The 54967-nt window shown below is 62.0% G+C and carries 51 protein-coding genes, 2 tRNA genes and 4 pseudogenes (2 of these 57 running past the window's edge); 30 read left to right on the forward strand and 27 right to left on the reverse strand.

From position 1 onward, the window contains the following. Both ACF8GF_RS19535 and ACF8GF_RS19540 read left to right on the forward strand, forming a co-directional pair. Positions 1 to 177 carry the 3' portion of a DUF6482 family protein gene (locus ACF8GF_RS19535; RefSeq protein WP_014589631.1) on the forward strand. The gene continues 129 nt to the left of window position 1, outside the view, so 177 of the gene's 306 nt are visible here — the last part of the coding sequence; the start codon falls outside the window, past its left edge; it ends in the stop codon at positions 175 to 177. A gap of 85 nt (positions 178 to 262) precedes the next feature. Continuing rightward, positions 263 to 880, forward strand: a complete 618-nt coding sequence (locus ACF8GF_RS19540; protein ID WP_176685622.1) for an FKBP-type peptidyl-prolyl cis-trans isomerase — start codon at positions 263 to 265, stop codon at positions 878 to 880. Positions 881 to 974: 94 nt separating this feature from the next. On the opposite strand, the gene ACF8GF_RS19545 is transcribed toward ACF8GF_RS19540, so the two are convergent. From ACF8GF_RS19545 to ACF8GF_RS19555, 3 genes are all read right to left on the reverse strand, one after another. Next, positions 975 to 1220 carry a hypothetical protein gene (locus ACF8GF_RS19545; RefSeq protein WP_176685623.1) on the reverse strand — a complete coding sequence of 82 codons (246 nt, stop codon included), beginning with the start codon at positions 1218 to 1220 and terminating at the stop codon, positions 975 to 977. An 84-nt stretch (positions 1221 to 1304) separates the two neighbouring features. Then, the gene (locus ACF8GF_RS19550; RefSeq protein WP_009686103.1) at positions 1305 to 1646 is read right to left on the reverse strand and encodes a zinc ribbon domain-containing protein YjdM; all 342 of its coding nucleotides are present in this window, start codon (positions 1644 to 1646) and stop codon (positions 1305 to 1307) included. Positions 1647 to 1804: 158 nt separating this feature from the next. Continuing rightward, the gene (locus ACF8GF_RS19555) at positions 1805 to 2773 is read right to left on the reverse strand and encodes a polyprenyl synthetase family protein (RefSeq protein ID WP_209968080.1); all 969 of its coding nucleotides are present in this window, start codon (positions 2771 to 2773) and stop codon (positions 1805 to 1807) included. A 244-nt stretch (positions 2774 to 3017) separates the two neighbouring features. Between ACF8GF_RS19555 and rplU the strand changes: the two genes are divergently transcribed. The 5 genes from rplU to ACF8GF_RS19580 all read left to right on the forward strand — a co-directional run bounded on the left by rplU (position 3018) and on the right by ACF8GF_RS19580 (position 6705). Continuing rightward, the gene (rplU, locus tag ACF8GF_RS19560; protein ID WP_003247466.1) at positions 3018 to 3332 is read left to right on the forward strand and encodes a 50S ribosomal protein L21; all 315 of its coding nucleotides are present in this window, start codon (positions 3018 to 3020) and stop codon (positions 3330 to 3332) included. A 38-nt stretch (positions 3333 to 3370) separates the two neighbouring features. Beyond that, positions 3371 to 3628 carry a 50S ribosomal protein L27 gene (gene rpmA, locus ACF8GF_RS19565; protein WP_003247464.1) on the forward strand — a complete coding sequence of 86 codons (258 nt, stop codon included), beginning with the start codon at positions 3371 to 3373 and terminating at the stop codon, positions 3626 to 3628. A gap of 188 nt (positions 3629 to 3816) precedes the next feature. After that, positions 3817 to 5043, forward strand: coding sequence for an Obg family GTPase CgtA (cgtA, locus tag ACF8GF_RS19570; RefSeq protein ID WP_176685625.1), 1227 nt, complete (start codon positions 3817 to 3819; stop codon positions 5041 to 5043). 85 nt (positions 5044 to 5128) lie between these two features. Beyond that, entirely contained in the window at positions 5129 to 6247 is a 1119-nt protein-coding gene (gene proB / locus ACF8GF_RS19575) for a glutamate 5-kinase (RefSeq protein ID WP_176685626.1), read from the forward strand. Beyond that, positions 6244 to 6705, forward strand: coding sequence for a CreA family protein (locus ACF8GF_RS19580; RefSeq protein WP_176685627.1), 462 nt, complete (start codon positions 6244 to 6246; stop codon positions 6703 to 6705). Before proB ends, ACF8GF_RS19580 begins: the two co-directional genes overlap by 4 nt. A gap of 342 nt (positions 6706 to 7047) precedes the next feature. On the opposite strand, the gene mksF is transcribed toward ACF8GF_RS19580, so the two are convergent. The 3 genes from mksF to mksB are packed head-to-tail and all read right to left on the reverse strand — an operon-like array spanning position 7048 to position 11862. Next, positions 7048 to 9879, reverse strand: a complete 2832-nt coding sequence (mksF, locus tag ACF8GF_RS19585) for an Mks condensin complex protein MksF (protein ID WP_176684935.1) — start codon at positions 9877 to 9879, stop codon at positions 7048 to 7050. Beyond that, entirely contained in the window at positions 9876 to 10583 is a 708-nt protein-coding gene (mksE, locus tag ACF8GF_RS19590; RefSeq protein WP_003247452.1) for an Mks condensin complex protein MksE, read from the reverse strand. The genes mksF and mksE overlap by 4 nt, the downstream gene beginning before the upstream one ends. Further along, complete coding sequence (gene mksB, locus ACF8GF_RS19595) at positions 10573 to 11862, reverse strand: Mks condensin complex protein MksB (RefSeq protein ID WP_003247449.1); 1290 nt, start codon at positions 11860 to 11862, stop codon at positions 10573 to 10575. Before mksB ends, mksE begins: the two co-directional genes overlap by 11 nt. A 211-nt stretch (positions 11863 to 12073) precedes the next feature. On the opposite strand from mksB, the gene ACF8GF_RS19600 reads away from it, so the two are divergent. From ACF8GF_RS19600 to ACF8GF_RS19610, 3 genes are read left to right on the forward strand one after another with little or no spacing between them, the layout of a single operon-like run. After that, complete coding sequence (locus ACF8GF_RS19600; protein WP_176684936.1) at positions 12074 to 12859, forward strand: energy transducer TonB; 786 nt, start codon at positions 12074 to 12076, stop codon at positions 12857 to 12859. After that, entirely contained in the window at positions 12856 to 13311 is a 456-nt protein-coding gene (gene rimI / locus ACF8GF_RS19605) for a ribosomal protein S18-alanine N-acetyltransferase (protein WP_004575708.1), read from the forward strand. The genes ACF8GF_RS19600 and rimI overlap by 4 nt, the downstream gene beginning before the upstream one ends. Positions 13312 to 13368: 57 nt before the next feature. Next, positions 13369 to 13944 (forward strand): D-Ala-D-Ala carboxypeptidase family metallohydrolase, encoded by a 576-nt coding sequence (locus ACF8GF_RS19610; protein WP_392488463.1) that lies wholly within the window; start codon positions 13369 to 13371, stop codon positions 13942 to 13944. Here ACF8GF_RS19610 and ACF8GF_RS19615 read toward each other — a convergent pair. Next, on the reverse strand, positions 13884 to 14801 hold the full coding sequence (locus ACF8GF_RS19615) for a LysR substrate-binding domain-containing protein (protein WP_392488464.1): 918 nt from the start codon (positions 14799 to 14801) through the stop codon (positions 13884 to 13886). The genes ACF8GF_RS19610 and ACF8GF_RS19615 overlap by 61 nt on opposite strands. A 227-nt stretch (positions 14802 to 15028) precedes the next feature. On the opposite strand from ACF8GF_RS19615, the gene ACF8GF_RS19620 reads away from it, so the two are divergent. Next, positions 15029 to 15643, forward strand: coding sequence for a LysE family translocator (locus ACF8GF_RS19620; protein WP_176684939.1), 615 nt, complete (start codon positions 15029 to 15031; stop codon positions 15641 to 15643). A gap of 130 nt (positions 15644 to 15773) precedes the next feature. Here ACF8GF_RS19620 and ACF8GF_RS19625 read toward each other — a convergent pair. Together ACF8GF_RS19625 and ACF8GF_RS19630 are read right to left on the reverse strand one after the other, a co-directional pair. Then, positions 15774 to 15850: transfer RNA gene (locus tag ACF8GF_RS19625), tRNA-Met, on the reverse strand. Between the two features lie 95 nt (positions 15851 to 15945). After that, positions 15946 to 16869 (reverse strand): FecR family protein, encoded by a 924-nt coding sequence (locus tag ACF8GF_RS19630; RefSeq protein ID WP_392460360.1) that lies wholly within the window; start codon positions 16867 to 16869, stop codon positions 15946 to 15948. A 193-nt stretch (positions 16870 to 17062) separates the two neighbouring features. On the opposite strand from ACF8GF_RS19630, the gene ACF8GF_RS19635 reads away from it, so the two are divergent. The 3 genes from ACF8GF_RS19635 (at position 17063) to ACF8GF_RS19645 (ending at position 19758) form a co-directional block, all read left to right on the forward strand. Then, positions 17063 to 18277 carry an MFS transporter gene (locus tag ACF8GF_RS19635; protein ID WP_176684940.1) on the forward strand — a complete coding sequence of 405 codons (1215 nt, stop codon included), beginning with the start codon at positions 17063 to 17065 and terminating at the stop codon, positions 18275 to 18277. A 102-nt stretch (positions 18278 to 18379) separates the two neighbouring features. Continuing rightward, entirely contained in the window at positions 18380 to 18517 is a 138-nt protein-coding gene (locus ACF8GF_RS19640) for a hypothetical protein (RefSeq protein WP_209968068.1), read from the forward strand. Between the two features lie 83 nt (positions 18518 to 18600). Further along, the gene (locus tag ACF8GF_RS19645; protein ID WP_392488465.1) at positions 18601 to 19758 is read left to right on the forward strand and encodes an MFS transporter; all 1158 of its coding nucleotides are present in this window, start codon (positions 18601 to 18603) and stop codon (positions 19756 to 19758) included. A 7-nt stretch (positions 19759 to 19765) separates the two neighbouring features. Here the strand turns inward: ACF8GF_RS19645 and ACF8GF_RS19650 are convergent, their stop codons facing one another. Both ACF8GF_RS19650 and ACF8GF_RS19655 read right to left on the reverse strand, forming a co-directional pair. Then, the gene (locus tag ACF8GF_RS19650; RefSeq protein WP_176684943.1) at positions 19766 to 20722 is read right to left on the reverse strand and encodes a FecR domain-containing protein; all 957 of its coding nucleotides are present in this window, start codon (positions 20720 to 20722) and stop codon (positions 19766 to 19768) included. Beyond that, a complete protein-coding gene (locus ACF8GF_RS19655; RefSeq protein ID WP_176684944.1) occupies positions 20709 to 21224 on the reverse strand; it encodes a sigma-70 family RNA polymerase sigma factor in 516 nt (171 codons plus the stop codon). The genes ACF8GF_RS19650 and ACF8GF_RS19655 overlap by 14 nt, the downstream gene beginning before the upstream one ends. Positions 21225 to 21395: 171 nt before the next feature. Here ACF8GF_RS19655 and ACF8GF_RS19660 point away from each other — a divergent pair, with 171 nt between their 5' ends. From ACF8GF_RS19660 to ACF8GF_RS19670, 3 genes are read left to right on the forward strand one after another with little or no spacing between them, the layout of a single operon-like run. Next, positions 21396 to 22022 carry a DNA-3-methyladenine glycosylase gene (locus ACF8GF_RS19660; RefSeq protein WP_176684945.1) on the forward strand — a complete coding sequence of 209 codons (627 nt, stop codon included), beginning with the start codon at positions 21396 to 21398 and terminating at the stop codon, positions 22020 to 22022. Positions 22023 to 22069: 47 nt separating this feature from the next. After that, complete coding sequence (gene ada, locus ACF8GF_RS19665; RefSeq protein ID WP_176684946.1) at positions 22070 to 23122, forward strand: bifunctional DNA-binding transcriptional regulator/O6-methylguanine-DNA methyltransferase Ada; 1053 nt, start codon at positions 22070 to 22072, stop codon at positions 23120 to 23122. A 56-nt stretch (positions 23123 to 23178) separates the two neighbouring features. After that, positions 23179 to 25590 (forward strand): DUF3772 domain-containing protein, encoded by a 2412-nt coding sequence (locus ACF8GF_RS19670; RefSeq protein ID WP_339536045.1) that lies wholly within the window; start codon positions 23179 to 23181, stop codon positions 25588 to 25590. Positions 25591 to 25975: 385 nt separating this feature from the next. On the opposite strand, the gene ACF8GF_RS19675 is transcribed toward ACF8GF_RS19670, so the two are convergent. The 3 genes from ACF8GF_RS19675 to ACF8GF_RS19685 form a co-directional block, all read right to left on the reverse strand. Further along, the gene (locus tag ACF8GF_RS19675) at positions 25976 to 27406 is read right to left on the reverse strand and encodes an aldehyde dehydrogenase family protein (RefSeq protein WP_176684948.1); all 1431 of its coding nucleotides are present in this window, start codon (positions 27404 to 27406) and stop codon (positions 25976 to 25978) included. Positions 27407 to 27419: 13 nt separating this feature from the next. Then, complete coding sequence (locus ACF8GF_RS19680; RefSeq protein ID WP_010951957.1) at positions 27420 to 28919, reverse strand: cytosine permease; 1500 nt, start codon at positions 28917 to 28919, stop codon at positions 27420 to 27422. Between the two features lie 92 nt (positions 28920 to 29011). Beyond that, entirely contained in the window at positions 29012 to 29401 is a 390-nt protein-coding gene (locus tag ACF8GF_RS19685) for a nuclear transport factor 2 family protein (RefSeq protein WP_176684949.1), read from the reverse strand. Between the two features lie 195 nt (positions 29402 to 29596). Here ACF8GF_RS19685 and ppk2 point away from each other — a divergent pair, with 195 nt between their 5' ends. The 6 genes from ppk2 to ACF8GF_RS19715 are packed head-to-tail and all read left to right on the forward strand — an operon-like array spanning position 29597 to position 36410. Then, positions 29597 to 30415, forward strand: a complete 819-nt coding sequence (ppk2, locus tag ACF8GF_RS19690) for a polyphosphate kinase 2 (protein WP_392460921.1) — start codon at positions 29597 to 29599, stop codon at positions 30413 to 30415. Positions 30416 to 30451: 36 nt separating this feature from the next. Further along, a complete protein-coding gene (locus tag ACF8GF_RS19695; protein ID WP_209968054.1) occupies positions 30452 to 31648 on the forward strand; it encodes a monovalent cation:proton antiporter-2 (CPA2) family protein in 1197 nt (398 codons plus the stop codon). 40 nt (positions 31649 to 31688) lie between these two features. Next, positions 31689 to 32786 carry an AI-2E family transporter gene (locus tag ACF8GF_RS19700; protein WP_392460923.1) on the forward strand — a complete coding sequence of 366 codons (1098 nt, stop codon included), beginning with the start codon at positions 31689 to 31691 and terminating at the stop codon, positions 32784 to 32786. Between the two features lie 3 nt (positions 32787 to 32789). Continuing rightward, positions 32790 to 34304, forward strand: a complete 1515-nt coding sequence (locus tag ACF8GF_RS19705) for an efflux transporter outer membrane subunit (protein ID WP_392460925.1) — start codon at positions 32790 to 32792, stop codon at positions 34302 to 34304. Beyond that, positions 34301 to 35398: an HlyD family secretion protein gene (locus tag ACF8GF_RS19710; protein WP_392460927.1), complete on the forward strand. Its 1098-nt coding sequence runs from the start codon at positions 34301 to 34303 to the stop codon at positions 35396 to 35398. Before ACF8GF_RS19705 ends, ACF8GF_RS19710 begins: the two co-directional genes overlap by 4 nt. After that, positions 35388 to 36410, forward strand: a complete 1023-nt coding sequence (locus ACF8GF_RS19715; protein ID WP_392488466.1) for a DUF2955 domain-containing protein — start codon at positions 35388 to 35390, stop codon at positions 36408 to 36410. Before ACF8GF_RS19710 ends, ACF8GF_RS19715 begins: the two co-directional genes overlap by 11 nt. 18 nt (positions 36411 to 36428) lie before the next feature. Here ACF8GF_RS19715 and ACF8GF_RS19720 read toward each other — a convergent pair whose 3' ends face one another. The 10 genes and pseudogenes from ACF8GF_RS19720 to ACF8GF_RS19765 all read right to left on the reverse strand — a co-directional run. Further along, positions 36429 to 38141, reverse strand: a complete 1713-nt coding sequence (locus tag ACF8GF_RS19720; RefSeq protein ID WP_176684956.1) for a SulP family inorganic anion transporter — start codon at positions 38139 to 38141, stop codon at positions 36429 to 36431. A 176-nt stretch (positions 38142 to 38317) separates the two neighbouring features. Then, complete coding sequence (ychF, locus tag ACF8GF_RS19725) at positions 38318 to 39418, reverse strand: redox-regulated ATPase YchF (protein ID WP_021784760.1); 1101 nt, start codon at positions 39416 to 39418, stop codon at positions 38318 to 38320. A gap of 24 nt (positions 39419 to 39442) precedes the next feature. Then, positions 39443 to 40027 carry an aminoacyl-tRNA hydrolase gene (gene pth / locus ACF8GF_RS19730; protein WP_012270476.1) on the reverse strand — a complete coding sequence of 195 codons (585 nt, stop codon included), beginning with the start codon at positions 40025 to 40027 and terminating at the stop codon, positions 39443 to 39445. 79 nt (positions 40028 to 40106) lie between these two features. Next, on the reverse strand, positions 40107 to 40700 hold the full coding sequence (locus ACF8GF_RS19735; RefSeq protein ID WP_176684957.1) for a 50S ribosomal protein L25/general stress protein Ctc: 594 nt from the start codon (positions 40698 to 40700) through the stop codon (positions 40107 to 40109). Between the two features lie 121 nt (positions 40701 to 40821). Beyond that, complete coding sequence (locus ACF8GF_RS19740; protein ID WP_003247410.1) at positions 40822 to 41763, reverse strand: ribose-phosphate pyrophosphokinase; 942 nt, start codon at positions 41761 to 41763, stop codon at positions 40822 to 40824. A 48-nt stretch (positions 41764 to 41811) separates the two neighbouring features. Continuing rightward, positions 41812 to 41886 (reverse strand) — tRNA-Gln (locus tag ACF8GF_RS19745). Between the two features lie 20 nt (positions 41887 to 41906). Then, entirely contained in the window at positions 41907 to 42767 is an 861-nt protein-coding gene (ispE, locus tag ACF8GF_RS19750) for a 4-(cytidine 5'-diphospho)-2-C-methyl-D-erythritol kinase (protein ID WP_176684958.1), read from the reverse strand. Between the two features lie 4 nt (positions 42768 to 42771). After that, complete coding sequence (gene lolB / locus ACF8GF_RS19755) at positions 42772 to 43389, reverse strand: lipoprotein insertase outer membrane protein LolB (RefSeq protein WP_392488467.1); 618 nt, start codon at positions 43387 to 43389, stop codon at positions 42772 to 42774. Positions 43390 to 43393: 4 nt separating this feature from the next. Further along, positions 43394 to 45115, reverse strand: coding sequence for a tetratricopeptide repeat protein (locus ACF8GF_RS19760; protein WP_176684960.1), 1722 nt, complete (start codon positions 45113 to 45115; stop codon positions 43394 to 43396). Between the two features lie 256 nt (positions 45116 to 45371). Further along, a pseudogene (locus tag ACF8GF_RS19765) lies at positions 45372 to 45461 on the reverse strand (IS5/IS1182 family transposase); the annotation flags it as partial. A gap of 90 nt (positions 45462 to 45551) precedes the next feature. Here ACF8GF_RS19765 and ACF8GF_RS19770 point away from each other — a divergent pair. The 3 pseudogenes from ACF8GF_RS19770 to ACF8GF_RS19780 form a co-directional block, all read left to right on the forward strand. Next, positions 45552 to 46067 (forward strand): annotated as a pseudogene (locus ACF8GF_RS19770) (IS5-like element IS2000 family transposase); the annotation flags it as partial. Positions 46068 to 46588: 521 nt separating this feature from the next. Next, positions 46589 to 47856 (forward strand): annotated as a pseudogene (gene ltrA, locus ACF8GF_RS19775) (group II intron reverse transcriptase/maturase). A gap of 59 nt (positions 47857 to 47915) precedes the next feature. Continuing rightward, positions 47916 to 48386 (forward strand): annotated as a pseudogene (locus ACF8GF_RS19780) (IS5-like element IS2000 family transposase); the annotation flags it as partial. A 311-nt stretch (positions 48387 to 48697) separates the two neighbouring features. On the opposite strand, the gene ACF8GF_RS19785 reads toward ACF8GF_RS19780, so the two are convergent. From ACF8GF_RS19785 to ACF8GF_RS19795, 3 genes are read right to left on the reverse strand one after another with little or no spacing between them, the layout of a single operon-like run. After that, a complete protein-coding gene (locus ACF8GF_RS19785) occupies positions 48698 to 49057 on the reverse strand; it encodes a hypothetical protein (protein ID WP_103463252.1) in 360 nt (119 codons plus the stop codon). After that, positions 49054 to 50031: a hypothetical protein gene (locus ACF8GF_RS19790; RefSeq protein WP_176684962.1), complete on the reverse strand. Its 978-nt coding sequence runs from the start codon at positions 50029 to 50031 to the stop codon at positions 49054 to 49056. Before ACF8GF_RS19790 ends, ACF8GF_RS19785 begins: the two co-directional genes overlap by 4 nt. A 9-nt stretch (positions 50032 to 50040) precedes the next feature. Continuing rightward, positions 50041 to 50514, reverse strand: coding sequence for a type VI secretion system tube protein Hcp (locus ACF8GF_RS19795; protein WP_176684963.1), 474 nt, complete (start codon positions 50512 to 50514; stop codon positions 50041 to 50043). 1070 nt (positions 50515 to 51584) lie between these two features. Between ACF8GF_RS19795 and hemA the strand changes: the two genes are divergently transcribed. The 4 genes in view from hemA to ACF8GF_RS19815 are tightly spaced (each overlapping or abutting the next) and all read left to right on the forward strand, a layout consistent with a single transcriptional unit that may run on beyond the window. Further along, positions 51585 to 52862, forward strand: a complete 1278-nt coding sequence (gene hemA, locus ACF8GF_RS19800) for a glutamyl-tRNA reductase (RefSeq protein ID WP_176684964.1) — start codon at positions 51585 to 51587, stop codon at positions 52860 to 52862. After that, a complete protein-coding gene (gene prfA / locus ACF8GF_RS19805; protein WP_003247392.1) occupies positions 52859 to 53941 on the forward strand; it encodes a peptide chain release factor 1 in 1083 nt (360 codons plus the stop codon). Before hemA ends, prfA begins: the two co-directional genes overlap by 4 nt. Next, entirely contained in the window at positions 53941 to 54771 is an 831-nt protein-coding gene (gene prmC / locus ACF8GF_RS19810; RefSeq protein WP_176684965.1) for a peptide chain release factor N(5)-glutamine methyltransferase, read from the forward strand. Before prfA ends, prmC begins: the two co-directional genes overlap by 1 nt. Further along, a protein-coding gene (locus ACF8GF_RS19815; protein ID WP_176684966.1) for a molybdopterin-synthase adenylyltransferase MoeB crosses the window boundary here: on the forward strand, positions 54765 to 54967 show its 5' end (the start). 553 nt of this gene lie beyond the right edge of the window; the window shows 203 of its 756 coding nt (coding positions 1–203); the start codon lies at positions 54765 to 54767; the stop codon falls past the right edge of the window. The genes prmC and ACF8GF_RS19815 overlap by 7 nt, the downstream gene beginning before the upstream one ends.

Consider the following 54967-nt stretch of genomic DNA (forward strand, 5'->3'; position numbering starts at 1 on the left):
ACCCGCGGTGAACGCTTGCGCGTGCACTCGGTGGAAGATGCGCGCAAGTTGCTGCAAACCATCCCTATGGTCTCGATGAACCTGGTGCACTGGTCGGTGCAGGATGAAATGTGTGGTATGGGGACGCATCCGGAAGAAGACCTGAAGGTGCCGATTTCCCAGCGTTCGGCCTGGTAGCTGCTCGCAGCGCCCCAGTGTGCTAGGCTGCTCGCCCTTTTTATCAAGGGCGCGGCTGCACTGCGCCCTGCAGTGGAGCACGACAATGTCCGAACTCAACCTGTCTACCGATGAAACTCGCGTCAGCTACGGTATCGGCCGTCAGCTGGGCGGCCAGCTGCGCGACAACCCGCCACCTGGCGTCAGCCTGGAAGCCATCCTGGCCGGCCTGACCGATGCCTTCAACGGTGCCGACAGCCGCGTCAGCGAAGCCGACCTGTCGGCCAGCTTCAAGGTCATCCGCGAGGTGATGCAAGCCGAAGCTGCAGCCAAGGCCGAAGCCGCCGCTGCCGCTGGCAAGGAATTCCTGGTCGAGAACGCCAAGCGTGAAGGCATCACCACGCTGGCTTCGGGCCTGCAGTTCGAAGTGCTGACCGCCGGCGAAGGCGCCAAGCCGTCTCGCGAAGACAACGTGCGTACCCACTACCACGGCACCCTGATCGACGGCACCGTGTTCGACAGCTCCTACGAGCGTGGCCAGCCGGCTGAGTTCCCGGTAGGCGGCGTGATCGCTGGCTGGACCGAAGCCCTGCAGCTGATGAACGCTGGCAGCAAATGGCGCCTGTACGTGCCAAGCGAGCTGGCTTACGGCGCCCAAGGTGTTGGCAGCATCCCGCCGCACAGCGTACTGGTGTTCGACGTCGAGCTGCTCGACGTTCTGTAAGGTCGTTGGGGCCGCTTTGCGGCCCGTTCGCGAGTAAACCCGCTCCTCCCTGTAGGGGTAGGGGTCACCCGCGAAGAGGCCGGCCCTGCCGGCCTCAATTCCAGTCTGTCCCCCCAGGGCGCAATGCCCGCGAATAGCAGAACAGAAACAGATTCCGTACCAGTTCCTTGAGCACCCCCGGCTCACTCGAATTCAGCCCGCTCATGTCCAGGTCACCCTGCTCACGCAGTTCGTCGAGGGCTGCTTCTTCAAGGACCGCGCACACTTCGCCGGTTTCCCGATGAAGAATGCGCAGGTAGGGGTGAGGGCGTTCCAGCCAGGCGTCGATCAGATAAGTCATGGCGATTCTCCTTGGATAGCAGTTCCAATGAGAATAATTCTTATTACTAGAATGGCAAGCGCCAATTGCCGGATTTTTCTGTGATCAGACTTTGCGGACGAACTCGGACTTCAGTTTCATGGCCCCGATGCCGTCGATTTTGCAGTCGATGTCGTGGTCGCCATCGCACAGGCGGATGTTCTTGACCTTGGTGCCGACCTTGACTACCAGCGACGAACCTTTGACCTTGAGGTCCTTGATCACGGTAACGGTGTCACCGTCCTGCAGGATGTTGCCGACCGAATCCTTTTTCACCACCTCGTCGCTGGCCGCCTCGGCATCGCCGCTGGCCGACCACTCGTGGGCGCATTCAGGGCAGATCAGCTGAGTGCCATCCTCGTAGGTGTATTCGGAGTTGCATTTTGGGCAGGGTGGCAGAGTGCTCACTTCGGTTCCTCAAACAAACAGACGGGCGGTTAAAAGCCCACATTGTAAAAGGTATTTTCCCGGAAGGGATTATGTCCGGACAAAAGCATCGCGGGCAAGCCTGCTCCCACAGATGGTGTAGGAGCGGGCTTGCCCGCGAATGAATGCGACTCGGTCTGTCAGTGCGTACGCGCGACCGCAAACTCGCTCAGCTCAACCAGCGCATCCCGGTATTCACTGGCAGGCAGCACTTCGAGGCAGGCGATGGCGCGTTTCACGTAATCGCGCGCCAGCTCGGCGGTGTACTTCAGTGCGCCCGATTCCTCGACCGCAACGCGAATCTGCTCCAGATCCTCCAGGCCACCCTTCTGGATCGCCTGGCGTACCAGTGCAGCCTGCTCGGCAGAGCCTTCGCGCATGGTGTAGATCAGCGGCAGGGTAGGCTTGCCCTCGGCCAGGTCGTCACCGACGTTCTTGCCCAGGGTCTGCGAGTCACCCTTGTAGTCCAGCAGGTCGTCGACCAGCTGGAAGGCCACGCCCAGATGGTCGCCAAAGGTCCGCAGGGCTTCGCGCTGCTCGTCGGTGGCCTGGGCCAGCGCCGCAGCGCTGTGGGTAGAGGCTTCGAACAGCATCGCCGTCTTGCCGCGAATGACCTCCATGTAGACTTCCTCGGTGGTGCTGGCGTCGCGTACACGCGACAGCTGCAGCACTTCACCTTCGGCAATCACCCGGGTGGCCTTGGACAGGATCTGCATGACCGGCATCGAGCCCAGTTCGACCATCATTTCGAACGAGCGCGAATAAAGGAAGTCGCCCACCAGTACGCTTGGCGCGTTGCCCCACAGGGCATTGGCGGTAGAGCGGCCGCGGCGCATGCCGGACATGTCGACCACGTCGTCGTGCAGCAGGGTGGCGGTGTGCAGGAACTCGATGGTGGCGGCCAGCAGGCGCAGGTCGTCGCCTTCGCGGCCCAGGGCCTTGCCACACAGCAGTACCAGCAGGGGACGCAGGCGCTTGCCACCGGCGGACGTGATATAGTCGCCGATCTTCGATACCAGCGGCACGCGCGAGGTCAGCTGCTTCTTGATGATCTCGTCGACGGCGCTGAAATCATCAGCCACCGCGCGGTAGAAGGTTTGGGGTTGCATCGGCTGCTCCAGTGAGGTTGCGCGGCATGCTAGGTCGCGGGTCCCGGTGTGTCAAGGCGCTGTGCCAGCTGGCCGGGGGCGGCACTTGCAAGCAAAACCGCGGTTGCGTACAATCGCGCACCCTAACTTCCTGGGCAGCACCTGCCTTACGCAATTGCGCCGGGCCGTTCCAGCCCTGTGCAGCCATGCCAGCCAATACTCATCATATAAAGCGCTGGGTGAGCAGGATTATCGGAGAAATACCATGTCTTACGCAGTAATCGTTACCGGCGGCAAGCAGTACAAAGTCGCTGAAGGTGAATTCCTCAAGATCGAAAAACTGGAAGTCGCCACTGGCGAATCCGTGACCTTCGATCGCGTTCTGCTGGTCGCCAACGGTGAAGAAGTCACCATCGGTGCTCCAGTTGTTGCTGGCGCTAAAGTAGTGGCCGAAGTCGTTTCGCAAGGCCGCCACGACAAGGTTCGCATCATCAAGTTCCGTCGTCGTAAGCACCACATGAAGCGTATGGGCCACCGCCAGTGGTTCACCGAGATCAAAATCACCGGCATCCAGGCTTAATCCCCTAGATCCCCTGAATTTATTTGGAGAATTGAACCATGGCTCACAAGAAGGCTGGTGGTAGTACTCGTAACGGTCGCGACTCAGAATCGAAACGCCTTGGCGTGAAGATGTATGGCGGCCAGGTTATCAAGCCAGGCAACATCATCGTCCGTCAGCGCGGTACCGAATTCCACGCTGGCTACGGCGTTGGCATGGGCAAGGACCACACCTTGTTCGCCAAGATCGAAGGCGTGATCAAGTTCGAGAAGAAAGGCGAGTTCATGCGCCGTTACGTGAGCATCGTCGCCGCTTAATCGCGACGTCGCTCCAGAAGCCCCGTCATGCGACGGGGCTTTTTCGTTTGTGGTGAGCCTCTTGCAAAGCTGTTTGTCTGGGTTGCCGGCGTTGGTTTCTACGGTCGTACGGGGCCGCCGCGCTCATTTTTGCAAGAGCCTCATGTTTTTGAGTCATTCAGCTCGTCTGCCGACGAGAGGCGGTTTTAATGAAGTTTGTTGACGAAGTATCCATTCGGGTCAAGGCCGGTGACGGTGGCAACGGTTGCATGAGCTTCCGTCGCGAGAAGTTCATCGAGAACGGCGGCCCTAACGGCGGTGACGGCGGTGACGGCGGCTCGGTGTACATGATTGCCGACGATAACCTGAACACCCTGGTCGACTACCGCTACACCCGTCACCATGAAGCCCAGCGTGGCTCCAACGGCGGTAGCACCGACTGCACCGGCAAGAAGGGTGAAGACCTGTTCCTGCGCGTGCCGGTCGGCACTACCGTGATTGACGCTTCCACCCAGGAAGTGATCGGTGACCTGGTTACCCCCGGCCAGAAGCTGATGGTCGCGCAAGGTGGCTGGCACGGGCTGGGCAACACCCGTTTCAAGTCGAGCACCAACCGTGCGCCGCGCCAGACCACCCCAGGCAAACCGGGTGAGCAGCGTGACCTGAAGATGGAAATGAAGGTGTTGGCCGACGTCGGCCTGCTGGGCTTGCCCAACGCCGGCAAGAGTACCTTCATCCGTTCGGTCTCGGCCGCCAAGCCGAAAGTCGCCGACTACCCGTTCACTACCCTGGTGCCAAACCTGGGCGTGGTCAGCGTCGACCGCTGGAAGAGCTTCGTCATCGCCGATATCCCCGGCCTGATCGAAGGCGCCTCTGAAGGTGCCGGCCTGGGTATCCGCTTCCTCAAGCACCTGGCGCGTACGCGGGTGCTGCTGCATCTGGTGGACATCGCGCCGCTGGACGAAAGCAGCCCGGCCGATGCCGCCGAAGTCATCGTCAACGAGCTGACCCGCTTCAGCCCGTCGCTGGCCGAGCGTGAGCGCTGGCTGGTGCTGAACAAGGCCGATATGGTCATGGACGACGAGCGTGACGAACGTGTGCAGGAAGTGATCGATCGTCTGGAGTGGGAAGGCCCGGTCTACGTGATCTCGGCCATTTCCAAGCAGGGCACCGACAAGCTCAGCCACGACCTGATGCGCTACCTCGAAGACCGCGCCGACCGCCTGGCCAACGACCCGGCCTACGCCGAAGAGCTGGCCGACCTCGACCAGCGCATCGAAGACGAAGCCCGTGCCCAGCTGCAGGCCCTGGACGACGCCCGCACCCTGCGTCGTACCGGCGTCAAGAGCGTGCACGACATCGGCGACGATGACGGTTGGGACGATGATTTCGAGGACGACGAAGACGGTCCGGAAATCATTTACGTGCGCGACTGATCGGTTGCAGTACACTAAACGCCGCTCTCTGGAGCGGCGTTTTTGTATCCACGGTATCTACAGATTCGACATAGGTTGGAAGAAGATGCGAAGCAAGGTGACGGGCGCCAAGCGCTGGGTCGTTAAGATTGGCAGTGCTCTGCTGACCGCCGATGGCAAGGGCCTCGACCGCGGTGCAATGGCCGTTTGGGTCGAGCAGATGGTCGCGCTGCGTGAGGCAGGCGTGGAGTTGGTTCTGGTCTCCTCCGGGGCCGTGGCCGCCGGTATGAGCCAGCTGGGCTGGACCAAGCGACCGAGCGCGATGAACGAGCTGCAGGCGGCTGCCTCGCTCGGCCAGATGCGCCTGGTGCAGGCCTGGGAGTCGAGCTTTGGGGAGCACGGGAAGCACACCGCGCAGATCCTGCTGACCCATGACGACCTGTCCGACCGCAAGCGTTACCTGAATGCCCGCAGCACCCTTCGCACCTTGGTCGATCTGGGCGTGGTGCCGGTGATCAACGAAAACGACACCGTGGTCACCGACGAGATCCGCTTCGGCGACAACGACACCCTGGCGGCGCTGGTGGCCAACCTGGTCGAGGCCGACCTGCTGGTGATCCTCACCGACCGCGATGGTATGTTCGATGCCGACCCGCGCAACAACCCCGAAGCGCAGTTGATCTACGAGGCCCGTGCCGACGACCCCTCACTGGATGCCGTAGCTGGCAGTACTGGTGGCGCCCTGGGCCGAGGCGGCATGCAGACCAAGCTGCGTGCGGCGCGCCTGGCTGCCCGTTCCGGTGCCCACACCATCATTATCGGTGGCCGCATCGAACGCGTACTGGACCGCCTGAAGGCGGGCGAGCGCCTGGGTACCTTGCTGTCCCCTGAGCGCGGCATGCTCGCTGCGCGCAAGCAGTGGCTGGCCGGTCACCTGCAAACCCGTGGCACCCTGGTGCTGGATGCCGGTGCCGTGCAAGCGCTGCGCCAGGCCAACAAGAGCTTGTTGCCGGTTGGCGTGAAGACTGTGCAGGGCAGTTTCCGTCGTGGCGAGATGGTGGTGTGCGTCGGCCCGGACGGTGTTGAAGTGGCTCGCGGCCTGGCCAACTACAGCGCCCTGGAGGCGCAGAAGATCATTGGTCAGTCGTCCGAAGCCATCGAGTCGATCCTTGGCTACAGCGCCGAGCCGGAACTTGTACACCGCGACAATCTGGTGCTGGTATGAGCCTGCTGAAGAACGTAATCGCTGTGGCAGCGTGCGTGCTGCCGATGTTGGCCGGCGCCGAAGAGGTCGGCCAGGTGTCCACCGTGTTCAAGTTCCTCGGGCCGAACGACCGCATTGTGGTCGAGGCGTTCGACGACCCGAAGGTAGAGGGCGTGACGTGCTATCTGTCGCGTGCCAAGACTGGCGGGGTAAAGGGGGGCTTGGGGCTTGCCGAGGACCGGGCGGAGGCATCGATTGCCTGTCGTCAGGTCGGGCCGATCAACTTCAAGGGTGAGCTCAAGGATGGCGAGGAAGTGTTCAAGGAACGCACCTCGCTGGTGTTCAAGACCATGCAGGTGGTGCGCTTTCTCGACAAGAAGCGCAACACGCTGGTGTACCTGGTCTACAGCGACCGCATGATCGAAGGCAGCCCGCAGAATGCGGTGACTGCTATTCCGATCCTGCCTTGGGCTCATTGATAGCCCGCTCCTGCATACGCATCGGTGGTTGGACGCAGGTCGTCGTAGGAGCGGGTTCACCCGCGAAAGGGCCGGACCTGCTGGCCAATTTCCACCCGCCGTTCACCGTTGCAGTCGCCACCGTATTCGCGGGTAAACCCGCTCCTACATAGCATCGCGCAGGCCGTCGTAGGAGCGGGTTCACCCGCGAATGGGCCGGACCTGCTGGCCAATTTCCACCCGCCGTTCACCGTTGCAGTCGCCACCGTATTCGCGGGTAAACCCGTTCCTACATACGCATCGCGCAGGCCGTCGTAGGAGCGGGTTCACCCGCGAATGGGCCGCAACGCGGCCCCGGCTATCTCAGGCCAGTTCCTCGGTCTGATCCTCACGCACAACCGCTTTCACTTCATCCAGCCGGCTGATGAACTTCCAGTCCGCCTCGTCGATGTAGATGCCGTTCGGCCCGCTGCCACCTTCCAGGTCGATCGCAACGTGCGCCGAGACCTGTGGTTTCACACTCGCCAGGATCGGCACGAAGCCCAGTTGCTGGCTGGTCTCCAGCAGTGCCGCCTGGTTGCGTTCGTCGATGTCTGCCGCTTCGTCCAGGTAGTACGGCAGGCGAATGCGCCCGGCCAGGTCTCGGTCCATCAGGTGCAGCAACAGGTACATGTTGGTCAGCGCCTTGATCGTCATGGTGGTGCCGTTGGACGCCGCGCCGTCAATGTCGGCGTGGATGATCGGCTGGCCATTGACCTTGGTGATCTCGAACGCCAGCTCGAACAGGTCCTTCAGGCCCAGCTGGTTGTGGTTGGCCGCCACCAGCCGTGCCAGGTACTCCTTGGCCTCTTCGTTCTTGTTGTCCTGGTCCGCGCTTTGGGTCAGGTCGAAGACCGACAGGGTTTCGCCTTCTTCGTACTGGCCGGCACTGTGGATAATCTGGTCGATGTGCTTGAGCGCTTCCTTGTTCGGCGCCAGTACCACGCGGAAGCTTTCCAGGTTGGACACCTGGCGCTTGTTGATCTCGCGGTTGAACAGGGCCAGCTGGTGCTCGAGGCTGTCGTAGTCGCTGCGGATGTTGCGCAGGGTTCGGGCGATATCGGTGACCGCGGCGCGGCGTGCCTTGGCCAAGGTCAGGGCTTCGTCGGTACGGTGCGCGTAGGCGTTCACCAGCAGTTGCAGGCGGCGTTCCATGTCGTCTTCGCTGTCGAACTTGGCAACGCCTTTCAGGCGCACCTGGGCGTACAGCGCCTCGATCTGGTTGTCCACTCGCTGCAGGCTTTGCCAGCTGTCCTGGTAGTCATTGAGCAGCGGCAGCAGGTTGTCCATCGAGTCGTCGATGGCTTCCATGTATGGCGTGCCGTAGGGCAGGTCGGCCGGCAGCAGCTGGCGACGGCGCAGGGCGTCTTCCAGGGTGCGCTGCTTGGACTCGAGGTCGCCGAGCTGGCGGCCGACCAGTTGCAACTTGGCTGACAGCTGCTGGACGCGCTCGGTGAAGGCGTCGCTAGAGCGCTTGAGTTCGTCCTGGGCCGCTTCCAGTTGCGAAAGCTGTTCCAGTTTCTCGGGCTCTTCGGCGGCGAGGGTCTGGCTACGGCGGAAGTCTTCCAGCGCCTTCTGCGCGTCCAGCACTTCCTGGTACAGGGTTTCGGTCTGCGCTTTGGAGGCGGAGCGGTCGGCGGCCACGGCCTGCTGGGTCTTGAGCTGCTTGAGTTCTTTTTCCAGGCGCTCTTTCTGGTCGCGCAGGGCGGCGCGGTCGGCCAGGGCCTGCAGTGCCGGCGGGTCGATGTGGGTCAGGTCAATGGCCAGGCCCGGGGCCTCGAAGCGTTCGCCCTTGAAGCCGTCGAGCACCGCTTCCAGCGATTTTACCCACAGGTCGCTGTCGTCCAGCTCGATACCGCGATCGCCCAGCGGCAGGCTGAACAGCGCGCCGTTGAACAGGCGCATCAGGCGGTCGACGTCCTGCTGCGAGAACTCTTCGCGCAGGCGGGCATAGCTATTGTTGTCCGCGTGATCCAGCTGCTGCTTGACCTGCTTCAGGCGTTTTTCCAGGTCGCGTACGCGCTCGTCGAGGTCTTCGGCACTGAACTGGCGTGACTGGGCCAGCGCGCCGGCCAACTCGTCGTGGGCGTCCTTGGCCGCCAGCAGTTGCTGTTCCAGCACCTTGACGTCATCGACCAGCGCAAAGCGGTGCTTGAGCACCGACAGCTCGCCTAGCCAGCGCTGGATACCGGTAATTTCACGCTCCAGGCGCATCAGCTCCTGTGTGCCGCCGCGCTGGTCGTTCTGCAGGCGGTCCTGCTCGCCACGGTAGTGCTCGGACTGGATGACCAACTCTTCCTTGCGCGCCATGGCGTATTCCTGCCAGGTGCCCAGCAGGGTGTCGAGCACAGGCGAAATGCGGTGCAGCTTGCCACGCAGAATGTCGCGCTGGGCCACGCCACCGGCCAGGGCCTCGACCAGCGGACCGGCAGCGACCAGGGCGTTGTAGTCCTGCTCCATGCGGCGTACGTCGCGGAAGGCTTCCTCGCATGCAGCGATGTAGTCGACGCTGCCCGAGCGCAGGCTGTGCTCGAAGGCGTCGAGGAACAGCTGCTTGAGTTTGGCGGCGGTGATCTCACGCATGTGCAGCAGGTTGATGAACAGCGCGCGGAAAGTTTTCAGGCTTTGCTCGCTGGTGGAGCGCAGCGGGATCATGGTCAGGTCCAGCGGCACCGAGGTATGCCCGCCCACCAGTAGTCGGCGCAGTTCGTCCGGCTTCAGTTCGTAAGCCTTGATCCCCAAGCGCTCAAGGTTGGTGAACAGCTCTTTCTGACGCAGGCAGGTGTCGTTCTTCTGGTAGTGGGCCAGGTCCAGTTCGCCCTTGTAGGCGAAGAACTGGTGGCCGAAACCGCCACCCGGGCCGCGCCCGACCACGCCGATCACGTGCGGGCCGTGAGGCAGGCTCAGTTCGCAGAGAATGTACGAGGTATCGCTGGCGAAGTAGAAGCGGCGCGACTGCTCAAGGCTGTACTTGCCGAAGCTCATGTCCGACATGCGTGCCAGGATCGGGAACTGCAGGGCGTTGATCGACGCCGATTTACCCAGGTTGTTGGCACCGTATACCGACAGCGGGTGCTCCAGCGGGAACAGGCCAAGGCTGTAGCCGGCGGTGTTGAGCAATGCGAAGCGGCGGATGCCGTAGCGTTCCTGGCTCATGCGTCAATCTCCTGTTGCTCTTCGCGGATGGCCCGGGCCAGCGCGTCCTCTTCGCTTTCCTCGCCCTGGAAAGGCGTGAGGTCGAGCGGGTCGTCGGTACGGTTGAGTTCTTCGGCGCTTTCTTCCTCGACCAGTACTGGGGTCGGCAGCGGCAGGGCGCTGTGCAGGGTGGCGGCCAGGTCGCGGTCCTGCTGCACCGAAAGGCACACATCGAGGAAGCGGTGCATGGGCGGCAGGAAGCGGTAGATGCCGCCTTCTTCATGGGCGAAGCCGAGCTGGGTCATGCGGCGCAGGATTTTTTCTTCCAGCTCGTCCACGGTCTGCACTTCGGCCTGCAGGAACAGGTCGCGGTACTTGTCCAGCAGCGAGGGCAGTTCGTCGCGGCCGATGCTGCCGCCATCTAGCACGGCCATCGGGTCGCGGCCCTGGTCAGCAAGGTGCTCGACCAGGATGAAGGTGAACAGCGACAGGCGCTGCGCGGTCTTGTTGACCTGCGCGGCGGTCATGTCCGGGACGAAGTAGTAGAAACCACGGGTGTCGCATACCAGTTCGAAGCCCAGGGCCTTGAACAGGGTGCGGTACTGGTCCTGGAAGTTCGACAGCTGGGCGTACAGCTCAGGGTCGCGCCGGCTGACGTGGAAGCCTTTGAACAGCTCGCGGAAGATCGGCGCGAGCTGGGACAGTTCGGAAAGATCAAGATGCATGGGCTGGGCTCGCGTTGGGTTCGGTAGGCGCGCTGGGGGCGTCTTCGCGGCTGGAGGTCAGGGCGAACGAATGCAGGCTGACCAAATGTTCCTGAGTGGTGTATTCGCGGCGGTCGAGGCGTTCGCGCTTGAAGCGCTTTTCCCGCGACAGGCGCGAGAACCAGTACAGCAGCTCGTCGGTGGCGCCTTCGGGCTCCTGCTCCAGTAGCCAGACCATCAGGTCGGGCAATGGCAGGGCCTGTTCGCAGCGTTCGGCCATTTCCTTGACCGTGCGCGGGGCACGGGGCAGGGCGCCGGACTGGGTCTTGTGGGCTTTGGGGAAGCGCGCCGGCTTGGGCTCGAAGCGGGCCAGGGCGTAAACGTAGGCCTCGACCTGGCTGGCACTGCCAAGGAAGGTGCTTTGCGGGCGGGTGAACATCGGCATGGCCGCTTGCGGCACGGCATCGATGCCCTTGCGCCGGATCACCGACAGGGCCAGTGCGGCGCCGCGAGTCACGGCGTTGTGCCGGCGGGCTTCTTCGCGCAGCGGCAGCAGCAGTTCGCGGGCGTGGCGCAGGGTCAACTGGGCGCTGGTCTGCATTTCAAGGATGCGCGCGTGGGTGCGCAGCAGCATGTCGTCGTCGACCAGGTGGCCCAGGCGCGCTTGTTCGCCCAACAGTTTCAGCAGCACGGTCTCGACCTTGCGTACGCCCTGCTCGAAGGCGCCGTCGGCGTTGACCAGCTGAATCATCGGCTCGACGTATTCGTCCCAGGTGGCCAGTACTTCGGCATAACGCTGGCGCAGCGGAATCTGGCGGTTGCTGGTCTTGGCCCGTTCGGCCACGGCCACCAGCGCCTGCTCGTCGTTGTCGAGCTTCTTCAGCACATCGCGCACACGCATGTCGAGCAGGCGCAGCTGGCGTGCCAGGTCGTCGCTGTCGCGGTTGTCGAAGGCATCCTGGATGTGCCCGGCCAGGCGCTCCAGGTGACGCAAGTAGGCTTCGATCTCCAGGCACAGGCCCAGCCGGTGTTCGCGGCGCAGGTAGGCGAGGAAATCGTGGATCTGCGCGTTGAGCTCGAAACGGTTCGGGCTTTTGGCCACCGGGACCAGGATATCCAGGCGGATCCACACGTCGAGTAGCTGGGTGATGTCCTGCGGGGTGCTTTCGAGCTGCTGGCGGGCCACATGCTGGCGCAGTTCGACCAGGCTCAGGGTGCCCTGGTCGAAACGCTCGCACAGCGGCTCGATCAGGGCCCAGTGTTCGGCTAGGGCGCGCAGGACGCGCTTGGGTTCGATCATTGGCTTCGACTCGTTGCCAAGAAAAAGGGGGCGATTGTACTGCATTCGCGGGGGTGGTTTTTACCCCTTGGTCTGTAATGAGAGATAACCATGGGATGTGTAGGTGTAGGGCGTTGTTGATGCGGTGGCGCTCGGTCTGATAGGCGCTGCAAAAACCACGGCGTACACGTTAGAATGCCCAATTGCCTTCACGCCCTCGGATATCCGCCCCTTGCTGACCGAACCCCGTCGCCGCGCCTACCTTTCCGCCATGCAAGTGGTGCACTGGCTGCCGCGTGCCGAACTGCCGTTCGCCGCACCGTCGCGGCCCGAGCTGCTGCTGCCGGTTGTGCCGGTCGAGGACATCGATTTCGAGGTCAGGCCGGCATCGGCAACCAACGAAACGCCCGTCATCCCCCAGGCCCGCTCCGGCGAGCGGCCTAAAATCGAGATTCCGCGCCCGGGCAGTGTGGCAAAACCCGCCGTCAAGCCCGCCGAGGCACAAGAGCAGCCCGCTGCTCCGCGCCCGGCGCCGGTGCCGCCACCGCGCTTTTCGCTGCAGTTGTTGCGCGCCGGCAGTTGCCTGCTGTTGGTGGAACTGGCCACCGGTCAGCCGTTCCAGAGCCGCGATCCCTCCTATCTGCTGCTTAAGGACATGCTGCGCGCTGCCGGCCTGTCCGACGCCCCGCAGATCATCGGCGAGCCGGTGCGCTGGCCACTGCTGGTGCGCGGCAACATGGACCAGGGACCGGAGGCTGCGCGCGATTTCGTCCAGGGCTTCGTTCAGGCGCGCCTGGAAGACGCCCCGTGTACCTGTCTGTGGCTGGTCGGCCTGCCGGCACTGCGTTTTGCCGCCAATGCCGATGCCGACGCCTATTACCAAACCCTGACGCTCGACGGCCTGGGCGACGCCTGGGCATTGCCGGGCCTTGAACTGTTGATGGACGAGCCGCAACGCAAGGCGGACGTCTGGAAAGCCATGCGCCAGCTGATGGCGCGCTGGAAGAGCGTTGAATGAGTGACTCGATCAGCTTCCGCCCGATGACCGAGGCGGATCTGGATGCCGTACTCAAGATCGAATATGCCGCATTCAGTCATCCCTGGACACGTGGAATTTTTCAGGATGCGCTCAAATCGTACGAAGTCTGGCTGATGTTCGACGGCCAGCAGCAAGTGGGCCATGGCGTGATCAACGTGATCATCGATGAAGCGCACCTGCTCAACATCACCGTAAAACCGGAAAACCAAGGGTGCGGCCTGGGCCTGCGCCTGCTCGAGCACCTGATGGCCCGGGCCTATCAGCTCAATGGCCGCGAGTGTTTTCTGGAAGTACGCGCCAGCAACCAGTCGGCCTATCGTTTATACGAACGTTACGGTTTCAACGAAATTGGCCGCCGCCGCGACTATTACCCGATCGCCGGCGGCCGTGAAGACGCTCTGGTAATGGCCTGTACCCTGTTCGAAGACTGATCTTGCAGGGGCGTACCTGGGCGCGCAGGCTTTGTTCTCGGCAGGGACGGATAAAGAATGAGACAACTGCTTTTGGCAGCGGGCCTGTGTATCGCAAGCGCTACCCACGCGGACGAGCGCGACGTGTGGATGTTCGCCCAGTGGGCGGGTGATCATCAAACCCGCCCCTTCCGTGAAATGCTGGTAGATGCCCGGCTTTACGGTGTAGTGCCAATCCACCAGTTGCTGCGCTCGGCATCGGACTGGAAGTTGTGCCACGCATCGCCTTTCGCCGTGCCGCCCCCCGGCAATTGGGCGGCTGTACGCTCGACCCTCGCGTTGATCAAGGCCCTTGACGATCAAGGCATCCTGCGCCAGTTCGAGGTGGTTTCGGCTTACCGTGAGCCGCGCCTGAACGCCTGTGCGGGCGGGGCGGCCAACAGTGCGCATACCCGCGCTTTCGCCGTCGATATACTGCTGCCGGCCTGGGCCGATCCCAATCCGCTGTGCCGTTTCTGGCAGCAGCATGGGCAAACCTGGAACATGGGGCTGGGCCGCTACCCATCAGGCCGTATCCATTTGGATACCGCCGGCTATCGCACCTGGGGTGGCGATGGCAGCGCAGGGGCGTCGTTCTGCATCAAACCCAAATGAGCCAGGCAGCCTCGGCTTTCGTCCATTACCCACTCGGCGAAGCGCTGGCGCTTGCTGCTGTCGGCCAGAGGCTGTGGGCTGAGCAGGTGGTAGGCCGAGCCATCGCGCATAAAACCGAACGGCGCCTGCAACTGCCCGCTGTCGAGTTCGTCGCGCACCATCAGGGCTGAGGCAATGGCCAGGCCCAGGCCGGCGCTGGCGGCCTGAATCGACAGGTAGAAATGCTCATAGTCGCTGCGTTCGCTGTGTCGCGCTTGCTGGCCGCTCAGGCGCAGCCAGGTGGGCCAGGCAGCGGGGCGGGAGGTGCTGTGCAGCAGCCGTTGGCCCTCAAGGAGGGCAGGGGAGGCGCAGTGGCAAACCGGGCCGATCCATTCGTCGCAGATTTTCTGGCTGTACAACTGGTTGTCCCAGTGGAAGTCGTCGCGGCGAATTGCCAGGTCGACACCGTGGCGGACGAAATCCAGCGGGCCGCCTGCGGCGACCAAGTGTAACTGAAGGTCGGGGTGGGCAGCATGGAATCGCGGTAAGCGCGGGATCAGCCAGCGCATGGCGATGGTCGGCTCGCAAGACAGCACCAGCACATTGTCGCGAGCTTGTTGCTGCAGGCGCTGCACGGCGCCTTCGAGTTGTTCGAAGATCGCCTGGGTGGTGCCTTGCAGGGCACGGCCGGCGGGGGTGAGGAAAATGGCCCGGTTTCGGCGCTCGAACAGTTCCACGCCAAGGCTTTCTTCAAGCAGGCGAACTTGGCGGCTGATCGCGCCGTGAGTGACATGCAAGTGCTCGGCGGCACGCACGAAGCTCTCGGTCTGGGCGGCGATGTCGAAGTAGCGGAAGGCGTTGAGTGGCGGCAGTTTCATGATATCCCTGTGCAGCTGTGTCGGGCTCTTCGCGGGTAAACCCGCTCCTACATGGCCACATATTTCCCTGTAGGAGCGGGTTTACCCGCGAAGAGGCCAAGGCAGGCTGTACATATCTGTGAATAAAACTATCAGATTTATCTCAGCATAAATCGATTTTTCCGCATCTGTAAGCGCTCGATAATTGGCGGTCTGTGCATTTCCATCGCCTATCGAGAGCCCTCAGCATGACCGAACTCATCGCCGTCGCCCTGTTCACCCTGCTCGCCGTCATCAGCCCCGGCGCAGACTTCGCCATGGTCACCCGCAGCAGCTATGCGCAGGGCCGCAAGGCCGGGCTGGCTGCCGCCATAGGTATCGCCCTGGGGGTGCAGGTGCATGTGTTGTACACGGTGTTGGGCATTGCCGTGATCATCAGCCAGAGCCCGACGCTGTTCTTCGTCATGAAGGTGCTGGGTGCGGGCTACCTGATCTACCTCGGGTACAAGTCATTGACCAACACGCAACGTATCAGCCTGGACGGAGTTGGCCAGTCTGCTGCCAGCCTACTGCAAGCGCTGCGCACCGGCTTTTTGACCAACGCCCTCAACCCCAAGACCATGTTGTTTGTCATCAGCGCCTTCACCCAAGTGGTTCAGCCTGGTAGCTCGCTGGCGCTGAACTTCGCCTACGGTGCGTTCATGTCCGTTGCCCATTGGCTGTGGTTTAGCCTGGTGGCGGTATTTTTCTCCAGTACGGCATTGCGCAGGGCGATGATCGAGCGGCAAGTGCTGGTGGACCGAGCCATTGGTCTGGCATTGATCGGGCTTGGCCTGGCTGTGGCGGTGACCGGAATACGTTGAGGCGACGATAGCAGCGCCGAAACCTGTGATTCGGCGCCCGGCTGCTGCTGGATTGGTTAGCGCGGGCATCAGTAACTTTTTCGCAGGCAAAGAAAAAGGGCTTACCTTGCGGTAAGCCCTTCGTCTTGTTTGGTGGCTACACAGGGACTTGAACCCCGGACCCCAGCATTATGAATGCTATGCTCTAACCAACTGAGCTATGTAGCCGATGGCGCGCATTATTCTCTTGAACGCCCCCCCTGTCAACACTCATTTCAAAAAAAATTTGCACGCTTTCAAAAACTTAGCGGCCAGCCCCGGTTTCAGTGCACCAGAAGCCAGTACCCGAGCACGTCCAGCAACTGCAACTGCTGGGCTGCAGCCAGGGATTGCAGGCTTTGGCCAGGCCGGTCCAGGTTGAAGTCGCCGCTCACACGGCGATGGGCCACTTGTTCATCCATCATCCACAGGCGCTGCCCTTGGTAACCGGCGAGGCGCTCCAGCACCTGCCTCAATGGCATGTCTGTGGCTTTCAGGCGGCCATTGCGCCAACTGTCAGCGGTTTTCAGATCAGCCTTCTGCACCCGGCCGATGCGTGTGTCATCGAAGGTTACCCGCTCACCTGCCGAGACCATTCGCTGATCCCCCCCCTGGGTGACCATGGCCTTGCCACTGAATACCACGAGTTCGTCACGCCCTGCATGGCGGGCTATCTGCAAGCGCGTGCCGTATACCTGGATGCGTGCGTTGCCAACTTCCACTTCCATGGCCCGCCCGTCGAGCATCACTTCCATATGCACCTGGCCCTGCACCAGGTGCAGTTGGCGGGTGCGGCCGCGCAGGTCGATGTTCATCGCGCTGGCGCTGTCCAGGTTCAAGGTCGTGCCATCTGCCAAGCGTATGCTGCGGCGTTCTCCCTCATCGGTGTGCAGCTCGCTGGTCAGACGCTGCATCAGCGGCCAGTACAGGTAAGCAGCAGCACCCAACCCTAGCAAGAACGCAAGCGCCAACCATTTACCCAGGTGACTGCGACGGACAGTGACATGCCGTGGGCGAGGGCGGGCAGGTGCTGGTTGCAGCTGTTGCCAGAACGTCTCGAGCTCGGCGTAGGCGTGGGCGTTCTCTTGTACCTGGCACCAGGCCGCGAATGCTTGGCGCTGGGTTTCGTCGCAACCGGGTTGGCGCAGCAACGAAAACCACTCCAGCGCGTCCTGCTGTGGGTCGGGCTGCAGCTGCTTGGCGGGCATCGGGCTCATGGGTTAAGTCTGCTCACGACAGGGGCCGTTTCGCCCAACGATGACAGGAGTGTTTAGCAGAGGATGCTAATTATATTGAGAACCATTTTCAAGTGCGTGGTGACAGGGGGATAAAAAAGGTAGCTATGTATCTATTTGTTTCCCGATAATCGGATCCCAAACCTGAGGACGGAGATTTAGGCAAATGGCCACCAGTAGTGCCTCCACCGCATCCCCCCCGGCAGCGGCAAGCCAAGCCACGCCGTTGGTGATGCGTATCATCGGCTTCTGCGCCTTGGCGCACTTGATCAACGACCTGATCCAGGCGGTGCTGCCGGCAATCTACCCGATGCTCAAGGCCAACTACGACCTGAGCTTCGCCCAGATCGGCATGATCACCCTGACGTTCCAGATCACCGCCTCGCTGTTGCAGCCTTGGGTCGGCTTCTTTACCGACCGCCGGCCCACGCCAGATCTGCTGCCGCTAGGCACCCTGTGCACGTTGGTCGGGATCGTGATGCTGGCCTTCGTTGGCAGCTTCCCGATGATCCTGCTGGCGTCGGCGCTGGTGGGCATCGGCTCGTCGACCTTCCACCCGGAAACCTCGCGCATTGCAAGGCTGGCGTCGGGCGGGCGCTTCGGCCTGGCCCAATCGACCTTTCAGGTCGGTGGCAACACCGGCTCCGCTCTGGGCCCGCTACTGGCAGCGGCCATCGTCATTCCGTTCGGCCAGACCCATGTGGCGTGGTTCGGTGTGGCAGGGCTGTTCTTCCTCGGCGTCACCCTGATGCTGCGCGGCTGGTACAAGGAGCACCTCAATCAGGCCAAGGCGCGCAAGGCGGTTCAGGCTACCCACGGCATTTCGCGCAATCGGGTAATTGCGGCGTTGATCGTGCTGGGCCTGCTGGTGTTTTCCAAGTACTTCTACATGGCCAGCTTCACCAGCTACTTTACCTTCTATCTGATCGAGAAGTTCGGTGTGTCGGTGGCCAGCTCGCAGCTGCACCTGTTCCTGTTCCTCGGCGCGGTGGCGGCGGGCACCTTCTTTGGCGGGCCTATCGGCGACCGTATCGGGCGCAAGGCTGTGATCTGGTTTTCGATACTGGGCGTGACGCCGTTCACGCTGGCGCTGCCGTATGCCGATTTGTTCTGGACCACAGTACTGAGCGTGGTGATCGGCTTTATCCTGGCTTCGGCGTTTTCCGCGATCGTGGTGTATGCGCAAGAACTGGTGCCGGGCAGCGTGGGCATGATTGCCGGTATCTTCTTTGGCCTGATGTTCGGTTTTGGTGGCATTGGCGCTGCGCTGCTGGGGTACGTAGCGGACCTGCGGGGTATCGAATATGTATACGGGTTGTGCTCGTTCCTGCCATTGTTCGGATTGTTGGCGGTGTTCCTGCCAAGTACAGGTAAACGCTGAATGCACCGGGGGCCTGGCAGAGGCCCCTGGGCAATTGACGAGCCCCCTGGAGGTGGCTAGAGTGCCGCCTCTTTTTCAATCACCTGCGTAGTAGCCAAAGCAATGCGCCGTACCCAGTCCCTCCCACACACCCGTCAGCCTGCCTTCCAGGCACTGCGTCGTGCATGGCCGAGTGACACGGTGCTCAAGCGCCGCCGCAGCGTGCTGTTTGCCTTCACCTTCTCGCCACACCTCGCCTGAACTGATCTGCGCTTTCGCGTCGCTCGCCATTCTGGCGTGCGCGCCTGTTTCTGCACGTCTTTTCGGTTTGCCAGGAGTGGTACATGAACATGCGTTTATTGGCGGGCTTGTTGTTCGCCGTTTCTGTCGTGGGTTTCAGTTTGGGGGCCAGCTTGCCGCTGGTGTCGTTGCGTCTGCATGAGGCGGGGGCGAGCACACTCGAAATCGGCATCATCTCGGCCATCCCTGCCGCCGGCATGATGCTCTCGGCTTTTCTGGTCGACGTCTGCTGCCGCCATCTCACCCGGCGTACCATCTATCTGCTGTGTTTCAGCCTGTGCACGGTCAGCATCGCCTTGCTCGAGTCGGCGTTCGGCTCGTTGTGGCTGCTGGCGCTGCTGCGCTTGGGCCTGGGGCTTGGCATGGGGATCGCCATCATCCTCGGCGAGTCGTGGGTCAACGAATTGTGCCCCGAACATAACCGCGGCAAGATCATGGCCCTGTACGCCACCAGCTTTACGGGCTTTCAGGTGCTCGGCCCGGCCATGCTGGCAGTGCTGGGCGCCGACAGCCCGTGGATCACGGGTGTCGTCACGGTCTGTTATGGGCTGGCGCTGCTGTGCATCGTGCTGACCGTGCCCAACGACCATGTCGCGCACGAAGAGGGCGAAAAAAGCTTCGGTTTGGCCGGGTTCTTCCGGGTGGCACCGGCGTTGTGCATGGCGGTGCTGTTCTTCTCGTTCTTCGATGCCGTGGTGCTGTCGCTGCTGCCGGTGTACGCCACCAGCCATGGCTTTGCCGTTGGCGTGGCGGCGTTGATGGTGACGGTGGTGTTTGCCGGTGACATGCTGTTCCAGCTGCCGCTGGGCTGGTTGGCCGACCGGGTTGAGCGCACAGGGCTGCACCTGGCGTGCGGGCTGGTGGCGATGGTGATCGGCATCGGTTTGCCCTGGCTGCTGAATCTTACCTGGCTGCTGTGGCCATTGCTGGTGGTGCTGGGCGCGGTGGCGGGGGGCATCTATACCCTGGCGCTGGTGCTTATCGGGCAGCGCTTCAAGGGCCAGGACCTGGTCACTGCCAATGCCAGTGTGGGCTTGCTGTGGGGCGTGGGCAGCCTGGTCGGGCCGCTGATCAGTGGGGCGGCCATGAATGTCGCGCCGCATGGTTTGCCCATGGCGCTGGCACTGATGGCCGGGCTGTTCGTGTCCTTTGCCAGGCAGTCATACCGGCGCCGTGGGCGGATACGGGCTGTGGCGCAGTAGTATTCCTTTACGCCGCGCCGATGCTTACCCAGTAGCGCGTCCTGTACTCGACCCGTACGGGCAGGCTGCGGGTGAGCAGTTGCAGGATTTGCCCGGTGTCAGCCAGCTGATAGGTGCCTGAAACCTTCAAGCCCGCCACTTCTGGAGCGCAGCGCAACAGCCCCGGTCGGTAGCGGCCGAGTTCGCTGACAAACTCGGCAAGTGGCATCTGCTGCACGCTGAGTACACCTTCGGTCCAGCCCCAGGGGTCGTTGTGTAGCGTTCTGGCCTGAATGCTGCCGTTGGTTCCGACTTGCAGGGTTTCACCCGGCAGCACTTGCCTCGCTGAGGCCGAGGCAGGGAACAGCGTGACTTCACCACGACGCACCGACAGCAGCAGTCCCTGGCTGTTATCGCGTAGCAACAGCTGACCATCGAAGGTGGTCAGCGGGCCGACATGGGTGGCGACGTGGAACGGGCGGTTGTCGTTGGGGTTGCTGTCCAGGCTGACTTCGCCATGGATCAGTTTCAGCTGGCGTTGCACCGCGCTGTAGCGCAAATCGATGGCACTGGCGGTGTTGAGCTGGAGACGGCTGCCGTCACTGCCTTGCCATTGGCGCCGTTCGCCTGTGGCGGTGCTGGTGTCGGCCAGCAGCTGTGGCAGGCCTAGCGGTTCGCGCGCGGCCCAGCCCAGGCTGCCGCCCACGGCCAACAGCCCCAGCAATTTCAGGTGGTCCCTGCGGCTGGCTTTTGGGCGCTGGCTAGCGTCCAGGGTGCGTCGGCTCAGGTCCTTGGGCAGCCCGGCCAGTTCATCGCCCAGATTACTGACCCGCTGCCAGGCCAGGCGGTTGTGTGGGTGGCTGGCCAGCCAGTGCTGGAACTGCTGCTCGGTGCGCGGGCTGGGGCTGTCGAAACGCAGCTTCACCAGCCAGTCGATGGCCTGATCGACCTGCACCTGTGCGGGTGTACCCTCAGGCATCGGCATAGCGCAACCGGTAGCAGGCGCCCAGGGCTTTGGCCAGGTCGCGCTCAACGGTGGCCCTGGACACCTCCAGACGTTGGGCAACCTGTACGATGCTCAAACCGTCTAACTGGGCCAGCAGGAACGCTTGGCGGACGCGCGGTTTCAACTGCTGCAAGGCGCGGTCGAGGCGTTCCAGGCTATCGAGGATGACAAGCTTATGCTCTTCGCTGGGCACTTCTGCTTCGGGCAGGTGAGCCAGGCTTTCCTGGTAGGCCCGCTCCAGCGCGCGGCGGCGAAACTGGTCGATCATCAAGCCACGGGCGATGCTGCTGAGGTAGGCGCGCGGTTCTTTAAGCGGCGACACCTGGCGGGCGCGCAGCAACCGCACGAAGGTATCCTGGGCCAGGTCTGCGGCATGTTCACTGCAACCGACCCGGCTGCGTAACCAGCCACGCAACCAGGCGTGGTGAGACTGGTAGAGCAGAGCGACGTCGGTGGGCTTGAGCGTGTCGTTGATCTGCATCGTAGAGAAGGCCCAGTCCAGTGATATGTGCGATTGTGAATAGTTCTCAATTCTATGCGGGGAAGATGGCGCGGAGCAATGGCATGCCAAAGATTAGCTGCGCAAGAACCGGCGTTTGCCCGATGAACGGCTGCGCTAAGCTGGGCCTGCACTCGACTTGATGGAGGTGCCATGATGCTGGCCGACCTTTCGCCTGAGGCCTATCGCGAGGCCACGCAACACCTGGCTGCACTTGACCCGGATTGGTCGCGGCATATCGCAGCGATCGGGCCCTGCCTGCATCAGGCTACGCCGGGACGTGAGCCTTATGAGGCGTTGGTGCGGGCGATTGCCTACCAGCAGTTGCACGCCCGTGCCGCCGAGGCGATCCTCGGGCGGTTGCTGGCGCTGTTCCCGGCGGATGATTTTCCGCAGCCAGAGCAGTTGCTGGCGGTAACCCCGGAAACCCTGCGTGCCTGCGGCTTTTCGGCGAGCAAGCTGGTGACGGTCCAGGGCATTGCTCAAGCCACCCTGGAGGGCCTGGTGCCGACGCGGGAGCAGGCGTTAGCCTTGGCTGACGAGGCGTTGATCGAACGCCTGGTAGCGCTGCGGGGGGTAGGGCGGTGGACGGTGGAGATGCTGCTGATCTATAGCCTGGGGAGGTCTGACATTCTGCCAGTGGACGATTTTGGCGTGCGCGAGGGGTATCGGCGGCTCAAGGGGTTGGAGAAGGCGCCAACACCGGCGCAAATGCGCTCTCTGGGCGGCGCCTGGCGGCCGTTTCGTACCGTGGCGGCCTGGTACCTGTGGCGGGCCTGAGGTTTTTGCATCGCCTGTACAGGCAACAACATATCCGGGAGTCATAGATGAACCTGTACACCACCCCCGACCAACGCTGGCAAGCCGTAGCGTGCCGAGACACTGCCGCAACGGGCCACTTTGTCTATGCCGTACGTACCACCGGCGTCTACTGCCACCCCGGCTGCAAATCACGCCAGGCCAAGCGCATGAACGTCGAGTTCTACGACTCCGCTGCGGCCGCCGAGGCTGCCGGCTACCGTGCCTGCAAACGCTGTATCAGCAAGGCCAGTACCACCCGACATAGCCAGCTTGTCACCCACGCCTGCCGCTTGATCGAAGCCAGCGACCCCGCGCCAAGCCTCGACCAACTCGGTGCACGGCTGGCCGTCAGCCCTTTCCACCTGCATCGGCTGTTCAAGGCTGAAACCGGGGTCACCCCCAAAGCCTACGCCACGGCCTTCCGTGCCCGGCGGCTGCGTGCGCACCTGGAAGACGGCCAGCGTTCGGTCACCGATGCTATCTACGACGCCGGCTACAACTCCAACAGCCGCTTCTACGAAAGCGCCGACCAGCGCCTGGGCATGCGCCCCCGGCAATACCGCGCCGGCGGCGCCGGGGCAACCATTCACTTCGCTCTTGGGCAGTGCTCGCTGGGTGCAATACTGGTAGCCCAGAGCGACAAGGGCATCTGCGCGATTCTGCTGGGCGACGACCCCGAGGCCTTGTTGCACGACCTGCAGGACCAGTTCCCCAAGGCCCACCTGATTGGCGGTGACAGCGCCTACGAACAGCTGGTCGCCGAAGTGATCGGTTTCGTCGAAGCGCCGGCCTTGGGCCTGGCCTTGCCGCTGGATGTGCAAGGCACCGCGTTTCAGGAGCGGGTGTGGCAGGCGCTGCGTGAGGTGCCGGCCGGCAGCCGGGTCAGCTACACCGACATCGCCGAGCGCATTGGCGCCCCCAAGGCTGTGCGGGCGGTAGCCATGGCCTGCGCGGCCAACCCTATTGCCGTGGCCATCCCTTGCCACCGCGTGGTGCGCCGGGATGGCGACATCAGCGGCTACCGCTGGGGCGTGGAGCGCAAACAGCAATTGCTGAAGCGAGAAACGGCACTCTCCTGACTGCCCCAAGCCGCGTAGAATCCCCCGCCAAATCGAATTGCTAAGAGGAATATTCGATGAGGCGTGTCAGCCTTGACCGTTATTGCCCGGGTCTGCTTGTCCTGCTGGCCCTGATGCTGGTACTTGCCAGCCCGGCCTGGTCGGCCCCGGCCACGCCATTGTCCAACCTGGCGGCTGCCGAAGCGCCAGCACTGGACGAAAACGCCAGCCTCGAACAGCTGAGCGACCGCTTGGACCTCATCCGCCAGGGCGTCACCAGCGAGGCCAACGACGACGTGCTGTCGCAACTGCGGCTGGCTGCGATGCAGGTTCAGCGTCAAGCTGATGCATTGAGTGCGCAGCGCACTGCCGATGTGGGAAAGCTCGACGACCAGCTGAAGGTCATCGGCCCGGCCCAGCCGGACGAGGCCGCTACCCTGACGCAGCAGCGCAAAGCGCTGGAGGCCGAGAAAAAGGCGCTGGTAGCCCAGCAGGATCAGGCCACCAAGCTGACCCAGTCGGCCCGCGACCTGTCCACGCAAATCGTCAACCTGCGCCGCAGCCAGTTCAACTCGCAAATCACCAGCCGTGCTGCCTCGCCGCTGAGCCCGGCGTTCTGGCAGAGCATCATCCGCCCCACCCAGGACGACGTGGCGCGCCTGCGTGACCTGCGCGGCGAGGCGGCCGATGCCATCGGCAGCGCCTTCAGCGCCGAAAACCGCTGGCAGTTCGTTGCCAGCCTGGTGGCAGCGATTCTGGTGTGGACGTTGGTGCGGCGCGTGCTTGAACGCATGCTGGCCAGTGCCATGGTCCGCTGGTTGCCCGACGGCCGCCTGCGCCGCAGCGCCTTGGCTCTGGGCGTTAGCCTGGCAACCCTGGGCACCATCGCCGGCTCGGTTTCGTTGCTGCGCTGGGGGCTGGAAAGCAATGCGCAATTGGGTTCGGACATCGCCAGCCTGACCAACCACATTCTCACTCTGGTAGTGTTCAGTGCCTTCATCACCGGCCTGGGCCGCGCCATGCTGATGTTGCAGCGCCCGTCCTGGCGGCTGCCGGCGATCCACGACCAAGTCGCCAGTGCGTTGGGCTGGTTCCCGAAGGTGCTGGCATTGGCACTGATGTTCATGATGACCATGGAGCGCATGAACAGCGTGATCGGCGTCAGTCTGGCGCTGACGGTGGCCGTCAACGGGCTGACCGCACTGGTGGTGGCGTCCACCTTTGCCGGCGCGCTGCTGTGTTACCGCCGCACCCTGCGCAAGCATGACCTGCAGCGCCCGACGGGCCTGGCCGGGCTGATCCCGTTCGTGATGGTCATCTGGCTGACGTTGATCCTGCTGGCACTGTTCACTGGCTACCTGACACTCGCCTATTTCCTCACCGCCAAGCTGTTGTGGGTCAGCCTGGTGATCACCTGTGCCTACTTGCTGACCACCTTCCTCGGCGACCTGTGCGAAACCCTGCTGTCGCCCCGCCAGCCCGGTGGCCTGGCACTGGCCTCGACCCTGGGCCTGGCGCCTCGTCACCAGGCGCAGGTCAGCACCATACTGGCCGGTGTCGGCCGCACCATCGTGCTGTTCCTGGCGCTGTTGCTGGTGTTGATGCCGTCAGGCACCAGCCCCAGCGAATTGCTGCTGAGCCTTGGCGACTGGGATGGGACCGGGGGCAAGCTACTCGGCAACCTTAACATCGTGCCGCAGGACATCCTGCTGGCCCTGGCGATCTTCCTCGGCGGCCTGTTCGCCATCCGTGTGGTCAAGCGCTGGCTAAGCGATCGCCTGCTGCCGGAAACCGACATGGACGCCGGCATGCGCGCCTCGTTGGTAACCCTGGTGGGTTACCTGGGTTTCCTGTTCCTGGCCATGCTGGTGATGTCGACCCTGCGCATCAACCTCACCAGCCTGACCTGGGTGGTCAGTGCCCTGTCGGTCGGTATCGGTTTCGGTTTGCAGCAGATCGTGCAGAACTTCATTTCCGGCCTGATCCTGCTGACCGAGCGCCCGGTCAAGGTAGGCGACTGGGTCAGCCTGGCGGGTGTCGAGGGCGATATCCGCCGCATCAATGTACGCGCCACCGAGATCCAGATGTCTGACCGTTCCACGGTGATCGTGCCCAACTCGCAGTTCATCTCGCAGAACGTGCGCAACGTGACCATGGGCAATGCGCTGGGTGTGGTCAGCATTACCCTGACACTGCCGCTGGAGACTGATGCCAACCGTGTGCGGGAGCTGCTGCTGGCGGCTTACCATGAGCATGAGGCGATTCTGGACGCGCCCGCTGCCTCGGTATCATTCAAGGACCTGACGGCCAGCGGTATGGTGATCGGTGTGAGTGGCTACGTGGCCGGGCCGCGGCAGGTGTCGGGCACCCGCAGCGATCTTTTGTTCACCATTCTTGGCCGGTTGCGTGATGAAGGTATTCCACTGTCTTCGCCGCAGAGCATGGTGCTGGTGCAGGAAGGTGCGCGGTCGGCGGACGAGTCGGTGTAGGCATCGGGGGGCTGTCCAGCTTGTAGGAGCGGGTTCACCCGCGAAAGGGCCGACCCTGCTGGCCAATCCCCACCCGCCTTTCACCGTTGCCGCCGCCACCGTATTCGCGGGTAAACCCGCTCCTACGCAGATTGGTGGTGGACACGCACCGGGGGTTGGACACAGGCCGCCGTGTAGGAGCGGGTTCACCCGCGAAGAGGCCGGCCCTGCTGGCCAATTTCCCCCCGCCGTTCACTGTTGCCGCCGCCACCGTATTCGCGGGTAAACCCGCTCCTACGCGGATTGGTGGTGGACACACCTCGGGGGTTGGACACAGGCCGCTGTAGGAGCGGGTTTACCCGCGAACACCGGCAGAGCCGGTGCCATAACGCGGCCCCTTGCGATATCAGCCCAGGCAGCGCGTCACATGCTTGACCGACTGATAGGCTGACAACCCCCAAGGCCCCAGCTCACGGCCGATCCCGCTGCCCTTGGTGCCACCCCATGACGTCTCGACGAACACCGCCTGCACCGAGTTGATCCACACATGGCCAACCTCCAGCGCATCGGCCACGCGCTCGGCGCGTTCCAGGTCGGCGGAGCACACCGTGGCGACCAGCCCAAAGCGGCTGTCATTGGCTTCGGCAATGGCCTGCTCCTCGGTGGTAAAGCGCCGTGCGCAGAGCACTGGGCCAAAGATTTCCTCGGTCCATAGGCGGCTGTCTTTCGGCACATCGGTATACAGCGTCGGGCTGACGAACCAGCCTTCACGGTCCAGTGCATGGCCGCCAGCCAGGCACTGCAAACCTTCTTCGCGCGCCGTGGCAAAGTAACTGGCCACCTTCAGCCACTGCGCCTGGCTGGTCAGCGGGCCCATGTCGACCTCTTCGGTCAAAGGATTACCCACCCGCAAGTTTTCCAGTGCCGCCTGCAAGCGCGGCAGCAGAGCATCGGCAATGCCGTCCTGTACCAGCAGCCGCGATGTGGCCGAACACATCTGGCCGGCGTTCCAGCTGATGCCGGCAACAATCCATTCCACCGCTTGGTCGACATCGCAATCCTCGAACACAACGATGGCCGACTTGCCGCCCAGTTCCAGCGTCACTGGTCGGCACTGCGCCGAAGCACTGCGCATCACCTGGCTGCCGACGCTGTTGCTACCTGTGAACGACAGCTTGTCCAGGCCGTTGTGGTTGCTTAGCGCGGCGCCGGTCTCGGCCTTGCCGTTGATGATGTTCAGTACCCCGGCCGGCAGGCCCAAGGCGTCGGCGATCTGGCCGTAGGCCTGCTCGATCAGCGGCGTGACCTCTGAAGGCTTGAGCACCACGGTGCACCCGGCGGCCAGGGCCGGGGCAAGCTTCCAGGCGCTGGTCACCAACGGGAAGTTCCACGGCACGATCAGGCCGACCACGCCCACCGGTTCAAGGCGGGTGCGGGCGGTGAAACCCGGCGCAGCCAGCGGCACGGAGCGGTTTTTCGATGGCAGCTGCTCGGCCAGCTCGGCGTAATAGCCAAAGGTGGCGATGGCGTCATCCAGGTCGATTTCCGCTTCGTGACGCGGTTTGCCGTTATTGCGCATCTGCACGCTGACAAGCGCTTCACGGCGCTGCCCGAGCTGCTCGGCAAAACCACGCAGGAAGGCGGCACGTTCGCTGGCGCTGGTGCTTTTCCAGGCGGGCAGGGCGTTGCGGGCAGCGGCGACGGCCTGGTCGACCTGGCTCACGCTGGCGGCCATCAGCTCGGCGAACGGTTGCCCCAGCGCAGGGTCGTTGACGCTGATGCAGTCGCTGCCTTGGCCTTCGACCCAATGGCCGGCGATATAGTGGGAAGTGGTCATGGTCGGTTTCCAGTCAGGCCATTTCGGCAGTGGTCACAGGCGTATGCGCGGTGCTTTTGCAACGCACCCATCGCGGGCCCAGGGGGCCATACACGCCAGCAGGTTCAGGGAACAGGTTGAGCAACAGCAGGTACAGCACGCCAGCCAGCCCCAGCGTGACCGGCAGGCTCAGGTCGATGCCGCCCGCCAGGTCACCCAGTGGGCCGACGAACTGCCCCGGCAGGTTGACGAAGCACAGGCCAACCGCCGCGCTGGGGATCCACGCCCCCATGCCGCGCCAGTTCCAGCCGTGCAGGAACCAGTAGTGGCCACCACGCTGGCCACGGGTGAATACCTGCAGGTCGTCAGCGTGGTAGAAGCCGCGGCGGGTAATCAGGCCAAGGATCATGATCACCATCCACGGGCTGGTGCAGGTAATGATCAGTACGGCAAAGGTCGATACGCTCTGCACGAGGTTGAAGGTGAAGCGGCCAATGAAGATGAAGCCGATCGCCAGCACGCCAATCAGCAGCGTGGCGCCGGCACGGCTGAGCAAGCGGGGGAACACGCTGGACATGTCCAGGCCGGTGCCATACAGCGCAGTGGTGCCGGTGGACATGCCGCCAATCACCGCAATCAGGCACACCGGCAGGAAGAACCAGCTAGGTGCAACTGCCAGCAGGCCGCCGACATAGTTGTTGGCGGCAATGTAGTCCGGTGCCTGGGTGGCTACCAGGGTGGCCGTACACAGACCGAACAGGAACGGAATCAGCGTCGCCCCCTGTGCCGCGATCACGGCCAGCATGATGCGCGCCTTGGGTGTTTCACGCGGGATATAGCGTGACCAGTCACCCAAAAACGCACCGAACGACACAGGGTTGCTCATGGCCAGGATCGCCGCGCCCACGAACGCAGCCCAGAAACCCGCCTGGCCAAGGTTGACGCTGCCTGCGTAGCCCGCATCGAAGGGCCCGGCAAACGCGACGATGCCCAGCAGGAACAGCAGACTCGAGGCCCAAACGGCAATCTTGTTGACCCACAGCATGAAGCGGAAGCCAAAGATGCATACCACCAATACCAGCACCGCGAACAAGCCGTAGGCCAGGCCCAGGGTCAGGTCGGTCTCTGGCAGGCCGGCCAGGCGCTTGGCACCACCGACCAATGCATCGCCCGAGCTCCACACCGAGAGCGAGAAAAACGCCACCGCCGTGAGCAGCGACAGGAACGAGCCGACGATGCGCCCGTGTACACCAAAGTGCGCACCCGATGAAACGGCGTTGTTGGTGCCGTTAAGCGCGCCGAACAGCCCCATCGGTGCAAGGATCAGCGCGCCGATGCCAACGCCGAGCAGAATCGCCCACACACCGGCCTGGAATGACAACCCGAAAAGCACCGGGAAGCTGCCCAGTACGGCGGTAGCGAAGGTATTGGCACCGCCGAAGATCAGGCGGAACAGGTCTAGCGGGGAGGCGTCGCGTTGATCGGCGGGGATCTGTTCGACGCCGTTGGTCTCGATACCGGTCGAATGGCTCATGGTGATGCTCCAGCGCGGTTGTTGTAGCCAGCGCAGTGCGCGGGCCTTTTTGTGGGTGCGATGGCAGGGCGGCAGCGCCGCGTAAAGTGTGATCAGGCCGGTGTTACGACCGACAGGTGCTCGTGGCAGGCCAGCCACTGGTCACCATGGCGGCGGAAGACAATGGTCTCGCGCTCGCTCAATGGGTGCTCTTCACCGCTGATGCGGATACGCGTGGCCACATCGTGCATGAAAATAGCCACGTCGCCGTGCAGGCTTACGTGGGCGTTCCCCGACTCGCAGGCAAGCACGGCAAAGTCCTCGGCCTGCCACTGGGCCCAGAGCTCTTCATAGGCGCGACGCGACAGCAGCGGATGCGCCAAGGTGTGGAATAGAAAGGTGGCGTCTTCGCTGAAGCAGGCGAAATAGCGGGCGGTGTCGTTGCTGGCGAACGCCGCGACGAGGTCGGCGGCGGCTTGCCGCACTTGAAGTGTCTGGTCCACGGGAGTGGCCTCACGGTTTATTGTGATTGTGGTGAAGCGATTCTGGTGGCGGTTGGCGAGGGGAAAAATCGCTGGCGGCAAATAATCAGTTCAGAAATTTGTGAAGTGATGGCAGCCCCCATCAATCTGCAAGCGAAGCGGCAAACTGGCATTAATCGACCATACTGACTCTTCATTCGCCTTCAGGAGAGTGTCATGTCGAAGCCGTCCAGGAAGAAGCGCTCCCAGGAGCAACCAGAAAAGTTGGGCGGCAAGGCCTACGAAAAAGCGCTCAAGAACCTGCATGTAGAGCTGGTGAAGCTGCAGGAGTGGGTGGTGGCCAAGGGCCTGAAGGTATGCATTGTCTTCGAAGGCCGCGATGGCGCCGGCAAGGGCGGTACCATCAAGGCCATTACCGATCGTGTCAGCCCGCGGGTGTTTCGTGTAGTGGCGCTGCCCGCACCGACCGAGCGGGAAAAGACCCAAATGTACTTGCAGCGCTACCTGGGCCATCTGCCAGCGGCAGGTGAAGTGGTGATCTTCGACCGCAGTTGGTACAACCGTGCGGGCGTTGAGCGGGTAATGGGCTTCTGCTCTGGCGAGCAAGTGGACAAGTTTCTGACCGGTGTACCTGTGTTCGAGAGGGTCATGGTCGATTCGGGGATCATCCTCATCAAGTACTGGCTTGAAGTCAGCGCCGATGAGCAGACCCGGCGCCTGCAGGATCGCATCAACGACGGCCGCAAGCTGTGGAAGTTATCGCCGATGGACCTCAAGTCGTATACCCGCTGGGATGACTACACCCAAGCGCGTGACGATATGTTCCAGGCCTCGGATACCGCTTGGGCACCATGGTTCGTGGCCAATTCCAACGACAAGCGTCGCGCCCGGTTGAATATCATCAGCCATCTGCTCAGCCGTATTCCCTACAAGGACATAACCCGCGACCAGCACGTGAAGCTGCCCAAACGCGGCAAGATCGGCAAGTACAAGGCTGTCGCCTACCCGTTCAAGTTCGTCGAAGAACGCTTCTGAACCCCTCCCTGCCGGGAGCTGCGAAGGTACGAGTTCATGCCACATGACGGCAGCCTGCTGCAGGCGACGGTGGTATTCCTTTTGGCTGTGGTGCTTCTGGTACCGCTGGCGCAGCGTCTGAAAATGGGCGCAGTACCGGGATACCTGTTGGCGGGTATCCTGATTGGTCCGTCGGTGTTTGGCCTGCTTGGCAATCCGGACAACGTGGCGCGGCTGTCGGAAATGGGCGTGGTCATGCTGTTGTTCGTGATTGGCCTGGAGCTGTCCCCAAAGCGTCTGTGGACCATGCGCCGGGCGCTATTTGGCGTCGGCAGTCTGCAAGTGGGGCTGACCGCCGTACTGCTTGGGCTACTGGCATTCTGGCTGTTCGACCAATCGAAACCTGCCGCCATCGTCCTGGGCCTGGGCCTGGCGCTGTCGTCCACCGCCTTTGGCTTGCAGGTACTGGCCGAGCGCAAGGACCTGGGCAAACCTCATGGCCGCCTGGCCGTGGCCATCCTGCTGTTCCAGGACATTGCCGCCATTCCCTTGATTGCAGTGGTGCCGTTGCTCGGTGGCGATGTCAGCACCGCTGACGAAGGTGCCTGGCCCTTGTTGGCTGTGGTTGTCGGCATTGGTGTGCTGATTGTTTTTGGCCGCTATCTGCTGACCCCGATATTCAAGTGGACGGTGGGTTCGGGCCTGCCTGAACTGTCGACCGCCACGGCCTTGCTGGTCGTGCTCGGCACCGCTTGGTTGATGGAGCATGTGGGTGTGTCAATGGCGCTGGGGGCCTTCCTGGCCGGCGTACTGATGGCTGAGTCGCCGTTTCGCCACGAACTGGAAACCCAGATCGAGCCTATCAAAGGCCTGCTGCTGGGATTGTTCTTCGTTGGCGTAGGTATGAGTGCCGACCTGCGCTTGCTGTTCGGCATGCCGCTGATGGTGTTGGGCCTGACGTTGCTGCTGGTCGCTATCAAGCTGCCCTTGTTGTATGGCCTGGGGCGCACGATGGGTGGGCTCAACAAGGCCCAGGCGCTCTGCCTGGGCGTGGTGCTGGCTTCGGGGGGCGAGTTCGCCTTCGTGGTGTTCAAGCTGGCGCTGGAGCACCAGGTACTCACCCCGCAGGTACACGACCTGCTGGTGCTGGCCATCACCCTGTCGATGGCGGTGGTGCCCTTGGTCATGATGGCCCTGGCGCGGCAGATGCGCGATGACAGCCCTGCTCAGGCATCCCCTGAAACGGGCCAGTGAATTGCGCCTTGCTGGCGCATTGAATATCGGGAGGTGAATCATGCAGTCGAGTTCCAGGCTGGACAGCGCCCTTTCGCGGGGCTTGCTCGATGTGCTCATCAAGGCAGGCCTGGTGGCAGTCTTGGTGACCTTCGCCTTTCAGGTGTTCCAGCCGTTCCTGGAGTTGATGCTGTGGGCGGTGATTCTGGCGGTCACCTTGTACCCATTGCATTGCCGCATCCAGCGCCGCACCGGGTTCAGGCAAGGTTATGCGGCGACGCTGTTGGTGCTATTGGTTCTGGTAGTGCTGCTGGTGCCTATCTACCTGGTGGTGATGTCCATCGGCGAATCGGTGGACAGCCTGGTGACGCTACTCAAGAGCGGCGCCTGGAGCGTGCCGGTCCCGCCTGATCCGGTGGCGACCTGGCCACTGATCGGGCCGAAGGTGCATGCGCTGTGGTTGGCGGCCTCCGAAAACATGGCCAGTGTGCTGAACCAGTGGATGCCCCAGATCAAGGGGGCCGGGCTAACGGTGCTGGGCGCTGCTGCCAGCGCCGGTGGGGCCTTCCTGCTGTTCATCGGCGCAATCATTATTTCCGGGGTCATCATGGCCTTCGGTGATCGCGGTGAAATCGCTGCGCAGCGTATCGCCATGCGGGTATCAGGCGAAGAGCGCGGTAAACCCTTGGCCAAGCTGTGCACCGCCACCATTCGCGCGGTGGCGCAAGGGGTGATCGGCATTGCCTTCATCCAGATGTTGCTGATCGGTGTCGGTTTTGTCGTCAAAGGAGTTCCCGGTGCCGGGATGCTGGCCATCGCCATCCTCATGCTGGGCATTGCACAGGCCCCGGCGACGCTGGTTACCGTGCCGGTGATCATCTATATGTTCAACGTCGAAGGTTTTACCGTGGCGACCATCATTTTTGCCATCTACACCTTCGTCGCCGGCCTTGCCGACAATGTGCTCAAGCCGCTGCTGCTGGGGCGCGGGGTTGATGTACCGATGCCGGTGGTACTGATCGGGGCATTGGGCGGCATGGTGGTCAAAGGCATCATCGGCTTGTTCATAGGCCCGGTAATCCTCGGCGTGGCGTACGTGCTGTTCTGGCAATGGGTTGCGCTGCAGGTGCCGGAGCAACCGGCACCACCCGCCGCTTGAGCCATGCCCAACCGCTGCTATGGCCTGGGGCTGCTGATGGTGCTGGCTGGTTGCACTCAGGTTGGTCCGGATTTCGAGAAGCCCCAAGCGCCGTGGCTGGACGGCTGGAGCACGCCAATGCTGGAGCAGGCAGGGCACAGCGCGGCGGCCCCCGACCTGCGCCAGTGGTGGGCGGTGTTTGCCGACCCGACGCTGGATGCGCTGATAGCCGAAGCCGATACCAACAACACCAACCTGCGCGTGGCTGGCCTGCGTATCGCTGAAGCCCGTGCCCAGTTGGCCATCGTGCAGACCGGGCGTTATCCGCAGCTGCAGCAACTGAGTGCGCAGAGCCTGTACCTGAAGCAGAATCAGTCTGGTACGCCTTCGGCCCGTGATTCAGTGTTCTGGCAATCCAGCGTGGGATTCGACATCGGCTGGGAAATTGACTTCTGGGGCCGCTTCAGTCGCGCCATCGAAAGCGCCGACGCCGCCTACTTCGCCTCCCAGGCCAACTACGCCGACGCCATGCTGCTGCTGCGTGCGCAAGTGGCCGACACCTACTTTGCCCTGCGTACCGCCGAAGCGCGGCTGGCTATCGCGCAAGAGAACGCCAAGCGTCAGGCGCGTAGCCTGGAGATCACTGAGCGGTTGTTCCGCCACGGCGAAAATGACGAGCTCGACTGGCAGCAGGCGCGTACTCAATATCTGGCGACCCTGGCCACCATTCCCGAGTTCGAGAACCAGCTCAATGCCCTGCGCAATGTGCTGTGCTCGCTGCTCGGCCGCCCGCCCGGGCCGCTGCCGCAGCTGGCGGTCGGCCATGGCCAGCTGCCCTTGCCTGACCGGGCAGTGTTGCAGGATGTACCTGCCAGCCTGCTGCAGCGCCGCCCGGACATCCGCGCCGCCGAGCAGGCAGTGGCAGCGCAGTCGGCACTGGTCGGGGTGGCCGAGGCCGATCTTTATCCACAGCTGAGCTTGCTCGGCAGTATCGGCTGGACCTTTTTATCGGCCAATCATCTGCCCGACACCTTCGACCTGGCTGCTGGCCCAAGCCTGATCTGGAACCCGTTCGACTATGGCCGGCGCAAGAACACCGTACGCGTGGAGGATGCCCGCTTGCAGCAACTGATCGAGCTGTACCAGCAGGGCGTGCGCGAAGCCGCCCGTGAGGCCGACGATGCTGCCAGCGGGCTGGTGCGCTCGCTGCAGAGTGCAACCATTCGCGACCAGGCCTCTCAGGCTGCGCAACGCTCGCTGAATCTGGCCAGCTCGCAATACCGCGAAGGCTTCGCCGATTTTCAGCGGGTGCTCGATGCTCAGCAACTGCTGTTGCAGCAACAGGACGGTTACCTGGTCAGCCGTGGCAACGCGGTCAGCAGCCTGGTGACCTTGTACAAGGCTCTGGGTGGTGGTTGGGATGCCAGCCGCGCGCCGATCGACCCAGCCACCCGCCAACAAATGCAACAACGCACCGACTGGGGCGAGTTGCTCGACGAGCCAGCCCCCACCGCGCATGCACAAGGTGAAACCGAATGAGCGACGCCACGCCAACGCCGCCCCCGTCAGCCCCGGATCGCGGCATGCGCTGGGTGCTGCTGCTGATTGCCGTCAGCCTGCTCTGGTACTTGCTGGCTGACCGATTTACGCCATACACCCAGCAAGCCCGCCTGCAGGCTTACGTGGTCCCGGTGGCCGCCGAAGTGGCCGGGCAGATCAAGCGTGTGGCCGTGGGCAACAACCAGGAGGTGCGCCAGGGCGATGTGCTGTTCGAACTCGATCAGGAGCAATACCGCATTGCCCTGGCCCGCGCCGAAGCCGACCTCGATACCGTGCGCCGGCAGATTGGGGCCAGTACCGCCGGCATCGATTCGGCGCAGGCAGCGCTGGTGGCTGCCCAGGCCAACGCGCGCAAGGCGCGGCAGGACGCCGAGCGCCTCAAACGGCTGATTGACGAAGACCCCGGTACGGTGTCGGTGCGCCGCCTGGAAGGCGCCCAGGCCAACCGCGACCAGGCCATCAGCCAAGTGGCGGCGGCCCGTGCTGAGGTGGAGCGCGCCCGTGAGCAGCAGGGCGGGGCACAGGATGACAACGCCCAACTGCGCAGCGCTGCGGCCAATGTGGAAAAGGCTCGCCTGGATCTTGCCCGTACCGTGGTGCGTGCCGACGCGAACGGGCTGATCACCGACCTGCGCACAGACGTTGGCCATTATGTCGGGGCGGGCAGCCCGATGATGACCCTGATCAGTATCCATGACGTGTGGATAAGTGCCGACATGACCGAGAACAACCTCGGGCGCTTGCGCCCTGATACCCCGGTGCTGGTAGTGCTCGATGCGCTACCTGGCACCGTGTTGAAGGGGCGCATACGCAGCATTGGCTACGGCGTTAGCGTGGGCCAGAGCACGCCGCCGGGTACGCTGCCGACCGTGAAGAACAGCCGCGAGTGGCTGCGTTCGGCGCAGCGTTTCCCGGTTATTGTGGAGCTGGAGCGCGACCAGCTTCAGGACAAGACCGTGCTGCGGGTCGGTGGTCAGGCCGAGGTCATGGCCCTGCCTAGCGAAGGTAACCCAATGAACCTGCTGGGCCGGTTGTTCATGTGGCTGATGAGCTGGCTGTCGTATGCCTATTGAATTGCGCCGCCTGCGCGCACTGCGCCTGGCCTGGGGCGTGGCGCTGTGCCTGGCGGTGAGCTTTGGTATCGGCTTGCCGGTGCCGATCCTGGCGCCGGTGTTTGCGGTGCTGTTGCTGGCCATGCGCAGTCAGCCATTGCCCCTGCGTGTAGCACCGGCCCTGGCGTTACTGGTGCTGCTCGCATGCGGCAGCGGTTTGCTGCTGATTCCGCTGTTGCGCCATGCTCCGTTGGCCGGGGTGTTACTGGTCGGGGTGGGTGTTTTCCTGACCTTGCGCTATGCGCTGAAGGGCGGCAACGGCTTGCTGGCCAACCTGCTGGTGATCGGCCTGACCATGATCGCCGCTGCCGGTACCAGTGACTTCACCCTGGCACTGTCGGTGGTCGAAGCGCTGGCCAAAGGCATGCTGCTGGCAGTGCTGGGCACGTCAGTGGCGCATTCGTTGTTCCCCGAACCTGCCAATGCGCCAGCACAGCCGGTGCCGCCGCTGCTGGGCAGCGAGCATGTCAGTTGGGTGGCGCTGCGTGCCACGTTGATCGTGATGCCAGCCTTTCTGCTGGCATTGATCGCCCCTGACCAGTACATGCCGTTGATCATGAAGGCCGTGAGTGTGGGGCAACAAGCAGGCGAAACCCGCGCGCGGCACGCGAGCCGAGAGCTGATCGGTTCAACCTTGCTTGCCGGGGTGTTGGCAATAGCGCTATGGGTAGCGCTGAGCCTGTTCGTTCACCTGTGGATGTTCTTCTTGTGGGTACTGCTGTTCGCCCTCTGGCAGGCGCGGCGCCTGTACCAGGCGGTGCTGAGCCGGCAGAGCCCGGCATACTGGGTCAGTTGCCTGACGACCATGCTGATCTTGCTGGGGCAGTCGGTGCAGGACAGTGCTGCTGGGCAGGATGTGTACAAGGCGTTTGCGGTGCGTATGGCGCTGTTTCTGGCGGTATCGGTGTACGCCAGCGGCATGTTGATCTGGATTGACCGGCTTCGGAGTCGGCGCGGGCTTCTTAGCGGTTAAGCCCGGCTCCCAGGAAACTCAGGGTTGCCAATCAACCCCACTCTCTTCCAGATAGGCATCCACCGCTGCGCCCACCGTCGGATGAAAGGCCTTCTCCCCTATAGGCTCGAACAACTCGAACTGCCGCATCTTGTCCTTCACCGGGTCCTTCATTTCGGCAAACTGCAGCTCCACCCCTCGCGCTTCCAGTGCCCGGTCCAGCTCGGCCAGCATGTCCGCTGAAGTGATATCGATGCTGGTCACGGGCTCAGCGGCAATCACTACCCGCTGCACAGGCGTTGGCGACGCGTCCACCGCCGCCATCACCGTGTTCTGGAATTGTTCGGCGTTGGCAAAGAACAACGGCGCGTCCCAGCGCAGCAGCACCAGCCCTGGAATACGCCGGGCTTGTGGATAACGCTGTATGTCATGGTATCCGCGCAGCCCATCGGCCCGGCCGAGCACCGCGTAGTGCGGCCGCCAGCCGTCCCACAGGAACTCGATTACCGACACCGCCACAGCAATGCCGATACCGGGAATGGCGCCGAACACCGCCACGCCGACAAAGCAGGTGAACGACAGCCAGAACTCCCACTGCTGCATGCGGAAGATACGCTTGAGGTCAGCAAACTCGAACAGCCCCAGTGCTGCGGCAATGACCACCGCAGCCAAAGCACTGTTGGGCAGGTGTTGCATCAGATCGGGGGCTACCAGCAGCAACAGGGTCACCGCCAGCGCGCCGATGATGCCGGTGAGCTGGGTTTGCGAGCCGGCGGCTTCAGCCACGGGGGTGCGCGATGAACTGCTGCTGATCGGGATTCCCTGAAACAGCCCCGAGGCCAGGTTGGCGACGCCCAGGCCGAACATTTCCTGGTTGGGGTTTACCCGCATCTTGAGGCGTGCAGCATAGGAGCGTGACAGCACACTGGTGTCGGCGAACGACACCAGCGCTACTGCAATCCCGCCCAGTAACACTTCTATCAGGTCGATGTCGCTTACCCAGGGGAAGACGAAGCTGGGCAGGCCCTGGGGCAATTGCCCGAGTACCTTGACGCCCACCTGATCAAGGTTGAACAGGCTCACTGCCAGCGTCGCCAGTACCACGGCGATCAGGATGCCCGGCAGGCGCTTGAACGGTTTGAGCAGCAGAATCAGCCCCAGGCTACCGGCACCCACGATGAAGCTTGGCCAGTGCCCTTGGCCGGCGAACAGCGCCTGGCCCAAGTACCAAAGGTCGCGCAAGGGCCCTTCGCTGTCGACTTTGATGCCGAACAGCTTGGGCAACTGGCTGATCAATACGGTCAGGGCGATGCCGTTCATGTATCCATAGCGGATGGGCTTGGACAGCAACTCGGTGATAAAGCCCAGGCGCAGCAGCCCGGCAATCACACAGAACGCCCCGGCGACCAGGGCCATCATGCTGGCGATGGCGATCGCCTGCTGCGGGTCGCTGGCCGCGTATTGCACCACCACAGCCAGGATAGGCGCGGCCAGCGCCGAGTCCGGGCCCAGCACCAGGATGCGGCTGGGGCCGAACAGGGCATAGGCCAACAGGGGGATGATGGTGGCGTACAGGCCATAGATGCCGGGGACGCCGGAAGCCTCGGCGTAGGCGATGCCCACAGGTACCAGCATGGTGGTGAGCACCAGGCCGGCGGCGATGTCCTTGGGTAGCCAGGCTGCCTTGTAGTGGAGCAGGGTGGCCAGGCCGGGTAACCAGCGTTGCCAGTCGAAACGAGTGGGTTGGGGCATGGTGTCGGCTCTGGGCGAGAAGGGCGCTGAACCTCAGCTTAGATGCTGGGGGCGGGGGCCGCTTTGCGGCACAGCGCGACACAAGGCCGCCCCTGCAAGGGGCGCGCATGCCTGGGCAAAACAAAACCCCTTGAAGCGCAAGCCTCAAGGGGTTTGTGTGTGCTGCAGGTTACCGCTTAGACGTTGAAGCGGAAGTGCATCACGTCGCCATCTTTGACGATGTAATCCTTGCCTTCCAGACGCCACTTACCGGCTTCCTTGGCACCGGCTTCACCCTTGAACTGGATGAAGTCGTCATAGGCCACCACTTCAGCGCGGATGAAGCCTTTTTCGAAGTCGGTGTGGATAACGCCGGCTGCCTGCGGGGCAGTGGCACCGACGCGTACGGTCCAGGCGCGTACTTCCTGCACGCCGGCAGTGAAGTAGGTCTGCAGGTTCAGCAGCTCGTAACCGGCGCGGATCACGCGGTTCAGGCCAGGCTCTTCCAGGCCCAGGGCCTCGAGGAACATGTCTTTCTCTTCACCGTCTTCCAGCTCGGCGATTTCCGCTTCGATCTTGTTGCACACCGGCACCACTACCGCGCCTTCTTCCTCGGCAATGGCCTTGACCACGTCCAGGTGCGGGTTGTTGTCGAAGCCGTCTTCGGCCACGTTGGCGATGTACATCACTGGCTTGCTGGTCAGTAGGTGGAAGCCACGGATGACGGCCTTTTCGTCGTCAGCCATGTGCTTCATCAGGCTGCGCGCAGGCTTGCCTTCGGTGAAGTGCGGGATCAGCTTTTCCAGAATGGCCTTTTGCGCCAAGGCTTCCTTGTCGCCGCCCTTGGCGTTGCGGGCTACCTTCTGCAGTTGCTTTTCGCAGCTGTCGAGGTCGGCGAAGATCAGTTCGAGGTCGATGATCTCGATGTCACGCTTGGGGTCGACGCTGTTGGAAACGTGGATCACGTTCTCGTCTTCGAAGCAGCGCACCACATGGGCAATGGCATCGGTCTCGCGGATGTTGGCGAGGAACTTGTTGCCAAGGCCTTCGCCTTTCGAGGCACCGGCAACCAGGCCGGCGATGTCGACGAATTCCATGGTGGTCGGCAGGATGCGGTTTGGCTTGACGATTTCAGCCAGTGCAGCCAGGCGCGCGTCGGGCATAGGCACGATGCCGCTGTTTGGCTCGATGGTGCAGAAGGGGAAATTCTCCGCCGCGATGCCAGACTTGGTCAGGGCGTTGAACAGGGTGGACTTGCCGACGTTGGGCAGGCCGACGATGCCGCAATTGAAACCCATGGGTATTCCCCTCTCTAAAGGAAATCAGGCCTTCTGGCTGTGCAGCTCGCGCATCGCCTTGGCGAAATCGCCGGCAAGCACGTCCGGCAGCACGCCGAGGGCAAAATCGATGCTGGCGTCGAGCTTCTCCTGCTCGGCGCGCGGCGCGCGGCCCAGGACGAAGTTGGAGACCAGTTTGGCGTCACCCGGGTGGCCGATGCCAAGCCGCAGGCGGTGGAAATCGTTCTGGTTGCCGAGCTGCGCGATGATGTCGCGCAGGCCGTTGTGCCCACCATGGCCGCCGCCGCGCTTGAGCTTGGCAACGCCCGGGGGCAGATCGAGTTCGTCGTGTGCCACCAGTATCGCTTCCGGCTTGATGCGGAAGAAATTGGCCAAGGCCGCTACGGACTGGCCGCTGCGGTTCATGTAGGTGGTGGGGATCAACAAACGAACGTCGTTGCCCTGATGGCTGAATTTAGCCGTCAGGCCGAAATATTTTTTGTCAGCGGTCAGCGAAACACGCTGGGCGCTGGCAATGCGTTCAACGAAAAGAGCCCCTGCGTTATGCCGGGTCTGTTCGTATTCGGGGCCGGGGTTACCCAGGCCGACGATCAACTGGATGGCGGTCACGTCAGGGGCTCTTCCTTGGAGTTGGTGGGTTACAGTGCGCGCGGCACTGTAACCCGATCAACGCCGGCGTGCGAGTGGATTACTCGGCAGCGCCTTCTGCTTCTGGAGCAACGCGTGGAGCGTGAACGTTGGCAACAGCTTTGTCATCACCGTGGGCCAGAGCGACGAACTCTACGCCTTTCGGAGCTTTCAGGTCCGACAGGTGGATGATGGTGCCGACTTCGGCGTTGGCCAGGTCAACTTCGATGAACTCAGGCAGGTCTTTGGCTTCGCAGGAAACTTCGATCTCGGACTCAACGTGGGAGATCTCGCCGCCTTTCTTGGCCGGGGCTTCTTCGTTGATGAAGTGAACCGGAACCTTGGCGGTCAGTTTCTGGCCAGCAACGACGCGAACGAAGTCGGCGTGCATGATGAAGCCTTTGGCCGGGTGGCGCTGCAGGGCCTTGACGATGACGTTTTGCTTGGCGCCGTCGACGTTCAGTTCCAGAACGTGGCTGAAGGCAGCCTCGTTGTCGAACAGCTTGGTGATTTCCTTGGCCAGGATGGTCAGGGACTGAGCGTCCTTGTTACCACCGTAGACAACGGCTGGGATGTTGGCGGAGTGACGCAGGCGGCGGCTCGCACCTTTCCCCAGGTCAGTACGCGCTTGAGCGTTCAGGGTGAATTCGGTCATTTTGTTTCTCCAAAATAGCCCCCCGAGGGCGTTTGCGACCAGCGCCAGCGGGGATGGCAAAAAAGCCCCGCCCCAACAACCTGTGTTGGGGCGGGGCGCTTTTCGTCAGCGTGTGTTCCGCTTAGCGGAACATCGCGCTGATCGATTCTTCGTTGCTGATGCGGCGTACCGCTTCAGCGACAACCGGTGCGATATCCAGCTGGCGGATACGATCACAGGCTTGAGCAGCGGCGGACAGCGGAACGGTGTTGGTCACCACCAGCTCGTCCAGTACCGACTTCTCGATGTTCTCGATCGCGCGGCCCGACAAAACAGGGTGCGTGCAGTAGGCGTAAACCTTGGCAGCGCCGTGCTCTTTCAGGGCTTTGGCCGCGTGGCACAGGGTGCCGGCGGTGTCGACCATGTCGTCTACCAGGATGCAGGTGCGCCCTTCGACGTCGCCGATGATGTGCATAACCTCGGAGTGGTTAGCCTTCTCGCGGCGTTTGTCGATGATACCCAGATCGACGCCCAGGGACTTGGCGACAGCGCGTGCGCGCACGACACCACCGATGTCCGGGGAAACGATCATCAGGTTCTCGAAACGCTGGTCTTCGATGTCGTCAACCAGTACGGGCGAGCCGTAGATGTTGTCGACGGGGATATCGAAGAAGCCTTGGATCTGGTCAGCGTGCAGGTCAACGGTGAGTACACGGTCGATACCTACGACAGTGAGCATGTCAGCAACGACTTTGGCGCTGATGGCTACACGTGCCGAACGCGGACGGCGGTCCTGGCGGGCATATCCGAAGTAGGGAATCACGGCGGTGATTCGGGATGCTGAGGAGCGGCGGAAGGCGTCGGCCATCACTACCAGTTCCATCAGGTTATCGTTGGTCGGGGCGCAGGTCGGCTGAATAATGAAAACGTCTTTACCGCGAACATTTTCATTGATCTCAGTACTGATCTCGCCGTCGGAGAATTTACCGACAGAGACGTCACCGAGAGGGATATGCAGCTGACGTACGACACGCCGAGCCAGATCGGGGTTAGCGTTCCCCGTAAAGACCATCATCTTGGACACGCGCAGTACCTGAAGGCTGAGGGTATACCTGGATGAGTATAAGGAAAATGGCAGGGGCGGCTGGATTCGAACCAACGCATGGCAGGATCAAAACCTGCTGCCTTACCGCTTGGCGACGCCCCTGTATCTGTTGCTGCGAACGCTCATGCGCTCGACTTCTTGACCAGACTTTGCAGCTTGCGATGCAACATCGAAACATTGCTTCCTTTCGCCACAAACCCTGTTTGGGTCGCTGAAAGAAGGGCCAGAACTTTATCAGCTTCGGCTTTGCTTGGGAAGGCCCCAAACACACAACTTCCAGTGCCGGTTAGTCGAGCCTCAGTGAATTTTCCCAGTGAATTCAACGCATTGCGAACTTCCGGGTAATTCTGCTCTACCACCGGTTGGCAGTCATTTCGACTGTTTCCCTCGGGAACGGGGCGCATCTTAAGGGGGAGTGAATCACGTGTCAACTGCGGATGTGAAAAAATTTCTACTGTACTGACAGACACTTGCGGCACCAGCACGACATACCAGGGTTCGATCGGGTCGACCGGGGTCAGTTGCTCCCCTACACCTTGCGCGAACGCCGCGTGGCCGCGTACGAACACCGGCACATCGGCGCCCAGGCTCAGACCCAGTGCGGCCAAGCGGTCTTCGTCCCAGTCCAGTTGCCACAGGTGGGCGAGGGCCAGCAGGGTGGTCGCGGCGTCCGAGCTGCCGCCGCCGATACCTCCGCCCATGGGCAGTACCTTGTTCAGCCAGATGTCGGCGCCGAGTGTGGTGCCCGATTGTGCTTGCAGCATGCGCGCGGCCCGCACGATCAGGTTGCTGTCGTGGGGGACTGCCTCGATCTCGGAGTGCAAGTGGATCACGCCATCGTCACGCAGGGCGAAGCTCAGTTCGTCGCCGTGGTCGAGAAACTGGAACACCGTTTCCAGCTCGTGGTAGCCATCCGCGCGGCGGCCGATGATGTGCAGCCACAGGTTGAGCTTGGCCGGGGCGGGCAGGGTGAGCTTGTGCATGAGATCAGTGCCCCAGCTGGCGTGGCTGCCAGTCCTTGACCACCAGGGTCACGTCCAGGTCCTTGCCGTGCAGCTTCAGGCGCTCGGGCAACCAGTAGCCGTTCTGTTCGGTATAGCTCAGGTACTTCACCTGCCAGCCATCCTGGTCCAGGCTGGCCAGACGGCTGTCGCCGTCCAGGGTCAGCTTGCTCTTGCTGTCGGGGGCGGGCAGGCCGCGGACCCACCAGACCAGGTGCGAAACCGGCAGTTGCCAGCCCAGTTGCTCTTCCAGCAATGCTTCAGGGCTGGCGGCTTCGTAGCGGCCCTGATTGGCCACTTCCAGTACGACGCCACCCGGGCGGCCGGTCAGGCGTGCGGCGCCCCGCCCCAGCGGGCCGGCCAGGCGAATGTCGTAGTAGTCCTGACGTTGCAGCCAGAACAGCGTACCGCTGCCGGAATCGCGCGGGGCGCGGATGCCGACCTTGCCGTCGATCTGCCAGCCATCGAGGCTGCTCAACTGCTCTTTGTGGGCGCGCCACTGCTGCGGGTCGCCGTGGCCTTGCAGGGCCTCGCGGCTACCGAAGCCGGCACAGCCGGCCAGCAGGGCGATCAAGGAAAAGGTGATGCAATGGCGCAGGAACATGGCGTTAAAGAGTCTCGGATCCGGTCAGGCGCAAGAGGGTCTTGCGCAGGATAGGGCTATCGGCCTGGGCTTCGAAGCCTTTGGCCCATACATGGCGAGCTTCGCGGCGCTTGCCGTTGGCCCACAGCACTTCGCCCAGGTGGGCGGCCACTTCGTGGTCGGGGAAGTTGGCAAAGGCCTGGCGCAGGTAGGTTTCAGCTACCTCGAGGTTGCCCAGGCGATAGTTGACCCAACCCAGGCTGTCGAGCACTGCCGGGTCATCGGGGGTCAGTTGGTGGGCCTTGTCGATCAGCGCTTTGGCTTCGGCATAGCGGGTGGTGCGGTCGGCCAGGGTGTAGCCCAAGGCGTTCAGGGCCATGGCGTTTTCTGGCTCGCGGGCGATGATGGCGCGCAGGTCTTTTTCCATTTGCGTCAGATCGTTGCGCTTCTCGGCCAGCATGGCGCGGGTGTAAAGCAGGTTAAGGTCGTCCGGGTAGCGTTTGATGGCTTGCTGCAGCACCTGGTTGGCCTGGGCGTCCTTGTTGTTGTTGCTGTAGCTTTCCGATTCGATCAGGAATAGCTGGATGGCGTAGTCTGGCTGGGCTTCGCGCGCTTCGGCGAGCAGGCGCGAGGCATCGCTGCCGCGGCCGTTGGCGATCAGGATGTCGGCCTGGCGCAGCTGTGCCGGCAGGTAGTCCGGGCCTGGGCCGACCAGGGCGTATTCACGCAGAGCGCCAACCGGGTCGTGGCGCTCCTCGTGGATGCGGCCCAGGTTCAGGTGCGCGGCGTCAACGTAGCTGTCGCGCTCGACCAGCTCCTGCAAGTAGCCTTCGGCTTCATCCCAGTCTTTGTTCTCCAGGCACACCAGCGCCAGCGAGTAGCGCAATTCGTCATCATCGGGGTATTGCTGGACCAGGCTGATGAACTCGCCTTTGGCATCGGCGATACGGTCCTGTTCGACCAGGGTGCGAGCGTAGGTCAGGCGCAGGCGTTTGTCGTCCGGGTTGTCGCGAATTGCACCGCGCAGCAGTGGCAGTGCCTCCGGACCACGGTCCAAGGCCTGCAGCAGACGGGCGCGCAGCAGGATCGGGGCGACTTCGCCGTTTTGTGGCGGGTGCGACTCGAGCAGTTCCAAGGCTTCTTCGGTCTTGCCGTCCTGGTTCAGCAGCAGGGCCTTGCCGAATATCAGCTGGCTGTTGTCGGGGTATTTCACCAGCAGGCGTTCGAAACTTTGTAGCAGGCCGTCGCGGGTGCCCGAGTCAGTTTCCGCTGCGGACAGGGCGAGGAAGTCGAAGTGGGTGTCGCCCTGGCCCTGCAGTACCTTTTCCATGTAGGTCATGGACTCGTCATAGCGACCGGCGCGGGCCAGCTGAATGGCGGCGGCGCGCTGGGCGTCGAGGTTCTGCGGATCGTTGCGCGCCCAGACCAGCGCATTCTCCAGTGACGGCTCGTCGGCGCCGAGGTACTCGGCAATGCGGTAGGCGCGCTCGGAAACCCCGGGGTCCTGGGTTTTTGCCGCCTGATCGGTGTAGTTGGCCAGGGCAATGTCGAAACGGTTGCGCTGGCCGGCCAGCTCTGCCACCAACAGGCTATAGAGTGTGTCCTGCTTGAACGAGCCATACACGACGGGCTTTTCCGCCTCGCCCTTGCCAGCTTCGGCGACGGGAGGCTCGGCCTTTTGCGGGGCCAGGCTCTGGCAGCCCTGGAGCAGGGCGAAGGCAAGCAGCAATGCGTATGGTTTGTTCATAGAAAAGGCTTATAGGAGGACTCACCGGCGGTCGGAGCATGATGACACAAGCGCGGGGGCAAACCCACCTGCGAAGGTCGTGGTTTACAGGCTGGGTGGTGCTAAGTAGGACAGCGGGGTGGGGGAGAGGTTCGAGGGGGCTTCTGACGCAATGACCCAACCCCTGCCTGTATATTTTACGTCCCTGGAAGCAGGAAATGGGAGAGCACAAGCGCCATGAGAAGCGTAATGTGCGGAGTTAGGGGCTGTTCCCGTTTCACATGGGTAGCCAAAGAAAGGCGCAGGCCATGGCCACTGCGCTTTCATAATTCCGCTTGAGCTTGTCGAAGCGCGATGCGGCCGCCCGCTAGGGATTCTCCGATCAAGTCAGCACAGGCCATCTGACCTGTGCTGAAATAGCCCTCCGTCCAACTGCCTTCTACAAGTCCGCCATCCCATGAGTCAGATGAGTTTTTCCGATTTCGAGTACGCCGGCAAGCGCAAGCAAACCCGTCGCGAGCGTTTCCTGGCCGAGATGGAACAGGTGGTTCCGTGGAGTGGACTGGTGGCGTTGATCGAGCCTCACTACCCAAAGGCTGGCGGTGGCCGCAAGCCTTATCCTCTGGAAACCATGCTGCGCATTCACCTGCTGCAGAATTGGTTCTCTTTGAGCGATCCCGCCATGGAAGAGGCGCTGTACGAGATCACTTCGATGCGCCAGTTCGCTCGTCTGACGCTCAGCGCTCCGATCCCCGAAGACACGACGATCATGAACTTCCGGCACCTGCTGGAGAAGCATCAGTTGGCAGCCGGCATTCTGGAAACCATCAACAATTACCTGCAAGACAAGGGCCTGTCGTTGCGCCAGGGCACCATTGTCGATGCGACCATCATCCACGCGCCCAGTTCGACCAAGAACAAGGAAGGCAAGCGCGATCCTGAAATGCATCAAACGAAGAAGGGCAACCAGTACTGTGTGTCACGAACACAGGTCGTATGACCTGTGATGCTGTACCGAAGATGGAAGTAGGCCTTCCGAAGTCGGCTTGCAGGAGCAGGCTTCAAACCACCCGGTGCTGCTGCATCCAAAAGGTGCGGTGGTGAGCGACCGAGGAAAAGTCATCCCATGATGATGGCAGGTGAGTATGGAGAAGATGAGCGAGAGCAAACCGTCCGATGACGCATCGTTATTCCCTAAAGTGCTGTCGAAACTGAGGTTGAGTATTGGCTTCAGGACGAGTTGGGGCGTTACCTGCTTACGGCCCCAGTGGCAGCCGGTGTAAAGGCGGCATGATCTTCATACAGGCTTGGGTACGGAACGTGAGAACCTTGTTCCAGATGCAAAGGAAAATGACAAATGGCTAAAACCATGAGGAAGAATACCAATGCTGGAATAAGGGGCGGAGCCTCCTGTAGTAGTGATGAAGGCTTTGTAATGAAGCTGGAGCGAAGGGGAGGCGTTATCCTGTCAACGAACGCCGCCAACCTCAGGGGATGAGCGGTGTGAGTTCGAACAAACCTTACAACATAGCGAAGCGCGTGATATGGGAGGCCTATCAGCAGGTCAGAACCAACCGGGGAACTGCTGGAATCGACGATGAGACCATTGCCGATTTTGAGCGGAACCTGCCGAAGAATCTTTACAAGCTATGGAATCGAATGTCGTCGGGGTCTTATTTCCCGCCGCCGGTCAAGGCTGTTGAGATACCGAAGGCATCGGGGGGTATACGCAGGTTGGGAGTGCCGACGGTCAGCGACCGTATCGCACAAACTGTAGTCAAACTCCTCATCGAGCCAAAGCTGGATGCGCTTTTCCATCCGGACTCATATGGATACCGACCAGGACGTTCAGCCAAACAGGCCATAGCGATCACACGCGAACGCTGCTGGCGATACGACTGGGTGGTGGAGTTTGATATCAAGGCGGCTTTCGATCACATTGATCATGAACTGCTGATGAAAGCGGTGCGAACCCATATCAAAGAGGATTGGATACTGCTGTACATCGAACGATGGCTGGTTGCTCCATTCGAGGCAGCAGATGGCGTTCGCATTCAACGCGAACGTGGCACCCCGCAAGGCGGCGTGATCAGTCCCATGTTGATGAATCTGTTCATGCATTACGCCTTTGACGCATGGATGCAACGAAATAGCCCAAACTGTCCTTTTGCCCGGTATGCCGATGATGCGGTAGTGCATTGTCGTAGCCAGAGGCAAGCAGAACACGTGATGCGTTCAATCGCTTCACGTCTAGCGGTTTGTGGCCTCACGATGCATCCCGAGAAATCGAAAATCGTGTACTGCAAGGACAGCAATCGACGCGCAGGGTATCCGCATGTGAGCTTTACCTTCCTTGGTTTCACTTTTAGACCTAGGAAGGCAATCGGCCAGCAGAACAAGCTTTTCACCAGCTTCCTTCCGGGAGTCAGTGCGCAAGCGTTGAAGCGGATGCGGCGAGCAGTGCGCGAGTGGCGGGTCAGCCGCCAAACTCATGTGACGCTGGCTGCTGTGGCTCGGCTTTACAACCCAGTGATACAAGGTTGGTGGCAGTACTATGGCGCGTTCTATCGGACGGCCATGCTTGGTATCTTTCGACATATCGATAGCGCGCTCAAGCGTTGGGCCGGTCGTAAGTACAAAATACTTCACGGGCGCAAGCGGCGTATATCTAAATGGTTGGACACGGTGCATAAGGCTGCCCCTCGACTGTTTTATCACTGGCAAGTAACCGAGCAACAGGTTGGATAACGGGAGCCGTATGACGCGAGAGTGTCACGTACGGTTCTGCGAGCGGCTACGGGGGCAGTTCCTGTGGCCGACTCACCATTTCGGCATGAAGGCCCACATCGGCGCGGATGCTGAATCGGGTCTGGTGCATCACGTTCATGGCACTGCCGCGAACGTAGCTGACGTGACGGAGGTCGCTCAGCTATTGCATGGCGAAGAGAATGTCGTGTGTGCGGATGCGGGTTACACAGGCGTGGAAAAGCGGCCAGAACACGAGGGACGGCAGGTGATATGGCAGGTCGCTGCCCGCCGCAGCACCTACAAACACTTGAGCAAACGCAGCGTGCTCTACCAAGCCAAGCGCAAGATCGAAAAGGCCAAGGCGCAAGTGCGTGCGAAGGTGGAGCACCCGTTCCGGGTGATCAAACGCCAGTCCGGCTATGTAAAGACTCGTTTTCGCGGCTTGGCCAAGAACACGGCGCAACTGACCACGCTGTTTGCCCTGTCGAATCTGTGGATGGTGCGCCGGCAATTATTGCCTGCTGCGGGAGAGGTGCGCCCGTGAGTCCAGATAACCAAGGCTTTGCCTTGGTTATCCAATAATCAGCGACTGAAAAGCGGGCTTTTCGGCATCCCTAAGCCGCCCATTTCCGACTGATGAGCAACTTGTTCGGAGTTTCCCTAGTGGCAATAGTACCACCGTAGCTTGCTGCTATCCCTCCCCCGGCGACACGGCCTGTCAAGGAAGATCCATGGACGTATTTAGCTCTTCTACACTAATTATCGCGGCCAGCGGTACAGGCTTTTGTAGGAAATATCCCCTTGTTACGTTACCACGTCAGGTTTCGATTCGGGGCAAGTCGTATCGGCATGAAGTCATAGATAATGCGACAGCATCAGTGCAATGAACAAGGTGATGTGAATAACCCATAGGGTTAACAAAATGCGCTTTTCGCGGAGGGGGAAATTTTTTATTTCCTCAATATCAGCGTAACCCCTGTAAATGAAGATTTTGGGTAGGGCCAACAGTGTTGCAATCTGACCGGTTCTTATTGTTTTGCCCAAGAGCCCGGCGTGCTGGTAATTTTTGATGTTGTCAGATACGAGGCGAGAGGTGGGCAGGAAAGATTCAAAATGCTCGGTGTATTTGTGTGAAATAATAATTTGCGCGCTAGCGGCAATTAGCATTGCTGTAATCAGGATCAGCGCGATCAGTCCTGGCTCTATGTTAGTCATTTTGAGAGCTCGTGATACAAAAAGTCACCTAATACCTCGCCTTTTTCTCCTGCGAAATCACCGGCTAACTTCGCCCCGGCAGCGCCACCGATGACCGCGCAGGTGAGTGCCCCTAGTCCGGCAGTCCCTACTCCTAGTGCCGCACATACTGCGGGTGCAACAATACTCCCTCCTAGGTAACCGCCTACAGCGCTACCAGCCAGACCTCCAGCTAATGATGCAGAGTTTACATATGCAGCTCGCTGGCATTCGCTTTCTCTGCCCAGAATACAAGCCTGGCGAATCTCTAGCCCCGTCGCTGCTACGTCAAGCGCTATGCCAATATAGGTTCCTTTTTTGATCAGGTTGGCAGCCTTGCCCACCCCGGCAACCTTATCCGCATACCCCGCAATTTCACCCGTGTGCAAATAGCTTTTCGTAGAAATGGCCAGTGTCCTCTTGATCGATCCCTTGTTGCGCAATCCAGCGCCGAACCCCGCCAGCTGGCCCAACTGTTCGTCAAGTTTCGAGAACAGTGCCGCACGCTTGGCATAAAACTGGTCGCGGGCATTGAGCGTCCCTGAGCCCAGATGCTCCCTGTGCAATTTCTCGATTTCCAGCAATGTGCCCTCAATTGCTTTCAGATGCTTGCTCCAGCCATCGCTAACCACGCCTGCACCCATTGACGCGTGGGCGAGCAAGCTCTTCAACAGTTCGAAGTTCTCCAGAAAAAACTCATCGGCACCTTGCCCGCTGCGCATCAGCCCCATATGGGTCACGGCAGCTTTCGACATCAGATACGCCTCCTGACTGGTGCAGGAAGGCGTGGACCAGTCACCGACGATCACCAGTTCGCCGCCTCTGACCACGCTGTTGAAAATGTGCGAATTGAGGATGTCAAACTTGCTGGCCGAGTGCCGGGTCAGCGCGAGACCGGCCTTGAGCGTGTGGTAGTTTTGCATCCGGGGGTTGATGAACGCACGGGCTTCAGACATGGCGACCCCTCATGCGTACTTCTTGTTACCGATCCGGTCCCACCCGCCAGCAATGTTGCCGCCGCCGGAGCCGTCGGTGCGTTTTTGCTGGGTATAGGTGGTCTTGATTCGGCCGTAGTCGAGCTGAACCACCTCGATCGGCACGCCATCGGCGGCGCTCTGGGTGTAGTCGGCGATGATCACTTCTTCGAGAATGATTTCGTAATACTTGAGCTTGTCGCCGCCCGCGCGGCACAGCGCGAGTTTCACTTCCTTGAAATGCTGGCCTGCACAACTGGCCTCCATCAGTTTGCAACTGGCGCTGTCGAGAAACTTAGTGAAGGTGAAGTTGCTGGCTGCGGTGCGGCCAGAGCTGGCGCCGCCGGCGGAGGTGCTTTGGCTTACACCGAAGTCATAACCGGTCACTTCAATCCACTTGCTGTACTTTTCGTCCAAGGCTTCGCCTGGGATATCGCTGATTTGCAAATACGCGTCAAAAGCCATGTTTACCGCTCCTTGGCAAGAATGTGGGTACGGAATATTGATGTGACGACGGGACTTACCCCGTCAGTGATTGGCAAGGCTAGGCGCGGAAAGGGGGGGGCAACAGCTGGGCATATATTTGGGAAATGGACTACAAGCTAGTGGATAAGTCCTCTGGAAATATTTAGGAGTTTTCTCGCTTTGGTCGGCTTAGTTGGCCTGGGCGATATTGAAACTGGCCGGCCAATTTCGCGACCAGCAGGCTATCGATCGTGTCTTTATTGAATGAACCATGCATTACGGTTTTTCCAACTTGCTCTTGCTCTTGCTCTTGCTTTTGCTCTTGCTCTTGCTCTTGCTCTTGCTCTTGCTCTTGCTTTTGCTTCTAAGCGCGCGATAGTTCAGGCGACGCAGATTGCGACTTCAGGAGGCCGAGCGCAGGGCTTGCGGAGGGAGGTGACGGGCATGGATGCCCGTCAAGCGCTGGGCCCCAGGATGGGGCCTGCAGCGCGGTCCTCCCGTGAGCAAGTCCGGAGCGAGGGGACCCCGGAGCGCAGCGTAGGGGCCGGATGATGGGAGCCGACGGTTTTGGTTACTTTGGCCACGACCAAAGTAACCCGCCGGAAGGGCGGAAAGGTGACTACGCGCCACCTTCGCGAATGAATACCTACTTGATGTGGATGCTCACATCCAAGAAGCAAGAAGCAAGAAGCAAGAAGCAAGAAGCGAAGTGGTCTGTTTTGACTCGGCGAACCGTCATTTGCGATGGCGACGCTGACTCACCTTTTCGCAAAAGGCTTAAGGCAGTTAGCTCTGTAGCCAGCTTCTTGGCGTCCGTTGTCACGGGGCAAGCCCACCAAAAAACGCTGCGCTCCCATCATCCGCCCCCTGCGCTGCGCTCCGGGGTCCCCTCTCTCCGGCCTCCTGAAGTCGCGAAGATCAAAAGCGGGAGTGAAACCTGAAATCGACGCTGATGCTCGGCCGCGAGCGGCGATAGCCGCAGGACTATCAGCACAATAGCGAACGGTGGTTGTCCTGAAACCTGCGAAAGAGGACAATTATCGGCTTCCCGTCACAACCAGCGACCTTGCATGGCCTTTCTTGCACTTGGTATCAACCATAAGACTGCCTCGGTAGACGTACGCGAGCGCGTGGCGTTTACCCCAGAGCAGCTGGTAGACGCCCTGCAGCAGCTCTGCCGACTGACGTCCAGCCGCGAGGCGGCGATCCTGTCGACCTGCAACCGCAGTGAGCTTTATATAGAGCAGGACCACCTGTCCGCCGACGCCGTGCTGCAGTGGCTGGCCGACTATCACCGCCTCAGCCTCGACGAGCTGCGCGCCAGCGCCTACGTGCATGAAGAGCACGACGCCGTGAAGCACATGATGCGTGTGGCTTCGGGCCTGGACTCGCTGGTTCTGGGCGAGCCTCAGATCCTGGGCCAGATGAAGTCCGCCTACGCCGTGGCCCGCGAAGCCGGTACCGTCGGGCCGTTGCTTGGGCGCCTGTTCCAGGCCACCTTCAGCGCCGCCAAGCAGGTGCGTACCGATACGGCCATCGGTGAAAACCCGGTTTCGGTTGCGTTCGCCGCGGTCAGCCTGGCCAAGCAGATTTTCGCCGACCTGGGCCGCAGCCAGGCCCTGCTGATCGGTGCCGGCGAAACCATCACCCTGGTCGCCCGCCACCTGCACGAGCAGGGCGTACGCCGTATCGTGGTGGCCAACCGCACCCTGGAGCGCGCCAGCATCCTGGCCGAGCAGTTCGGTGCGCATGCCGTGCTGCTGGCAGACATTCCACAGGAACTGGCCAACAGTGACATCGTGATCAGTTCCACCGCCAGTCAGTTGCCGATTCTGGGCAAGGGCGCGGTCGAGAGTGCACTGAAACAGCGCCGACACAAGCCGATTTTCATGGTCGACATCGCTGTACCTCGCGATATCGAAACCGAAGTCGGCGAGCTGGATGATGTCTACCTGTACACCGTCGACGACCTGCACGATGTAGTGGCAGAAAACCTCAAGAGCCGCCAGGGTGCAGCTCAGGCGGCCGAAGAGCTGGTATCCGTGGGCGCCGAAGACTTCATGCTGCGCCTGCGCGAACTGGCTGCAGTGGACGTGCTCAGGGCCTATCGCCAGCAAAGTGAGCGCCTTCGCGACGAAGAACTGCAAAAGGCCCTGCGCCTGCTGGCCAATGGCGGCAACCCCGAAGACGTGCTGGCCCAACTGGCCCGGGGCCTGACCAACAAACTCCTGCATGCGCCCAGCGTGCAGCTGAAAAAGCTCTCGGCCGAGGGCCGCCTCGATGCGCTGGCCATGGCCCAGGAACTCTTTGCCCTCAACGAGGGCTCCACGGACAAATCCCCGCAATGAAAGCGTCGCTGCTGAACAAACTGGAAATCCTCCAGGACCGTTTTGAAGAACTCACCGCCCTGCTCGGTGACGCCGAGGTTATTTCCGACCAGACGCGTTTTCGCGCCTACTCACGTGAGTATGCCGAGGTCGAGCCGGTTTACGCTGCCTATAAAGAGTGGCGTAAAGTCCAGGACGACCTCGAAGGCGCCCAGGCGCTGCTCAAGGACAGTGACCCGGACCTGCGTGAAATGGCCGTGGAAGAGGTGCGTGAAGCCAAGGAGCAACTGCTGACGCTGGAGGCGCAACTGCAGCGCATGCTGCTGCCCAAAGACCCCAACGACGGCCGCAACGTGTTTCTCGAAATCCGCGCCGGTACGGGTGGCGACGAGGCAGCCATCTTCTCTGGTGACCTGTTCCGCATGTACTCGCGCTACGCCGAAAAGCGCGGCTGGCGCCTGGAGATCTTGTCCGAGAACGAAGGCGAGCACGGCGGCTACAAGGAAATCATTGCCCGCGTCGAGGGCGAGAACGTCTACGGCAAGCTCAAGTTCGAGTCCGGTGCGCACCGGGTTCAGCGTGTGCCCGAGACCGAGTCCCAAGGCCGTGTCCACACTTCCGCATGCACGGTGGCGGTGCTACCCGAGCCGGACGAGCAGGCTGCCATCGAAATCAACCCGGCCGACCTGCGCGTGGATACCTACCGTGCCTCCGGTGCCGGCGGCCAGCACGTCAACAAGACCGACTCGGCGATCCGCATCACCCACTTGCCCACCGGTATCGTGGTCGAATGCCAGGAGGAGCGCTCGCAGCACAAGAACCGCGCCCGTGCCATGTCCTGGCTGTCGGCCAAGCTGAACGACATGCAGACCAGTGCGGCGCAGAACGCCATTGCCAGTGAGCGCAAGCTGTTGGTGGGTTCCGGTGACCGCTCCGAGCGCATCCGCACCTACAATTACCCACAGGGCCGGGTGACCGATCACCGCATCAACCTGACCTTGTATTCGCTGGACGACATCCTCAGCGGTGGCGTAGACGCGGTGATCGAACCGCTGCTGGCCGAATACCAGGCCGATCAACTGGCCGCCTTGGGGGACTGATGACTGTCATCGCCAGCCTGTTGCGCAACGCGCAGTTGCCCGAATCGCCCACTGAGCGCCTGGATGCCGAACTGCTGCTGGCTGCGGCCATCGGTAAATCGCGCAGCTACCTGCATACCTGGCCCGAGCGTATTGTCAGCAGCGAAGATGCCGAGACCTATGCCGGCTACCTGAAGCGCCGCCGGGGCGGCGAGCCAGTGGCCTATATCCTTGGGCTGCAGGGCTTCTGGAAGATCGACCTGGAGGTTGCCCCGCATACCCTGATCCCGCGACCGGATACCGAGCTGCTGGTCGAGACGGCCCTTGAGCTGCAACCCGCTTCGCCAGCCAAGGTTCTCGACCTGGGTACCGGTACGGGTGCCATCGCTCTGGCGCTGGCCAGCGAGCGCCCGGCCTGGCAGGTGACAGCGGTTGACCGGGTGGAGGAGGCTGCCGCCCTCGCCGAGCGCAACCGCCAGCGGTTAGGCCTAGCCAACGCTCGGGTAAGGCTAAGCCACTGGTTCGACAGCCTGGCCGGGGAGCGTTTTGACCTCATTGTCAGCAACCCGCCCTACATCGCCGCTGAAGACCCGCACCTTGTGGCCGGCGACGTGCGCTTCGAACCCAGCAGTGCCCTGGTGGCCGGTGCCGATGGCCTGGACGACCTTCGTGTGATCGCCACCCAGGCCCCAGCGCACCTGTTGCCAGGTGGCTGGCTACTGCTGGAACATGGCTACGATCAGGCGGCAGCGGTACGCGCTCTGCTGGCTGAACATGGCTTTATCGAGGTGGCCAGCCGCACGGACCTGGGCGGCCATGAACGCATTACCCTGGGGCGACTGCCATGCTGAGTGATCAGGAACTGCTGCGTTACAGCCGCCAGGTGCTGCTGGCTCAGATCGACATCGATGGCCAACTGCGGCTCAAGCAGAGCAAAGCGCTGATTGTCGGGCTGGGTGGCTTGGGCTCGCCAGTGGCCCTTTACCTGGCCGCGGCCGGAGTGGGTGAGCTGCACCTGGCCGACTTCGACACCGTCGACCTGACCAA

This window comes from Pseudomonas sp. yb_5, from assembly GCF_043103865.1.
Lineage (GTDB): Bacteria > Pseudomonadota > Gammaproteobacteria > Pseudomonadales > Pseudomonadaceae > Aquipseudomonas > Aquipseudomonas putida_Y.

What these genes read in the sequence shown, in the direction of transcription:
- ACF8GF_RS19720 (WP_176684956.1), bottom strand. Translation starts at nt 38,141, where the DNA reads ATGCCCCAACCCACTCGTTTCGACTGGCAACGCTGGTTACCCGGCCTG.
- ACF8GF_RS19715 (WP_392488466.1), top strand. Translation starts at nt 35,388, where the DNA reads ATGCCTATTGAATTGCGCCGCCTGCGCGCACTGCGCCTGGCCTGGGGC.
- ACF8GF_RS19645 (WP_392488465.1), top strand. Translation starts at nt 18,601, where the DNA reads ATGAACATGCGTTTATTGGCGGGCTTGTTGTTCGCCGTTTCTGTCGTG.
- ACF8GF_RS19615 (WP_392488464.1), bottom strand. Translation starts at nt 14,801, where the DNA reads ATGAAACTGCCGCCACTCAACGCCTTCCGCTACTTCGACATCGCCGCC.
- ACF8GF_RS19670 (WP_339536045.1), top strand. Translation starts at nt 23,179, where the DNA reads ATGAGGCGTGTCAGCCTTGACCGTTATTGCCCGGGTCTGCTTGTCCTG.
- ACF8GF_RS19620 (WP_176684939.1), top strand. Translation starts at nt 15,029, where the DNA reads ATGACCGAACTCATCGCCGTCGCCCTGTTCACCCTGCTCGCCGTCATC.
- ACF8GF_RS19680 (WP_010951957.1), bottom strand. Translation starts at nt 28,919, where the DNA reads ATGAGCCATTCGACCGGTATCGAGACCAACGGCGTCGAACAGATCCCC.
- cgtA (WP_176685625.1), top strand. Translation starts at nt 3,817, where the DNA reads ATGAAGTTTGTTGACGAAGTATCCATTCGGGTCAAGGCCGGTGACGGT.
- ACF8GF_RS19695 (WP_209968054.1), top strand. Translation starts at nt 30,452, where the DNA reads ATGCCACATGACGGCAGCCTGCTGCAGGCGACGGTGGTATTCCTTTTG.
- hemA (WP_176684964.1), top strand. Translation starts at nt 51,585, where the DNA reads ATGGCCTTTCTTGCACTTGGTATCAACCATAAGACTGCCTCGGTAGAC.
- lolB (WP_392488467.1), bottom strand. Translation starts at nt 43,389, where the DNA reads ATGTTCCTGCGCCATTGCATCACCTTTTCCTTGATCGCCCTGCTGGCC.
- prmC (WP_176684965.1), top strand. Translation starts at nt 53,941, where the DNA reads ATGACTGTCATCGCCAGCCTGTTGCGCAACGCGCAGTTGCCCGAATCG.
- mksB (WP_003247449.1), bottom strand. Translation starts at nt 11,862, where the DNA reads ATGATCGAACCCAAGCGCGTCCTGCGCGCCCTAGCCGAACACTGGGCC.
- ACF8GF_RS19545 (WP_176685623.1), bottom strand. Translation starts at nt 1,220, where the DNA reads ATGACTTATCTGATCGACGCCTGGCTGGAACGCCCTCACCCCTACCTG.
- ACF8GF_RS19640 (WP_209968068.1), top strand. Translation starts at nt 18,380, where the DNA reads ATGCGCCGTACCCAGTCCCTCCCACACACCCGTCAGCCTGCCTTCCAG.
- rimI (WP_004575708.1), top strand. Translation starts at nt 12,856, where the DNA reads ATGAGTGACTCGATCAGCTTCCGCCCGATGACCGAGGCGGATCTGGAT.
- rpmA (WP_003247464.1), top strand. Translation starts at nt 3,371, where the DNA reads ATGGCTCACAAGAAGGCTGGTGGTAGTACTCGTAACGGTCGCGACTCA.
- ACF8GF_RS19610 (WP_392488463.1), top strand. Translation starts at nt 13,369, where the DNA reads ATGAGACAACTGCTTTTGGCAGCGGGCCTGTGTATCGCAAGCGCTACC.
- ACF8GF_RS19675 (WP_176684948.1), bottom strand. Translation starts at nt 27,406, where the DNA reads ATGACCACTTCCCACTATATCGCCGGCCATTGGGTCGAAGGCCAAGGC.
- ACF8GF_RS19705 (WP_392460925.1), top strand. Translation starts at nt 32,790, where the DNA reads ATGCCCAACCGCTGCTATGGCCTGGGGCTGCTGATGGTGCTGGCTGGT.
- proB (WP_176685626.1), top strand. Translation starts at nt 5,129, where the DNA reads ATGCGAAGCAAGGTGACGGGCGCCAAGCGCTGGGTCGTTAAGATTGGC.
- mksE (WP_003247452.1), bottom strand. Translation starts at nt 10,583, where the DNA reads ATGCATCTTGATCTTTCCGAACTGTCCCAGCTCGCGCCGATCTTCCGC.
- ada (WP_176684946.1), top strand. Translation starts at nt 22,070, where the DNA reads ATGAACCTGTACACCACCCCCGACCAACGCTGGCAAGCCGTAGCGTGC.
- prfA (WP_003247392.1), top strand. Translation starts at nt 52,859, where the DNA reads ATGAAAGCGTCGCTGCTGAACAAACTGGAAATCCTCCAGGACCGTTTT.
- ACF8GF_RS19660 (WP_176684945.1), top strand. Translation starts at nt 21,396, where the DNA reads ATGATGCTGGCCGACCTTTCGCCTGAGGCCTATCGCGAGGCCACGCAA.
- ACF8GF_RS19650 (WP_176684943.1), bottom strand. Translation starts at nt 20,722, where the DNA reads ATGCCGATGCCTGAGGGTACACCCGCACAGGTGCAGGTCGATCAGGCC.
- ACF8GF_RS19580 (WP_176685627.1), top strand. Translation starts at nt 6,244, where the DNA reads ATGAGCCTGCTGAAGAACGTAATCGCTGTGGCAGCGTGCGTGCTGCCG.
- ACF8GF_RS19795 (WP_176684963.1), bottom strand. Translation starts at nt 50,514, where the DNA reads ATGGCTTTTGACGCGTATTTGCAAATCAGCGATATCCCAGGCGAAGCC.
- ACF8GF_RS19540 (WP_176685622.1), top strand. Translation starts at nt 263, where the DNA reads ATGTCCGAACTCAACCTGTCTACCGATGAAACTCGCGTCAGCTACGGT.
- ispE (WP_176684958.1), bottom strand. Translation starts at nt 42,767, where the DNA reads ATGCACAAGCTCACCCTGCCCGCCCCGGCCAAGCTCAACCTGTGGCTG.
- ychF (WP_021784760.1), bottom strand. Translation starts at nt 39,418, where the DNA reads ATGGGTTTCAATTGCGGCATCGTCGGCCTGCCCAACGTCGGCAAGTCC.
- ACF8GF_RS19735 (WP_176684957.1), bottom strand. Translation starts at nt 40,700, where the DNA reads ATGACCGAATTCACCCTGAACGCTCAAGCGCGTACTGACCTGGGGAAA.
- ACF8GF_RS19760 (WP_176684960.1), bottom strand. Translation starts at nt 45,115, where the DNA reads ATGAACAAACCATACGCATTGCTGCTTGCCTTCGCCCTGCTCCAGGGC.
- ACF8GF_RS19785 (WP_103463252.1), bottom strand. Translation starts at nt 49,057, where the DNA reads ATGACTAACATAGAGCCAGGACTGATCGCGCTGATCCTGATTACAGCA.
- ACF8GF_RS19790 (WP_176684962.1), bottom strand. Translation starts at nt 50,031, where the DNA reads ATGTCTGAAGCCCGTGCGTTCATCAACCCCCGGATGCAAAACTACCAC.
- ACF8GF_RS19710 (WP_392460927.1), top strand. Translation starts at nt 34,301, where the DNA reads ATGAGCGACGCCACGCCAACGCCGCCCCCGTCAGCCCCGGATCGCGGC.
- ACF8GF_RS19555 (WP_209968080.1), bottom strand. Translation starts at nt 2,773, where the DNA reads ATGCAACCCCAAACCTTCTACCGCGCGGTGGCTGATGATTTCAGCGCC.
- mksF (WP_176684935.1), bottom strand. Translation starts at nt 9,879, where the DNA reads ATGAGCCAGGAACGCTACGGCATCCGCCGCTTCGCATTGCTCAACACC.
- ppk2 (WP_392460921.1), top strand. Translation starts at nt 29,597, where the DNA reads ATGTCGAAGCCGTCCAGGAAGAAGCGCTCCCAGGAGCAACCAGAAAAG.
- ACF8GF_RS19635 (WP_176684940.1), top strand. Translation starts at nt 17,063, where the DNA reads ATGGCCACCAGTAGTGCCTCCACCGCATCCCCCCCGGCAGCGGCAAGC.
- ACF8GF_RS19655 (WP_176684944.1), bottom strand. Translation starts at nt 21,224, where the DNA reads ATGCAGATCAACGACACGCTCAAGCCCACCGACGTCGCTCTGCTCTAC.
- ACF8GF_RS19700 (WP_392460923.1), top strand. Translation starts at nt 31,689, where the DNA reads ATGCAGTCGAGTTCCAGGCTGGACAGCGCCCTTTCGCGGGGCTTGCTC.
- rplU (WP_003247466.1), top strand. Translation starts at nt 3,018, where the DNA reads ATGTCTTACGCAGTAATCGTTACCGGCGGCAAGCAGTACAAAGTCGCT.
- ACF8GF_RS19630 (WP_392460360.1), bottom strand. Translation starts at nt 16,869, where the DNA reads ATGCCCGCCAAGCAGCTGCAGCCCGACCCACAGCAGGACGCGCTGGAG.